General features: G+C 73.1%; 54 protein-coding genes and 1 pseudogene (1 of these 55 cut by a window edge). 43 read left to right on the top strand and 12 right to left on the bottom strand.

What is annotated here, in order from left to right; translation table 11 throughout:
* The 9 genes from JHAT_RS04630 to truA all read left to right on the top strand — a co-directional run.
* A protein-coding gene (locus JHAT_RS04630) for an adenylate kinase (RefSeq protein WP_077796749.1) crosses the window boundary here: on the top strand, positions 1-429 show its 3' portion. The gene continues 225 nt to the left of window position 1, outside the view; 429 of the gene's 654 nt are visible here — the last part of the coding sequence; its start codon lies beyond the left edge, outside the window; the stop codon is at positions 427-429.
* 152 nt (positions 430-581) lie between these two features.
* Positions 582-1,418, top strand: a complete 837-nt coding sequence (gene map / locus JHAT_RS04625; protein ID WP_077796748.1) for a type I methionyl aminopeptidase — start codon at positions 582-584, stop codon at positions 1,416-1,418.
* A gap of 313 nt (positions 1,419-1,731) precedes the next feature.
* Positions 1,732-1,953: a translation initiation factor IF-1 gene (infA, locus tag JHAT_RS04620; RefSeq protein ID WP_004927214.1), complete on the top strand. Its 222-nt coding sequence runs from the start codon at positions 1,732-1,734 to the stop codon at positions 1,951-1,953.
* Positions 1,954-2,021: 68 nt separating this feature from the next.
* Complete coding sequence (gene rpmJ / locus JHAT_RS04615; RefSeq protein WP_003974245.1) at positions 2,022-2,135, top strand: 50S ribosomal protein L36; 114 nt, start codon at positions 2,022-2,024, stop codon at positions 2,133-2,135.
* Between the two features lie 188 nt (positions 2,136-2,323).
* The gene (gene rpsM, locus JHAT_RS04610) at positions 2,324-2,704 is read left to right on the top strand and encodes a 30S ribosomal protein S13 (RefSeq protein WP_004984507.1); all 381 of its coding nucleotides are present in this window, start codon (positions 2,324-2,326) and stop codon (positions 2,702-2,704) included.
* Between the two features lie 66 nt (positions 2,705-2,770).
* Positions 2,771-3,175 carry a 30S ribosomal protein S11 gene (rpsK, locus tag JHAT_RS04605; protein ID WP_003956432.1) on the top strand — a complete coding sequence of 135 codons (405 nt, stop codon included), beginning with the start codon at positions 2,771-2,773 and terminating at the stop codon, positions 3,173-3,175.
* 218 nt (positions 3,176-3,393) lie between these two features.
* The gene (locus tag JHAT_RS04600) at positions 3,394-4,416 is read left to right on the top strand and encodes a DNA-directed RNA polymerase subunit alpha (RefSeq protein WP_003966937.1); all 1,023 of its coding nucleotides are present in this window, start codon (positions 3,394-3,396) and stop codon (positions 4,414-4,416) included.
* 181 nt (positions 4,417-4,597) lie between these two features.
* The gene (gene rplQ / locus JHAT_RS04595; protein ID WP_077796747.1) at positions 4,598-5,092 is read left to right on the top strand and encodes a 50S ribosomal protein L17; all 495 of its coding nucleotides are present in this window, start codon (positions 4,598-4,600) and stop codon (positions 5,090-5,092) included.
* A 72-nt stretch (positions 5,093-5,164) separates the two neighbouring features.
* A complete protein-coding gene (gene truA, locus JHAT_RS04590; protein ID WP_077796746.1) occupies positions 5,165-6,019 on the top strand; it encodes a tRNA pseudouridine(38-40) synthase TruA in 855 nt (284 codons plus the stop codon).
* A 4-nt stretch (positions 6,020-6,023) separates the two neighbouring features.
* Here truA and JHAT_RS04585 read toward each other — a convergent pair whose 3' ends face one another.
* Positions 6,024-6,902: a hypothetical protein gene (locus tag JHAT_RS04585; protein WP_077796745.1), complete on the bottom strand. Its 879-nt coding sequence runs from the start codon at positions 6,900-6,902 to the stop codon at positions 6,024-6,026.
* Positions 6,903-6,976: 74 nt separating this feature from the next.
* On the opposite strand from JHAT_RS04585, the gene JHAT_RS04580 reads away from it, so the two are divergent.
* The 4 genes from JHAT_RS04580 to glmM all read left to right on the top strand — a co-directional run bounded on the left by JHAT_RS04580 (position 6,977) and on the right by glmM (position 11,032).
* Complete coding sequence (locus JHAT_RS04580; RefSeq protein ID WP_077796744.1) at positions 6,977-8,182, top strand: glycosyltransferase 87 family protein; 1,206 nt, start codon at positions 6,977-6,979, stop codon at positions 8,180-8,182.
* Positions 8,183-8,389: 207 nt separating this feature from the next.
* Positions 8,390-8,833: a 50S ribosomal protein L13 gene (gene rplM, locus JHAT_RS04575; protein ID WP_077796743.1), complete on the top strand. Its 444-nt coding sequence runs from the start codon at positions 8,390-8,392 to the stop codon at positions 8,831-8,833.
* Between the two features lie 42 nt (positions 8,834-8,875).
* The gene (gene rpsI, locus JHAT_RS04570; RefSeq protein ID WP_077796742.1) at positions 8,876-9,388 is read left to right on the top strand and encodes a 30S ribosomal protein S9; all 513 of its coding nucleotides are present in this window, start codon (positions 8,876-8,878) and stop codon (positions 9,386-9,388) included.
* Between the two features lie 285 nt (positions 9,389-9,673).
* Entirely contained in the window at positions 9,674-11,032 is a 1,359-nt protein-coding gene (gene glmM, locus JHAT_RS04565; RefSeq protein ID WP_077796741.1) for a phosphoglucosamine mutase, read from the top strand.
* A gap of 130 nt (positions 11,033-11,162) precedes the next feature.
* Here glmM and JHAT_RS04560 read toward each other — a convergent pair whose 3' ends face one another.
* Together JHAT_RS04560 and coaA are read right to left on the bottom strand one after the other, a co-directional pair.
* The gene (locus tag JHAT_RS04560; protein ID WP_077796740.1) at positions 11,163-12,113 is read right to left on the bottom strand and encodes a DUF389 domain-containing protein; all 951 of its coding nucleotides are present in this window, start codon (positions 12,111-12,113) and stop codon (positions 11,163-11,165) included.
* A 32-nt stretch (positions 12,114-12,145) separates the two neighbouring features.
* Complete coding sequence (gene coaA / locus JHAT_RS04555) at positions 12,146-13,114, bottom strand: type I pantothenate kinase (RefSeq protein ID WP_171990752.1); 969 nt, start codon at positions 13,112-13,114, stop codon at positions 12,146-12,148.
* A gap of 220 nt (positions 13,115-13,334) precedes the next feature.
* Between coaA and JHAT_RS04550 the strand changes: the two genes are divergently transcribed.
* The 8 genes and pseudogenes from JHAT_RS04550 (at position 13,335) to JHAT_RS34525 (ending at position 21,896) form a co-directional block, all read left to right on the top strand.
* Positions 13,335-14,123 carry a hypothetical protein gene (locus tag JHAT_RS04550; RefSeq protein WP_077796738.1) on the top strand — a complete coding sequence of 263 codons (789 nt, stop codon included), beginning with the start codon at positions 13,335-13,337 and terminating at the stop codon, positions 14,121-14,123.
* Between the two features lie 129 nt (positions 14,124-14,252).
* The gene (gene glmS / locus JHAT_RS04545; protein WP_077796737.1) at positions 14,253-16,100 is read left to right on the top strand and encodes a glutamine--fructose-6-phosphate transaminase (isomerizing); all 1,848 of its coding nucleotides are present in this window, start codon (positions 14,253-14,255) and stop codon (positions 16,098-16,100) included.
* A gap of 90 nt (positions 16,101-16,190) precedes the next feature.
* Positions 16,191-16,562 carry a holo-ACP synthase gene (locus JHAT_RS04540; protein ID WP_077796736.1) on the top strand — a complete coding sequence of 124 codons (372 nt, stop codon included), beginning with the start codon at positions 16,191-16,193 and terminating at the stop codon, positions 16,560-16,562.
* Between the two features lie 87 nt (positions 16,563-16,649).
* Positions 16,650-18,101, top strand: a complete 1,452-nt coding sequence (locus JHAT_RS04535) for an NAD(P)H-hydrate dehydratase (protein ID WP_077796735.1) — start codon at positions 16,650-16,652, stop codon at positions 18,099-18,101.
* Positions 18,102-18,410: 309 nt separating this feature from the next.
* Positions 18,411-19,577 carry an alanine racemase gene (gene alr, locus JHAT_RS04530; protein WP_077796734.1) on the top strand — a complete coding sequence of 389 codons (1,167 nt, stop codon included), beginning with the start codon at positions 18,411-18,413 and terminating at the stop codon, positions 19,575-19,577.
* 137 nt (positions 19,578-19,714) lie between these two features.
* A pseudogene (locus JHAT_RS04525) lies at positions 19,715-21,031 on the top strand (alpha/beta fold hydrolase); the annotation flags it as partial.
* Positions 21,000-21,524: a tRNA (adenosine(37)-N6)-threonylcarbamoyltransferase complex ATPase subunit type 1 TsaE gene (gene tsaE, locus JHAT_RS04520; protein ID WP_107481820.1), complete on the top strand. Its 525-nt coding sequence runs from the start codon at positions 21,000-21,002 to the stop codon at positions 21,522-21,524. The pseudogene JHAT_RS04525 and the gene tsaE, both read left to right, overlap by 32 nt.
* Positions 21,525-21,740: 216 nt before the next feature.
* On the top strand, positions 21,741-21,896 hold the full coding sequence (locus tag JHAT_RS34525) for a hypothetical protein (protein WP_171990742.1): 156 nt from the start codon (positions 21,741-21,743) through the stop codon (positions 21,894-21,896).
* Positions 21,897-21,929: 33 nt separating this feature from the next.
* Here the strand turns inward: JHAT_RS34525 and JHAT_RS04515 are convergent, their stop codons facing one another.
* Positions 21,930-22,484, bottom strand: coding sequence for a hypothetical protein (locus JHAT_RS04515; RefSeq protein ID WP_077796732.1), 555 nt, complete (start codon positions 22,482-22,484; stop codon positions 21,930-21,932).
* Positions 22,485-22,638: 154 nt separating this feature from the next.
* On the opposite strand from JHAT_RS04515, the gene tsaB reads away from it, so the two are divergent.
* From tsaB to JHAT_RS04465, 10 genes are all read left to right on the top strand, one after another.
* On the top strand, positions 22,639-23,292 hold the full coding sequence (tsaB, locus tag JHAT_RS04510; RefSeq protein ID WP_077796731.1) for a tRNA (adenosine(37)-N6)-threonylcarbamoyltransferase complex dimerization subunit type 1 TsaB: 654 nt from the start codon (positions 22,639-22,641) through the stop codon (positions 23,290-23,292).
* 29 nt (positions 23,293-23,321) lie between these two features.
* A complete protein-coding gene (gene rimI / locus JHAT_RS04505) occupies positions 23,322-23,795 on the top strand; it encodes a ribosomal protein S18-alanine N-acetyltransferase (protein WP_077796853.1) in 474 nt (157 codons plus the stop codon).
* Positions 23,788-24,885: a tRNA (adenosine(37)-N6)-threonylcarbamoyltransferase complex transferase subunit TsaD gene (gene tsaD / locus JHAT_RS04500; RefSeq protein WP_077796730.1), complete on the top strand. Its 1,098-nt coding sequence runs from the start codon at positions 23,788-23,790 to the stop codon at positions 24,883-24,885. The genes rimI and tsaD overlap by 8 nt, the downstream gene beginning before the upstream one ends.
* A complete protein-coding gene (locus JHAT_RS04495) occupies positions 24,882-25,136 on the top strand; it encodes a hypothetical protein (RefSeq protein WP_077796729.1) in 255 nt (84 codons plus the stop codon). The genes tsaD and JHAT_RS04495 overlap by 4 nt, the downstream gene beginning before the upstream one ends.
* Before the next feature lie 81 nt (positions 25,137-25,217).
* Positions 25,218-25,613, top strand: coding sequence for a CU044_2847 family protein (locus JHAT_RS04490; RefSeq protein ID WP_077796728.1), 396 nt, complete (start codon positions 25,218-25,220; stop codon positions 25,611-25,613).
* A gap of 3 nt (positions 25,614-25,616) precedes the next feature.
* Positions 25,617-27,764: a trypsin-like peptidase domain-containing protein gene (locus JHAT_RS04485; protein ID WP_077796727.1), complete on the top strand. Its 2,148-nt coding sequence runs from the start codon at positions 25,617-25,619 to the stop codon at positions 27,762-27,764.
* The gene (locus tag JHAT_RS04480) at positions 27,761-28,711 is read left to right on the top strand and encodes a MoxR family ATPase (protein ID WP_077796726.1); all 951 of its coding nucleotides are present in this window, start codon (positions 27,761-27,763) and stop codon (positions 28,709-28,711) included. The genes JHAT_RS04485 and JHAT_RS04480 overlap by 4 nt, the downstream gene beginning before the upstream one ends.
* A gap of 2 nt (positions 28,712-28,713) precedes the next feature.
* A complete protein-coding gene (locus tag JHAT_RS04475) occupies positions 28,714-32,058 on the top strand; it encodes an SAV_2336 N-terminal domain-related protein (protein WP_077796725.1) in 3,345 nt (1,114 codons plus the stop codon).
* A 114-nt stretch (positions 32,059-32,172) separates the two neighbouring features.
* Positions 32,173-33,225: a LacI family DNA-binding transcriptional regulator gene (locus tag JHAT_RS04470; RefSeq protein WP_077796724.1), complete on the top strand. Its 1,053-nt coding sequence runs from the start codon at positions 32,173-32,175 to the stop codon at positions 33,223-33,225.
* Positions 33,226-33,450: 225 nt separating this feature from the next.
* Positions 33,451-34,473, top strand: a complete 1,023-nt coding sequence (locus JHAT_RS04465) for an LCP family protein (protein WP_077796723.1) — start codon at positions 33,451-33,453, stop codon at positions 34,471-34,473.
* Between the two features lie 48 nt (positions 34,474-34,521).
* On the opposite strand, the gene JHAT_RS04460 is transcribed toward JHAT_RS04465, so the two are convergent.
* Positions 34,522-35,697: a methyltransferase domain-containing protein gene (locus tag JHAT_RS04460; RefSeq protein WP_077796722.1), complete on the bottom strand. Its 1,176-nt coding sequence runs from the start codon at positions 35,695-35,697 to the stop codon at positions 34,522-34,524.
* 90 nt (positions 35,698-35,787) lie between these two features.
* On the opposite strand from JHAT_RS04460, the gene JHAT_RS04455 reads away from it, so the two are divergent.
* The 4 genes from JHAT_RS04455 (at position 35,788) to groL (ending at position 39,883) form a co-directional block, all read left to right on the top strand.
* On the top strand, positions 35,788-36,738 hold the full coding sequence (locus tag JHAT_RS04455; RefSeq protein WP_077796721.1) for a polysaccharide deacetylase family protein: 951 nt from the start codon (positions 35,788-35,790) through the stop codon (positions 36,736-36,738).
* On the top strand, positions 36,735-37,490 hold the full coding sequence (locus JHAT_RS04450) for a polysaccharide deacetylase family protein (RefSeq protein WP_077796720.1): 756 nt from the start codon (positions 36,735-36,737) through the stop codon (positions 37,488-37,490). The genes JHAT_RS04455 and JHAT_RS04450 overlap by 4 nt, the downstream gene beginning before the upstream one ends.
* A gap of 298 nt (positions 37,491-37,788) precedes the next feature.
* Positions 37,789-38,097: a co-chaperone GroES gene (gene groES / locus JHAT_RS04445; RefSeq protein ID WP_077796719.1), complete on the top strand. Its 309-nt coding sequence runs from the start codon at positions 37,789-37,791 to the stop codon at positions 38,095-38,097.
* Positions 38,098-38,257: 160 nt separating this feature from the next.
* Complete coding sequence (gene groL / locus JHAT_RS04440) at positions 38,258-39,883, top strand: chaperonin GroEL (RefSeq protein WP_077796718.1); 1,626 nt, start codon at positions 38,258-38,260, stop codon at positions 39,881-39,883.
* A gap of 490 nt (positions 39,884-40,373) precedes the next feature.
* Here the strand turns inward: groL and JHAT_RS04435 are convergent, their stop codons facing one another.
* Both JHAT_RS04435 and JHAT_RS04430 read right to left on the bottom strand, forming a co-directional pair.
* Positions 40,374-41,024 (bottom strand): hypothetical protein, encoded by a 651-nt coding sequence (locus JHAT_RS04435; protein WP_143660356.1) that lies wholly within the window; start codon positions 41,022-41,024, stop codon positions 40,374-40,376.
* Between the two features lie 33 nt (positions 41,025-41,057).
* Complete coding sequence (locus JHAT_RS04430; protein WP_143660354.1) at positions 41,058-41,624, bottom strand: hypothetical protein; 567 nt, start codon at positions 41,622-41,624, stop codon at positions 41,058-41,060.
* A gap of 628 nt (positions 41,625-42,252) precedes the next feature.
* Here JHAT_RS04430 and JHAT_RS04425 point away from each other — a divergent pair.
* On the top strand, positions 42,253-42,648 hold the full coding sequence (locus tag JHAT_RS04425) for a hypothetical protein (RefSeq protein ID WP_171990741.1): 396 nt from the start codon (positions 42,253-42,255) through the stop codon (positions 42,646-42,648).
* A 121-nt stretch (positions 42,649-42,769) separates the two neighbouring features.
* On the opposite strand, the gene JHAT_RS33690 is transcribed toward JHAT_RS04425, so the two are convergent.
* The 3 genes from JHAT_RS33690 to JHAT_RS04410 all read right to left on the bottom strand — a co-directional run bounded on the left by JHAT_RS33690 (position 42,770) and on the right by JHAT_RS04410 (position 46,239).
* A complete protein-coding gene (locus tag JHAT_RS33690) occupies positions 42,770-44,545 on the bottom strand; it encodes a hypothetical protein (protein ID WP_253195396.1) in 1,776 nt (591 codons plus the stop codon).
* A gap of 154 nt (positions 44,546-44,699) precedes the next feature.
* On the bottom strand, positions 44,700-45,473 hold the full coding sequence (locus JHAT_RS04415) for an SDR family oxidoreductase (RefSeq protein WP_077796714.1): 774 nt from the start codon (positions 45,471-45,473) through the stop codon (positions 44,700-44,702).
* A 97-nt stretch (positions 45,474-45,570) separates the two neighbouring features.
* A complete protein-coding gene (locus JHAT_RS04410) occupies positions 45,571-46,239 on the bottom strand; it encodes an MOSC domain-containing protein (RefSeq protein WP_107481817.1) in 669 nt (222 codons plus the stop codon).
* Between the two features lie 81 nt (positions 46,240-46,320).
* Between JHAT_RS04410 and JHAT_RS04405 the strand changes: the two genes are divergently transcribed.
* Entirely contained in the window at positions 46,321-47,235 is a 915-nt protein-coding gene (locus tag JHAT_RS04405; RefSeq protein ID WP_077796712.1) for a LysR family transcriptional regulator, read from the top strand.
* A gap of 74 nt (positions 47,236-47,309) precedes the next feature.
* Here JHAT_RS04405 and JHAT_RS04400 read toward each other — a convergent pair whose 3' ends face one another.
* Positions 47,310-47,657, bottom strand: a complete 348-nt coding sequence (locus JHAT_RS04400) for a WhiB family transcriptional regulator (RefSeq protein ID WP_077796711.1) — start codon at positions 47,655-47,657, stop codon at positions 47,310-47,312.
* Positions 47,658-48,037: 380 nt separating this feature from the next.
* On the opposite strand from JHAT_RS04400, the gene JHAT_RS04395 reads away from it, so the two are divergent.
* From JHAT_RS04395 to JHAT_RS04380, 4 genes are all read left to right on the top strand, one after another.
* On the top strand, positions 48,038-48,649 hold the full coding sequence (locus tag JHAT_RS04395; protein WP_003948568.1) for a response regulator transcription factor: 612 nt from the start codon (positions 48,038-48,040) through the stop codon (positions 48,647-48,649).
* Positions 48,650-48,928: 279 nt separating this feature from the next.
* The gene (locus JHAT_RS04390) at positions 48,929-49,516 is read left to right on the top strand and encodes a sigma-70 family RNA polymerase sigma factor (protein WP_077796710.1); all 588 of its coding nucleotides are present in this window, start codon (positions 48,929-48,931) and stop codon (positions 49,514-49,516) included.
* 151 nt (positions 49,517-49,667) lie between these two features.
* Positions 49,668-51,173 carry an IMP dehydrogenase gene (gene guaB, locus JHAT_RS04385; protein WP_077796709.1) on the top strand — a complete coding sequence of 502 codons (1,506 nt, stop codon included), beginning with the start codon at positions 49,668-49,670 and terminating at the stop codon, positions 51,171-51,173.
* A gap of 118 nt (positions 51,174-51,291) precedes the next feature.
* Positions 51,292-52,416 carry a GuaB3 family IMP dehydrogenase-related protein gene (locus JHAT_RS04380; RefSeq protein ID WP_077796708.1) on the top strand — a complete coding sequence of 375 codons (1,125 nt, stop codon included), beginning with the start codon at positions 51,292-51,294 and terminating at the stop codon, positions 52,414-52,416.
* Between the two features lie 69 nt (positions 52,417-52,485).
* Here JHAT_RS04380 and JHAT_RS04375 read toward each other — a convergent pair whose 3' ends face one another.
* The gene (locus JHAT_RS04375) at positions 52,486-53,694 is read right to left on the bottom strand and encodes a nucleotide sugar dehydrogenase (RefSeq protein WP_077796707.1); all 1,209 of its coding nucleotides are present in this window, start codon (positions 53,692-53,694) and stop codon (positions 52,486-52,488) included.
* Positions 53,695-53,977: 283 nt separating this feature from the next.
* On the opposite strand from JHAT_RS04375, the gene JHAT_RS04370 reads away from it, so the two are divergent.
* Together JHAT_RS04370 and JHAT_RS04365 are read left to right on the top strand one after the other, a co-directional pair.
* Positions 53,978-55,684 carry a glycerol-3-phosphate dehydrogenase/oxidase gene (locus tag JHAT_RS04370; RefSeq protein ID WP_077796706.1) on the top strand — a complete coding sequence of 569 codons (1,707 nt, stop codon included), beginning with the start codon at positions 53,978-53,980 and terminating at the stop codon, positions 55,682-55,684.
* Positions 55,685-55,878: 194 nt separating this feature from the next.
* Positions 55,879-56,806: serine/threonine-protein kinase (locus JHAT_RS04365; protein WP_143660359.1), on the top strand; the 928-nt coding region annotated here is incomplete at its 3' end.

Here is a 56,806-nt window from a genome sequence, read left to right as displayed (position 1 = left end):
GACGCCGAGGGCGGCTTCCTGCTGGACGGCTTCCCGCGCAACGTCTCGCAGGCCGAGGCGCTGGACGAGCTCCTCGACAGCGAGAACATGAAGCTCGACGCGGTGCTCGACCTGGAGGCCCCCGAGGACGAGGTCGTCAAGCGGATCGCCGGACGGCGCGTCTGCCGCAACGACTCGGCGCACGTCTTCCACGTGACGTACACGCCGCCGAAGCAGGAGGGCGTCTGCGACGTCTGCGGCGGCGAGCTGTACCAGCGCGACGACGACTCCGAGGAGACGGTCCGCACGCGGCTCGAGGTCTACCACACGCAGACCGAGCCGATCATCGACTACTACAAGTCGCAGGGGCTGGTCGTCACCATCTCCGCGATGGGGCCGGTGAACGAGGTCACCGTGCGGGCGCTGGAGGCGCTCAAGCGCGACAAGTAGGTCCGGCGTTGCGTGGTCACAGCCGCGGCTCCTTCCCGGGGGCCGCGGCTGTGGCGTGGACGGCCGCGGCCGCCCACGGCCGACGCGGGGGTCCGGCCCCGTATCGTTGATGACGTCCGTTGTTCTTCCGGTCCAGAAAGGCCGCAGTCCCCATGGTGCAGATCAAGAGCCCCGAGCAGATCGCCAAGATGCGTGAGGCGGGGCTGGTCGTCGCCGCCATCCACGCGGCCACGCGGGAGGCCGCCGTGCCCGGCGCCACGACCAAGGACCTGGACCAGGTCGCCCGCAAGGTGCTCGCGGAGCACGACGCCAAGCCGAACTTCCTCGGCTACGGCGGGTTCCCGGCGACGATCTGCACGTCCGTGAACGAGGTCGTCGTCCACGGCATCCCGTCCGACGACGTGGTCCTCAAGGACGGGGACATCATCTCCGTCGACTGCGGCGCGATCGTCGACGGCTGGCACGGCGACGCCGCCTACACGGCCTTCGTCGGCTCCGGTCACGCCCCGGAGCTGATCGAGCTCTCCCGGGTGACCGAGGAGTCGATGTGGGCCGGCATCGCGGCGATGAAGCAGGGCAACCGCCTCGTCGACATCTCGCGGGCCGTCGAGACGTACATCCGTCGCCAGCCCAAGCCGGGCGGCGGCAAGTACGGGATCATCGAGGACTACGGCGGCCACGGCATCGGCACCGAGATGCACATGGACCCGCACCTGCTGAACTACGTCGACCGGCGCCGCGGCAAGGGCCCGAAGCTGGTGCCCGGCTTCTGCCTGGCCATCGAGCCGATGGTGTCCCTCGGCACCCCGAGGACCGAGGTCCTCCGGGACGACTGGACGGTCATCACGACCGACGGCACGTGGTCGTCGCACTGGGAGCACTCCGTGGCGCTGACGGAGCAGGGCCCCCTGGTCCTGACGGCCCCCGACGGAGGCAAGGCGAAGCTGGCGGAACTGGGGATCACGGCGGCCCCGGACCCGCTGGGGTGACTCCGGTCCGCGGCGCGACCGCCGGTCGGAGGCCGGCGCAGCCGCTCGAAGCCTGTGAGGCGCCCCTGGCGCCGAGCCCGCGAGAGGGGCGTGAGGGAGCGGTCGGAGGCAAGGCGAAGCTGGCGGAACTGGGGATCACGGCGGCCCCGGACCCGCTGGCGTAACGATCTCACCCGTGGGGCAGACTTCCTCGTTTCGCCTTTCCGGGGGTGCTGACGTAGACTGACTCGTCGGCTCCAGTGCACCCGTATGCCTGCATCTGCTCGCAGGGCGCAGCGGAGTCGATCAAGGTAGTCGATTCGAAGGGCGAAGCGTGGCCAAGAAGCAAGGTGCCATCGAGATCGAGGGCACTGTCGTCGAGTCTCTTCCGAACGCCATGTTCAGGGTCGAGCTCCAGAACGGCCACCAGGTCCTGGCACACATCAGCGGCAAGATGCGCATGCACTACATCCGCATCCTCCCTGACGACCGGGTCGTGGTGGAGCTGTCTCCGTACGACCTGACGCGTGGCCGGATCGTCTACCGGTACAAGTAGATCTTGCCCCACGTCCCGCGGCACTGTGCCGTGGGACCGCCGGCAACTGACCCGGAGAACCTCACCCCATGAAGGTCAAGCCGAGCGTCAAGAAGATCTGCGACAAGTGCAGGGTGATCCGCCGTCACGGTCGGGTCATGGTCATCTGCGACAACCCGCGCCACAAGCAGCGCCAGGGCTGACGCACGACCGTTCCCTCCGCGATTCGCATGACTTCGCGCGACGCGAGCTGAACATGTTCATACGCAGGACCCGGGCACCCAGGTGCCCGACACCCCCGGTTCGGAGGCCGGGGACCCGGTTCGTACCTGATACGGCGGCCGGGAGCCGGTTCTGTGGAAGACCTCCGACAACCAACTGGAGCCATTGAATGGCACGCGTTTCCGGTGTTGACATCCCGCGCGAAAAGCGCGTGGAGATCGCCCTCACCTACGTGTTCGGCATCGGCCGGACCCTTTCGCAGCAGACGCTGGCCGCCACCGGCGTCGACCCGAACACCCGCGTTCGCGACCTCTCCGAGGAGCAGCTCGTCGCGATCCGCGAGTACGTCGACAACAACATCAAGACCGAGGGTGACCTCCGTCGCGAGATCCAGGCCGACATCCGCCGCAAGGTCGAGATCGGCACGTACCAGGGTCTGCGTCACCGCCGCGGCCTGCCCGTCCGCGGTCAGCGCACCAGCACCAACGCCCGCACCCGCAAGGGCCCGCGTCGCGCCATCGCCGGTAAGAAGAAGCCGGGCAAGAAGTAGTCCGCAGCGGACTCGCCGTCCAGCGGTCTTCGCTGTAGGACCGACCACCTCCCGTAGGAGAACGACATGCCCCCCAAGGGACGTCAGGGCGCTGCCAAGAAGGTGCGCCGCAAGGAAAAGAAGAACGTCGCTCACGGCCACGCGCACATCAAGAGCACGTTCAACAACACCATCGTGTCGATCACGGACCCGTCCGGCAACGTGATCTCCTGGGCCTCCGCCGGCCACGTCGGCTTCAAGGGCTCCCGGAAGTCCACGCCGTTCGCCGCGCAGATGGCCGCCGAGTCGGCTGCCCGCCGCGCTCAGGAGCACGGCATGCGCAAGGTCGACGTGTTCGTCAAGGGCCCGGGTTCCGGTCGTGAGACCGCGATCCGCTCCCTGCAGGCGACCGGCCTCGAGGTCGGCTCCATCCAGGACGTCACGCCCACCCCGCACAACGGCTGCCGTCCGCCGAAGCGTCGTCGCGTCTGACGCGCCGGCTCACGGCAACGCGGCATCCGGCTGGGGGTGTGGGGGTCGTCCCCCACATGTCGCGGTACGGGTGCCGTCCGCCGAAGCGTCGTCGCGTGTGACCTCGCTTCGTCAGGGATTTCCGGGCGGTACGGCTCTTTCCGGTCGTGCCGCCCGTACCCTTGCAGTACAGAGTCGGGCGTCAAATAGCGGGCGCCCCTGACTGAAGGATTCACTCCATGCTGATCGCTCAGCGTCCCTCGTTGACCGAAGAGGTCGTCGACGAGTTCCGCTCCCGGTTCGTCATCGAGCCGCTGGAGCCGGGCTTCGGCTACACCCTCGGCAACTCCCTCCGCCGCACCCTCCTCTCGTCGATCCCCGGCGCTGCTGTGACCAGCATCCGCATCGACGGCGTCCTGCACGAGTTCACCACCGTGCCGGGCGTCAAGGAGGACGTCACCGACCTGATCCTCAACATCAAGCAGCTGGTCGTCTCCTCGGAGCACGACGAGCCGGTCGTGATGTACCTGCGCAAGCAGGGCCCGGGTCTGGTCACCGCCGCCGACATCGCGCCCCCGGCCGGTGTCGAGGTGCACAACCCCGACCTCGTCCTCGCCACGCTCAACGGCAAGGGCAAGCTGGAGATGGAGCTGACCGTCGAGCGCGGTCGCGGCTACGTCTCCGCCGTGCAGAACAAGCAGGTGGGCCAGGAGATCGGCCGCATCCCGGTCGACTCGATCTACTCGCCGGTCCTCAAGGTCACGTACAAGGTCGAGGCCACGCGTGTCGAGCAGCGCACCGACTTCGACAAGCTGATCGTCGACGTCGAGACGAAGCAGGCCATGCGGCCGCGCGACGCCATGGCGTCCGCGGGCAAGACCCTCGTCGAGCTGTTCGGTCTCGCCCGCGAGCTGAACATCGACGCCGAGGGCATCGACATGGGTCCGTCCCCGACGGACGCCGCGCTCGCCGCCGACCTGGCGCTGCCGATCGAGGAGCTCGAGCTCACCGTTCGGTCGTACAACTGCCTCAAGCGCGAGGGCATCCACTCCGTGGGTGAGCTCGTCGCCCGCTCGGAGGCCGACCTGCTGGACATCCGCAACTTCGGTGCGAAGTCCATCGACGAGGTCAAGGCGAAGCTGGCCGGCATGGGCCTCGCGCTCAAGGACAGCCCGCCCGGATTCGACCCGACCGCCGCCGCGGACGCGTTCGGTGCCGATGACGACGCGGACGCGGGCTTCGTCGAGACCGAGCAGTACTGAGCGCTCCGCGAGGAGGGCCGTACTGCGGGTGCGGGTGAGCTGTGGCTGGCCGCGCAGTTCCCCGCGCCCCTTCCGGAGACGCCCCTTCGGGGCAGTCTCCGGATCTCTGACAGACAACCGTCTGCTCAGATACTGACCTCGGTACCTGATACGGCCGGGGCAGACACCTAGGAGAAACACCATGCCGAAGCCCACCAAGGGTGCCCGTCTGGGCGGCAGCGCCGCGCACGAGAAGCTGCTCCTCGCGAACCTCGCGAAGTCGCTGTTCGAGCACGGCCGCATCACCACGACCGAGGCGAAGGCGCGCAAGCTGCGTCCGTACGCCGAGCGTCTGGTCACCAAGGCGAAGAAGGGCGACCTTCACAACCGCCGTCAGGTGCTCCAGGTCATCACGGACAAGAGCGTCGTCCACACGCTCTTCACCGAGATCGGCCCCCGGTACGAGAACCGTCCCGGTGGCTACACCCGGATCACCAAGATCGGCAACCGCCGTGGCGACAACGCGCCCATGGCCGTCATCGAGCTGGTCGAGGCGCTGACCGTGGCGCAGCAGGCCACCGGTGAGGCCGAGGCCGCCACCAAGCGTGCCGCCAAGGACGCCGAGGCCGCTCCGGCTGCCGAGGAGACCAAGACCGAGGCCGCCGAGGCCCCGGCCGAGGAGTCCAAGGAGGCCTGAGGCTTCCGGCTCGTGACGGGCCCGTCCCCTTCCGGGGGCGGGCCCGTTCGCCGTTCCTGAGAAGATTCAGGGGTGAGTGAGGAAGTAGAGCCCGGACACGTACGGGTGCGCCTTGATCTTTCCTACGACGGCACCGAGTTCTCCGGCTGGGCCAAGCAGGCCGGCGGGCGGCGGACCGTGCAGGGGGAGATCGAGGACGCGCTGCGCACGGTCACGCGGTCCCGTGAGACGTACGAACTGACCGTGGCGGGGCGGACCGACGCCGGGGTGCACGCCCGGGGCCAGGTCGCCCACGTCGACCTGCCGCGCGAGGTGTGGGCCGAGCACCACGGCAAGCTGCTCAAGCGGCTCGCCGGGCGGCTGTCCCGGGACGTGCGGGTGTGGGCCCTCAGGGAGGCGCCCGGCGGCTTCGACGCCCGGTTCTCCGCGATCTGGCGGCGCTACGCCTACCGGGTCACCGACAACCCCGGCGGCGTCGATCCGCTGCTGCGCGGACACGTCCTGTGGCACGACTGGCCCCTCGACGTGGACGCCATGAACGAGGCGGCCCGGGGACTGCTCGGGGAGCACGACTTCGCCGCCTACTGCAAGAAGCGGGAGGGGGCCACGACCATCCGGACCCTTCAGGAGCTGAGCCTGGTGCGCGGCGACGACGGGATCATCACCGCCACCGTCCGGGCCGACGCCTTCTGCCACAACATGGTCCGCTCCCTGATCGGGGCGCTCCTGTTCGTCGGCGACGGGCACCGCCCGCCCGACTGGCCCGCCAAGGTGCTCGCCGCCGGCGTCCGGGACTCCGCCGTGCACGTCGTCCGGCCGCACGGGCTGACCCTGGAGGAGGTCGGCTATCCGGCGGACGAGCTGCTGGCGGCGCGGAACAAGGAGGCGCGCAACCGACGCACCCTGCCGGGGGCCGGCTGCTGCTGAGCCGCTACCCGGCCGCCGCCGCCGACGCCTGGGCCTCGCCGCGCCGGCGGATCTGCCGGAAGGCGAACTCGGCCAGGTCGTCGCCGGTGCGGAACACGTCCGTGGCCTTCTGCGTCACGTTCTTGCCGTCCGTGAAGCCGGCGATCGTGAAGTAGGCGTAGCGGCCGTAGGAGTTGGTGGTGGAGCGGCAGACCGCGCCGGTGCAGAACGACTTCACGCCGCCGCCGGACAGGGAGCGCACGATGCTCTTCTTGTCGGTCTGGGCCTTGGCCTTCAGCGCCTGCGCCTCGGTGTCGAAGACGGCCACGCCGACCGTCACCGCGATCTCGCCCTTGGTGTAGGTGACGCGGAGCAGCCGGGTGCAGCCGTTGGCGGTGAGGGCCTTCGGCAGGGTGCCCTGGGCGGCGGAGGCGCAGGTGCGGGTGTCCGCCGTCGGGCCCTTCTTGTACACGATGTCGCCCATGGTCAGCTGCGTGCCCGGGAAGAGGATGTCCGCGCTCAGCGGGGCCCTGTCCTTCTTGCCGCTGGACACGAAGTCCTTCGGGTCCAGCGGCGGCGGGGCACTGGTCGGCGCGAACGAGGGGGGCGCGGCCGACTGGCTGGGGATGTCCGCGGTCGACGGCAGCTGGGAGGTGGGCGTGTCCGACGCCTGGCCGGAGCCGTTCGCCGAGACCACGGCCACGGCGACGGCACTGGCGATCGCCACGGTGGCCAGCGCCCCGCCGCCGATGAACAGCAGCCGGCGGCGCTTGTTACGGGCCTCCGAGGCCTCCGCGAGCGCGGCCCAGTCCGGGGAGTCGCCGCCGCTGTTCCAGGGCTGCTGCTGCGATTGCGGTTTCCAGGGATCCCACTGCGACTGAGGTCCCCCCTGCCCAAAGCTCATGGGCGGCATCTTAGACGGGCTCAGGGGCGTGCTGGTGCGGCTGTGGAGGGGCCGCAGCGCCTAGCGTTCCCCTCATGCGGACGGGCAAAGGCGACATCTCCGGGTGGTTGGTGCGGCCCGCGGGCGGGCACGCGTGGGCGGCGCTCGTGGCGGTGCTGGGGGCGTCGGCGCTGGGCGCGGCCCGGGCGGCCCCGGACGGGGGGATGGACAACGCGATCGTCGTGCGGGCCGCCCGCACCTGGCTGGCCGGGGGCTCCCCGTACGACGATCCGCACTTCCTGTACCTCCCGAGCGCGGTCCTGGCCGCCGTCCCGCAGGCGCTGCTGCCCGGGGCCGTGCTGCGGGTGCTGGCGCCGTTGGCGGTGACGGGGCTGCTGGCGCTGGCCTGGGGCTGCGCGCTGCGCCTGCACCGGGTGCCGTACGGCAGCCGCCTCGGCGTCCTCGGGCTCGTCGGGCTCGCGGCGGGCTTCGCGCCGTTCGGGCACCTGGTGCGGCTCGGCAACTGGACGGTGACCGCGGCGGTGGGCCTGCCGCTGTGCCTGCTGCTGGCGAGCCGGGGGCGGTGGACGGCGGCGGGGGCCGTCATCGGCGCGGCCGTGGCGCTCAAGCCGCTGCTGGCGCCCGTGGTCCTGCTGTTCGTGTTCGCCGGACGGTGGCGTCCTCTGGCGGCGGCCGTCCTGGTGCCCGCGCTGGCCTCCGGCGCGGCGGCGCTGGCCATGCCCGACCCGGCCGGCTTCCTCACCCGCACCCTGCCGTTCCTCCTGCACGGCGACGACGGGTTCGTACGGCTCTACGAGGCCTCTCCGGCGGCCGTCCTGCCCCGGCTCGGGGTGGCGGGGCCGCTCGCGCAGGGGGTCGCGGTGGCGGCGGCGGGGGCCGGGGTGCTGGGCGCGTACCTGCGCTGGCGCCGCGCGGACCCGGGGCCGCTGCGGTACGCGGAGACCGGCGCGGGGCTGATGCTGTCGGTGTTCCTGGTCTCCAGGCCGTCGTACGACCACTACCTCCTGGTCGCGGTGCCGCTGCTGCTCGCCGGACTGCCGTACGCCGGGGCGGTGGCCCGGGGGCCCTGGTTCTGGCTCGCCCTGGTGCCCCAGGCGCCGGGGCTGACCTGGCCCTGGCTGGAGTCGGTGCGGCAGCGGGCCTTCAAGGACGCGTTCACGCTGTGCGTGCTGGCGTGGGCGGTGGCGCGACGGGCCCGGGGCGGTGCGGTGCCCGCCGGTGAGCACGGCGGGGGAGGGCGCGCGACGGGGCCCGCGCGGGTGTCGGCGGCTCCGTTTTGACCCCACCGGGACATCCCGGGTACCCTGCACAGTCGTATGTGTATTGGCTTGCTCATTCTCACGTGAGGGGCCCTTACACCGGTCGACCGGGACCGATGACCAGCGACCAGCACGCGGTTTGCGTCACCGCAGTGCGGTCAGGGCTGTCGTGATCGTCTTCGGTGACCTTGTCAGGACCATTCACTGAAGAAGCGAAGGCTACGAACCGTGCGTACGTACAGCCCCAAGCCCGGCGATGTGACGCGCCAGTGGCACGTCATCGACGCTCAGGACATCGTCCTGGGTCGTCTGGCCTCCACCGCGGCCTCCATCCTCCGTGGCAAGCACAAGCCCATCTATGCGCCCCACGTCGACACCGGTGACTTCGTCATCATCATCAACGCCGACAAGGTGCACCTCTCCGGCAACAAGCGGACCCAGAAGATGGCGTACCGCCACTCCGGCTACCCGGGCGGTCTGCGTTCCGTGCGCTACGACGAGCTGCTGGACAAGAACCCGGAGAAGGCCATCGAGAAGGCCGTCAAGGGCATGCTCCCCAAGAACTCCCTGGGCCGTCAGATGCTCTCGAAGCTGAAGGTCTACAAGGGTGACCAGCACCCGCACGGCGCGCAGCAGCCGCAGCCGTTCGAGATCACCCAGGTCGCGCAGTAAGTCCGGCCACCCCCTAAGACTGAAGAGAATCTGAGGAGCATCGTGGCCGAGACCACTGCCGAGCAGCCGCTCGAAGAGATCGACATCGACAGCTACACCACCGAGTCCGAGGTCCCCGTCGAGGGCGAGTACACCTCGGAGTCCATGGCGTCCCGCTTCGGCGAGCCCCAGCCGGCCGCCGGCCTGGGCCGTCGCAAGAACGCCATCGCCCGTGTCCGGATCGTCCCGGGCACCGGCAAGTGGAAGATCAACGGTCGCACCCTCGAGGACTACTTCCCGAACAAGGTGCACCAGCAGGAAGTCAACGAGCCCTTCAAGGTGCTCGAGCTCGAGGGCCGTTACGACGTCATCGCCCGCATCGCGGGTGGCGGTGTCTCCGGTCAGGCCGGTGCGCTCCGTCTCGGTGTCGCCCGTGCGCTGAACGAGGCCGACGTGGACAACAACCGCGGCCCGCTGAAGAAGGCCGGCTTCCTCAAGCGCGACGACCGTGCGGTCGAGCGCAAGAAGGCCGGTCTGAAGAAGGCCCGCAAGGCTCCGCAGTACAGCAAGCGCTAAGCCTCGCTGCCTGTACTCCGAACGCCCCGGCGGCACGCCACTGTGCTGCCGGGGCATTCGTTTATCCCGGCCGTTGGGCGTATAACGGCACAAGACGTTCAGAGGCTGAGACGCTGAAACGCTGAGACGTTCAGAACTTCAGACGCTGAGACGTTCAGACGTTCAAAGGCTTGTGTGATCGGATGACCGGGCAGCGCGGCGCGACGCGCGACCGGCACCACGGGAGTCGACTGCGTGGGCCGCACAGCAGCCGCTCCCGGAATTGACGTTTCCTCAGGAGGACAAGTGGGACGACTCTTCGGCACGGACGGCGTGCGCGGTGTCGCCAACGCGGATCTGACGGCCGAGCTGGCGCTCGGTCTCTCCGTCGCCGCGGCGCACGTACTGGCCGAGGTGGGCACCTTCGCCGGACACCGCCCGACCGCGGTGGTCGGACGGGACCCGCGCGCCTCCGGGGAGTTCCTGGAGGCCGCCGTGGTCGCGGGCCTGGCCAGCGCCGGCGTGGACGTGCTGCGGGTCGGCGTCCTGCCGACGCCCGCGGTGGCCCACCTCACCGGCGCGCTCGGCGCCGACCTCGGCGTGATGCTCTCCGCGAGCCACAACGCCATGCCCGACAACGGCATCAAGTTCTTCGCCCGCGGCGGCCACAAGCTCGCCGACGAGCTCGAGGACCGCATCGAGGCCGTCTACGCCGAGCACCGCACCGGTGCCCCCTGGGACCGCCCGACCGGTGCCGGCGTCGGTCGCGTCCGCGACTACGACGAGGGACTCGACCAGTACGTCGCCCACCTCGTCGGCGTCCTCCCGAACCGCCTCGACGGGCTGAAGATCGTCCTCGACGAGGCGCACGGCGCCGCCTCCCGGGTCTCGCCGGAGGCGTTCGCGCGGGCCGGCGCGGAGCTCGTCACCATCGGCGCGGTGCCGGACGGCCTCAACATCAACGACGGCTGCGGCTCCACCCACCTCGACCTGCTCAAGGCGGCCGTCGTGGAGCACGGCGCCGACCTCGGCATCGCCCACGACGGCGACGCCGACCGCTGCCTGGCCGTGGACCACACCGGCGCGGAGGTGGACGGCGACCAGATCCTCGCCGTGCTCGCGCTGGCGATGCGGGAGCGGGGCGCGCTGCGCTCCGACACCGTCGTCGCGACCGTCATGTCCAACCTGGGCTTCAAGCTGGCCATGGAGCGCGAGGGCATCCAGTTCGTGCAGACCGGGGTCGGCGACCGGTACGTGCTGGAGGAGATGAAGGAGCACGGCTACGCCCTCGGTGGCGAGCAGTCCGGCCACGTCATCATCCTCGACCACGCCACCACCGGCGACGGCACGCTGACCGGCCTGATGCTGGCGGCGCGGGTCGCGCAGACCGGCCGTACGCTGCGGGACCTCGCGTCCGTGATGGAGCGGCTGCCGCAGGTGCTGATCAACGTGCCGGACGTGGACAAGGCGCGGGTCAAGACGTCGGCGGAGCTGGCGACCGCCGTCGGCGAGGCCGAGCGGGAGCTGGGCAGCACCGGGCGGGTGCTGCTGCGTCCCTCGGGGACCGAGCCGCTGGTGCGGGTGATGGTCGAGGCGGCGGACATCGAGCAGGCCCGGTCCGTCGCGGGGCGGCTGGCCGACGCGGTGAAGTCGGCGCTGGGGTAGGTGCGCGGCGCCCGGTTCGGGGCCGGGGGGTTCCGCGCGCCGCGGGCCGGCGGTGCGTCGTGGCCGGTCGCGCCCGCGCGGCGGAGCCGCGTACCGGCACGACCCCGCGCCCCCTCGCGGCGCGCCGGCCCTAACCGGCGTCGTCGGTCCTGGTCAGCCGGGGGCGCTGGGTCGCCCACAGGGCCTTCTGGGACAGCAGCGTCAGGGTGCCGGCCACCACGATGCCCGCCAGGTTGAGCAGGAGCTGTTCGCTGGAGCCGACCGTCTGCCTGGTGTCGCCGAAGCTCAGGGCGACGGCCGCGTTCGCGGCGGCCGGGACCGTGGTCACCGAGATGGCCACGCCCACCAGGGCGCCGGACTTGGCGCTGGTCAGGGACAGCGTGCCCGCGACGCCGGCGAGGACCGCCACCACGAACGAGAAGGCGTCGGGGGCGTAGACGAAGCCGGTGTTGGGACGGTCGCCCTCCAGCTTGCCCTCGCTGAACAGGCCGAACGCGGACATGAGCCAGCTGAAGCCCACCGTCACCGCCATCGCCACCGCGAAGCCCACCAGCAGGGCGGTCAGCGAGCGCAGCGCCAGGCGCGGGGCGCGCTGGACGATCGCGGTGCAGACGCCGGCCAGCGGGCCGAACTCCGGGCCGACCGCCATCGCGCCCACGATCAGGATCGCGTTGTCGAGCACCACACCGCAGGCCGCGATCATCGTGGCGAGCGTGATGAAGGCGACGTAGGTGACGGAGAGGGTCGACTCCTCGTGGGTCGCCTCCTCCAGCTGCTCCCACAGCACGGCGTCCGCGGGCTCGCCGGGCGCGTCCCGTTCCGCCTTGTCGGCGCGTCTGGACAGCGACAGGTCGATGTTCTCGGCGGTGATGGCGCCGTGGTCGTCGATGCCCAGCCCCCGGAGCCGGCTGATGATCTCGTCGCCCGCCTCGCGGGCCACGTCGCACATGACGACGTCGCCCTCCGGATCGCGGGCGGCGCCGGGCAGGACGACGAGGTGGGTGGTGCCGACCGTCCGGCCGATCAGACGGACCACCTCGTCGGTCCGGTCGGCCGGGGTGATCAGACGCAGATGCAGCATCCGGTATTTCTACAGGCGGCGGGCGGCCGCCGTCACAGCTTCCGCAGGCTCAGGCGCTGCACCTTGTGGTCCGGCCCCTTGCGCAGGATCAGGGTGGCCCGGCCCCGGGTGGGGGCCACGTTCTCCACCAGGTTCGGCTTGTTGATGGTGCGCCAGGTGGTGCGGGCGTAGTCGAGGGCCTCCTCCTCCGAGACCTGGGTGTACTTGCGGAAGTAGGAGGACGGGTTCTGGAAGGCGGTCGCGCGCAGCTTGCGGAAGCGGCTGAGGTACCAGTGCTCGATGTCCTCGGTGCGGGCGTCGACGTACACGCTGAAGTCGAAGTAGTCGGCGAGGCCGACCCGGGTGCGGCCGTCCTTGCCGGGCAGCGCGGGCTGGAGCACGTTCAGGCCCTCGACGATCAGGATGTCGGGGCGGCGCACGACGAGCTTCTCGTCCGGGACGATGTCGTAGATGAGGTGCGAGTAGACGGGGGCGGTCACCTCGGCCTTGCCCGCCTTGACGTCGGCGACGAACCGGGTGAGCGCCCGGCGGTCGTACGACTCGGGGAAACCTTTCCGCGACATCAGGCCGCGGGCCTCCAGCTCCTTCGTGGGCAGCAGGAAGCCGTCGGTCGTGACCAGCTCGACGCGCGGATGCTCGGGCCAGCGGGACAGCAGCGCCTGGAGGAGGCGGGCGACGGTGGACTTGCCGACCGCGACCGAGCCGGCGACCCCTATGACGAAGGGTGTGCCGGACTGGGAGCCCTGCTCGCCGAGGAAGGTGTTCAGCGCGCCGCGCAGTCCGTCGGTGGCGCCGACGTAGAGGTTGAGGAGCCGGGACAGCGGCAGGTAGATGTCCCGCACCTCGTCGAGGTCGATGACGTCGCCGAGGCCGCGCAGCTTCTCCACCTCCTCGGCGGTCAGCGGCAGCGGCGTCTTGTCGCGCAGCGCGCTCCACTCGGGGCGGGTGAGGTCGACGTAGGGAGTCGCCTCCGGCCGGGACCGGTGGGCGCTCCGGGGCATCGCGGGGACCGGAGAGATCACAGTCCATTGTTAACGGAGTTTGAACACGGTGGCGGGTGGGCTGTGTCACGCCGGCACCGTCCCGCCGACCAAGATCACGTAGGCGTCACGGTCCCATACCGGGTGGTCACGGAGCGATCGGCTGTGAGCCGCCTGTGAGTACAGTGCGCGCGAAGCATGCGGAGCTCCTCCGCAGTCCTGGCAGAAAGAGTCGCCCCACGTGAGAACGACCGCTGTGCGCCGTACCGCCCTGGCGGCCTCCGCCGCCGCCCTGGCCCTCCTCGTCACCGCCTGCGGCGGGTCCTCCGACGACGGCGCCACGACCGGCGACGGCAAGGCCGACGGTGACAAGAACGCCCCGGCCGCCGCCAAGGCGCTGACCGCCGCCGAGCTGGAGAAGGCCGTCCTGGCCCAGGCGGACGTGAAGAACGGCAAGGTCACCGAGGCCGCCGCGGCGGACAACATCCCGCAGGACCAGGTGAAGGCGGAGAAGGCCGAGTGCCAGCCGCTCGTCTTCGCGCAGACCGGCGTCGCGGCGGGCGAGCCGGCGGCCACGGTGAAGCGGTCCTGGACGGAGGGGTCGAAGAAGCCGTCCGGGGACGACGTGTCCGAGGAGGCGCTCGACAAGGCGTTCGACCTGGACAAGGTCCTGGTGACCCTGGCCTCCTACGGGGACGGCGGCGCCGAGTCGGTCCTCAAGGACGTGAACGCCGCCGTGAGCGCGTGCGCGGGCGGCTTCTCCTACACCGCGGCCGGTGTCACGACGAAGATCGACAAGGTCGTCACCGACAAGGCGCCCGCCGGTGCCGACGAGGCCGTCGCGGTGACCATGACGGTGGTCGGCGAGGGGGGCGACAAGTTCCCGGTCAAGGTCGCCGTCACCCGCAAGGGCTCCACGGTGGCGTCGTTCACCGTGTTCAACCTGGGCTCCGCCGCCACGGGCAAGGACTTCACCTTCCCCACGGAGATCAGCGACATCCAGCTCGCCAAGCTCGCCAAGCTGAGCTGACCACCGGGCGCGGCCGGTGGCCGGACCGACGGAAAATTCCCATCGGGGTGTTCGTACCCCGGTGGGAATTTCCGATTTCGGGCACGTGACAGCAGGTTCGTGATCGAAACTGACCGTAGGCTGCCCGTCATGTGCGGAATCGTGGGATACGTGGGATCGCAGTCGGCGCTCGACGTCGTGGTGGCCGGGCTCAAGCGGCTGGAGTACCGGGGATACGACTCGGCGGGCGTCGCCGTGCTCGCCGACGGCGGGCTCGCCACCGCCAAGCGCGCCGGCAAGCTCGTCAACCTGGACAAGGAGCTGGCCGAGCACCCGCTGCCGTCGGCCGCGACCGGCATCGGCCACACCCGCTGGGCCACGCACGGCGGACCCACCGACGCCAACGCCCACCCGCACCTCGACAACGCCGGCCGGGTGGCCGTGGTCCACAACGGCATCATCGAGAACTTCGCCGAGCTGCGGGCCGAGCTGCAGGAGCGGGGCCACGAGCTGGCCTCCGAGACCGACACCGAGGTCGTCGCCCACCTGCTCGCCGAGCAGTACTCCGCCTGCGCCGACCTGGCCGAGTCGATGCGGCTGGTGTGCCGCCGGCTGGAGGGGGCGTTCACGCTGGTCGCGGTGCACGCCGACGAGCCGGACGTGGTCGTGGGCGCGCGGCGCAACTCACCGCTCGTGGTGGGCGTGGGGGAGGGCGAGTCCTTCCTCGCCTCCGACGTCGCCGCGTTCATCGCCCACACCCGGGACGCCCTCGAACTGGGCCAGGACCAGGTGGTGGAGCTGCGCCGGGACGGCGTGAGCGTCACCGGCTTCGACGGCAGCCCCGCGGAGGTGCGCGCGTACCACGTCGACTGGGACGCCTCGGCCGCCGAGAAGGACGGCCACGCCTCCTTCATGCTCAAGGAGATCGCCGAACAGCCCAAGGCGGTCGCCGACACGCTCCTCGGCCGCATCGACGCCTCCGGCTCCCTCACCCTGGACGAGCTGCGGATCCCCGCGGGGGTGCTGCGCGAGGTCGACAAGGTCGTCGTCGTCGCCTGCGGCACGGCCTTCCACGCCGGGCTGATCGCCAAGTACGCCATCGAGCACTGGACGCGCATCCCCTGCGAGGTGGAGCTGGCCAGCGAGTTCCGCTACCGCGACCCGATCCTGGACCGGCAGACCCTGGTCATCGCCATCTCCCAGTCCGGCGAGACCATGGACACCCTCATGGCGCTGCGCCACGCCCGCGAGCAGGGCTCCAAGGTGCTGGCCATCTGCAACACCAACGGCTCGACCATCCCGCGCGAGTCCGACGCGGTGCTCTACACGCACGCCGGACCCGAGGTCGCCGTCGCCTCGACGAAGGCCTTCCTGACCCAGCTGGTGGCCTGCTACCTGGTCGCCCTCTACCTCGGCCAGGTCCGCGGCACGAAGTACGCCGACGAGATCCGCGGCGTCGTCCGCGACCTCTCCCGGATCTCCGGCGCCGTCGACCGGGTCCTGGAGACCATGCAGCCGGTCCGGGAGCTGGCGCGCTCGCTCGCCCACAAGAACACGGTGCTGTTCCTGGGCCGGCACGTCGGACACCCGGTCGCGCTCGAAGGCGCCCTGAAGCTCAAGGAGCTGGCGTACATGCACGCCGAGGGCTTCGCGGCGGGCGAGCTGAAGCACGGGCCGATCGCGCTGATCGAGGAGGACCTGCCGGTCGTCGTGGTCGTGCCGTCCCCGCGCGGCCGTTCCGTGCTCCACGACAAGATCGTGTCCAACATCCAGGAGATCCGGGCCCGGGGCGCGCGGACCATCGTCATCGCGGAGGAGGGCGACGAGGCGGTCGTCCCCTACGCCGACCACCTCGTCCGCATCCCCGCCACCCCGACGCTGCTCCAGCCGCTGGTGGCGACGGTGCCGCTGCAGGTCTTCGCCTGCGAACTGGCCACGGTCCGGGGCAACGAGGTGGACCAGCCGCGGAACCTGGCCAAGTCGGTGACGGTGGAGTAGGCCGCGGCGGCCCGGCGCGCGGCTCCGCGGTCCTCCCGCGGCCCCCGCGACGCCGGCATGATCCGAACGACAGGTCCTAAGGTGCTCGGCATGAGCATCATCGGGGTCGGCATCGACGTGGCCGAGATCGAGCGGTTCGCGGCGTCGCTGGAGCGCACGCCGGCCATGGCGCGGCGGCTCTTCCTGGAGAGCGAGCTGCTGCTGCCGGGCGGGGAGCGCCGGGGCGTCGCCTCGCTCGCCGCCCGCTTCGCGGCCAAGGAGGCGCTGGCCAAGGCGCTCGGCGCGCCGGCGGGACTGCACTGGACGGACGCCGAGGTGTACGTCGAGGACAGCGGACGGCCACGGCTGCGGGTGACCGGGACGGTGGCGGCGCGGGCCGCGGAGCTGGGGGTCACCTCCTGGCACGTGTCGCTGAGCCACGACGCGGGGGTCGCGTCGGCGGTGGTGATCGCGGAGGGATAGGTTCCCCGCCGCGCGGGCCCCGCCCTTCCGGCCGCGCCGTGATGTCCGGGCCGTGATGTCCGCGTCGGACAGGGAAGACTCGACGGCATGCGGACTGCGTACAGCGTGGAGACGGTCAGGACGGCCGAGCGGGAGTTGATGGCGAGGCTGCCGGACGGGGCCCTGATGCAACGGGCGGCGGCCGGACTCGCCGCCGCCTGCGCGGAGCTGCTCGGCCGCGTGGCCGGCCGGGTCTACGGCAGCCGGGTCGTGCTGCTCGTCGGCAGCGGCGACAACGGCGGCGACGCCCTGTACGCCGGGGCGCGGCTCGCCCGGCGCGGGGCCGGGGTGACGGCCGTCCTGCTCACACCCGGGCGCGCGCACGCCGGCGGCCTCGCGGCGCTGCGGCGGGCCGGCGGGCGGGTCGCCGCCGACGGTGACGGGGAGCGGCTGATCGAGCGGGCCGACCTGGTCGTGGACGGCATCGTCGGGATCGGCGGCCGGGGCGGGCTGCGGGAGGAGGCGGTGCCGCTGGCCGCCGCGGCCGGGCGCTCGCGGGCCGCCGTCGTCGCGGTCGACCTGCCGAGCGGGGTCGACGCCGACACGGGGCAGGTGCGCGGGGAGGCGGTGCGGGCCGACCTGACGGTGACCTTCGGGACGCACAAGCCGGGGCTGCTGGTGGACCCGGCGCGGGAGTACGCCGGGTCGGTGCGGCTGGTGGACATCGGGCTGGCGCTGCCGAACGACGCGGCCGAGCTGGAGGCGTTGCAGCACGCGGACGTGGCCCGGCTGCTGCCGGTGCCGGGGGCGGAGAGCGACAAGTACCGGCGCGGGGTCGTCGGCATCGCCGCCGGGTCGGCGCGCTACCCGGGGGCCGCCGTGCTCGCCGTCTCCGGGGCGCTGCGGGGCGGGGCCGGGGCGGTGCGGTACGTCGGTCCGGCGGGGGACGCGGTGATCGCGCGCTTCCCGGAGACGCTCGTGTCGGACCAGGGGCCGAAGCGGGCGGGGCGGGTGCAGGCCTGGGTCGTCGGTCCCGGCGCCGGGGACGACGCCAGGACCGTGGCGGAGGTGCTGGAGGCCCGGGTGCCGGTGCTGATCGACGCGGACGGGCTGCGGCTGGCCGACGCGGACGCGGTGCGGGGACGTACGGCGCCGACGCTGATGACGCCGCACGCCGGGGAGGCGGCGGCGCTGCTCGGGGTGAGCCGCGAGGAGGTCGAGGGGGCGCGGCTGGCCTCGGTGCGGGAGCTGGCGGAGCGGTACGGGGCGACGGTGCTGCTCAAGGGGTCGACGACGGTGGTGGCCGCGGCGGGCGGGAAGGGGCCCGTGCGGGTCAACGCGACGGGGACGTCGTGGCTGGCCACGGCGGGGAGCGGGGACGTGCTGTCGGGGCTGGCGGGGTCGTTGCTGGCGGCGGGGCTCTCGGCGGTGGACGCGGGGAGCGCGGGGGCGTACCTGCACGGGCTGGCCGGGCGGATCGCGGCGGCGGGGGCGCCGGTGGGAGCGCATGACGTGGCGGAGGCGGTGCGGGTTGCCTGGCGGGATGTGCGGGGGGTTTGAGCGGGCGGGGAGGAGGGGTGCGGTCGGACCGGGCCTGAGGTGGGCGGCGTTGCGTGGGCGGAGGCGATGGTGCGGGGGGTGGTCCGCGTGGCCGGCGCTGGCGGGGTGCCTCCCCCAGAGGGGGTGCCCCCAGCGCCCACCCGTGCCGCCTTGGGGGCACCTCCCAGGCCGTTCAGGCACTGGGGGAGGCACGACCGCCCGCAGCTAGGTAGCTGCGCGGCTGCGGCGGCCCCGGCGGTCGTGGTGGCTGCGGCAGGTCATGGTGGCTGGGGCAGGGGGTGGGTGGGGGCTCTGAGAGACTGGGGCGCGATGAGTGAGACTTCCGTCCGAGGGGACGCGTCCCTGCGGGGCCGTGCCGAGATCGACCTGGCCGCACTGCGGGCCAACGTGCGCGCGCTGCGCGAACGGGCGCCCGGTGCGGCCCTCATGGCCGTCGTCAAGGCCGACGCCTACGGCCACGGCGCGATCCCGTGCGCCCGCGCGGCCGTCGCGGCCGGCGCGACCTGGCTCGGCACCGCCACGCCCCAGGAGGCGCTCGCGCTGCGCGCGGAGGCCGGGCTGCCGGACGACGTGCGGATCATGTGCTGGCTGTGGACGCCGGGCGGCCCCTGGCGCGAGGCCGTCGAGGCCCGTCTCGACGTCTCCGTCAGCGGAACGTGGGCCCTGCAGGAGGTCACCGCCGCGGCGCGGCTGGCCGGGCTCCCCGCGCGGGTGCAGCTCAAGGCCGACACCGGGCTGGGCCGCAACGGCTGCCAGCCGGGCGACGACTGGGAGGAACTCGTCCGGGAGGCCCGGCGCGCCGAGGCCGAAGGACTGATCCGCGTCACCGGGCTCTGGTCGCACTTCGCCTGCGCCGACGAGCCCGGCCACCCCTCCATCGCCGCCCAGCTCACCCTCTTCCGCGAGATGACGGCGTACGCCGAGCGGCAGGGCGTCCGCCCCGAGGTGCGGCACATCGCCAACTCGCCGGCCACGCTCACGCTCCCCGAGACCCACTTCGACCTCGTGCGCCCCGGCATCGCGATGTACGGCGTCTCGCCCAGCCCCGAGATCGGCACCCCCGCCGACTTCGGACTGCGCCCCGTGATGACGCTGTCCGCCGCCCTGGCCCTGGTCAAGCAGGTCCCCGGCGGCCACGGCGTCAGCTACGGCCACCACTACGCCACCCCCGGCGAGACCACCCTCGGCCTCGTCCCCCTCGGCTACGCCGACGGCATCCCGCGCCACGCCTCCTCCACCGGCCCCGTCCTGGTCGGCGGCAAGTGGCGCACGATCGCGGGGCGGGTCGCGATGGACCAGTTCGTCGTCGACCTGGGAGGGGACCGGCCCCCGGTCGGCGCCGAGGCGGTGCTGTTCGGGCCCGGAGACCGCGGCGAGCCCACCGCCGAGGACTGGGCGCAGGCCGCCGGCACCATCGCGTACGAGATCGTCACCCGGATCGGCGCGCGCGTCCCCCGCGTCTACGTGAACGAGTGACGATCGCGGACCCCGCGTGACCAGTGACACGTGACGCGCGCCCCGCCCGGCGTGTATGACGTGCATGCGACACACGTTCGGGTGAACGAGGGACCAGAGGGGGATCCGCCCCGCGGCCCGGTGAAGAGGAGCGGTACGTGAGCGAGAGCAGTGCGGAGGGGATCGCGGACGTCGCCGTGGTGGCCGTCGCCTCCGCCGCGGAGGCCGCCACCGACGTGGCCGCCGGGGGCTGGCGCCGGGCGACCGGGATCGCCGGTGCCGCGATAGGCGTGGTCGCCGCGGGCGCGGCGGCCGGCGTGGCGATAGAGCGGCTCACCGTCGGCCGCGGAATGCGCCGGAAGGCGCGGCTCGCCCTCGACGCGGCGGGACCGTACGGCGGACTGCGCGGCACCCCCGGCAGGGCGTACGCCGACGACGGCACCGAGCTGTACTACGAGGTCGACGACGTCGATCCGGACACCGAGTCCGCGCTCACCCGGCGCCGCCGACGGCTCTTCGGCCGCAGGGCGCCCGCTCCCGTCACCGTCGTCTTCTGCCACGGCTACTGCCTCAACCAGGACTCCTGGCACTTCCAGCGGGCGGCGCTGCGGGGCGTCGTGCGCACCGTGCACTGGGACCAGCGCAGCCACGGACGGTCCGGGCGGGGCGTGGCCCAGGTGCGCGACGACGAGCCGGTCACCATCGACGAGCTGGGCCGGGACCTGAAGGCCGTCATCGACGCGGCCGTGCCCGAGGGGCCGATCGTGCTGGTCGGGCACTCCATGGGCGGCATGACGGTGATGGCCCTGGCCGATCGCTTCCCCGCCCTGATCCGCGAGCGCGTCGTCGGCGTCGCCCTCGTCGGCACGTCGTCCGGGCGGCTCGGCGAGGTCAACTTCGGGCTGCCGGTGGCCGGCGTCAACGCGGTGCGGCGGGTGCTGCCCGGGGTGCTGAAGGCGCTGGGGCAGCGGGCCGAGCTGGTGGAGCGGGGACGGCGGGCGACGGCGGACCTGTTCGCCGGCATCATCAAGCGGTACTCGTTCGCGTCCCGGGACGTCGACCCGGCCGTGGCCCGGTTCGCCGAGCGGATGATCGAGTCGACGCCGATCGACGTGGTCGCCGAGTACTACCCGGCGTTCAACGACCACGACAAGACCGAGGCCCTCGCCCACTTCCGCGGCCTCCCGGTGCTGGTGCTGGCCGGGGTGCGGGACCTGGTGACGCCCAGCGAGCACAGCGAGGCCATCGCCGACCTGCTGCCGGACGCCGAGCTGGTGCTCGTCCCCGACGCGGGGCACCTGGTGATGCTGGAGCACCCGGAGCTGGTCACCGACCGCCTCGCCGACCTGCTCGCCCGCGCCGACGAGAAGGCGCGCGGCGCGACCGTGTGAACGGGACGGCGGGAGACGGGCCGGTGCGCCGGCGGCGCTACCGTTGAGGGCTATGGAAGCACCAGCAGCACCGCAGGGCCCGGCCGGGCCGGCTCCCGCCGTCGAGATCACCGTCACCTCCCCGGAACAGATGCGGGAACTGGGCCGCAGGCTCGCCAAACTGCTGCGCGCCGGTGACCTGGTGATGCTGAGCGGGGAGCTGGGCGCGGGCAAGACGACGCTGACCCGGGGCCTGGGCGAGGGACTCGGCGTGCGCGGCGCCGTCACCTCCCCGACCTTCGTGATCGCCCGCGTGCACCCCTCGCTCGGCGACGGTCCGCCGCTCGTCCACGTCGACGCCTACCGGCTGTCCGGCGGCCTCGACGAGATGGAGGACCTCGACCTCGACGTCTCCCTGTCCGACTCGGTGATCGTGGTCGAGTGGGGCGAGGGCAAGGTGGAGGAGCTCACCGAGGACCGGTTGCAGCTCCTGATCCACCGGGCCGTGGGCGACACCACCGACGAGGTCCGGCAGGTGACGCTGACGGGCGTCGGCGAACGCTGGGCGGCGGCCGACCTGAGCGTCCTCGCCGCCTGAGCCGTTTCCCGCACTCGCACCCGCCCCCGCATCCACACCCACACCAGCCCCCACTCCCGTCCCGTTCTCCGGGCGCCGCGCCACCGGTGCCCGGCCGGGTTTCCGACAACACGTCGGCATGTTGTTGCCAACGGGGTCCCGCCCGTGGTCACATGGTGGCCAGTTCGTGGTGAGGCATGCCTAACCACGTCCGCCCCCGATCTTCAGGAGGCGTCCGTGCCGGAGTCCGTGACCCAGCCGCCCGCGCTCGCCGGGATGTCCATGCGCGACCTGCTCGCGTCCTGCGCCGCGGCGGCCGCCGTCTCCACGCCGCCGCCCGCGCCGGAGCCGGAGGAGCACCGCCCCGCCCGGGAGCACCGCGAGGCCGCCTGATCCGAGGGACGGCCCGGGAGGTGCCGGTACGGATCAGGGGATGACGACGACCTGCTGGCCGATCGTCGCGAACCGCCACATGGCGTCACCGTCCGCGCGGGACTCCCGGATGCCGCCGGTCCGCAGGCCCGGGGCGGGCTTCGGCGACGAGCCGTCCACGGCCGCGCTGAAGCCGACGACCACGCCCTCGACGCTGGTGAAGCGCACGACGTGCTCGACCGGGACGCCGTCCGATCCGGTGATCCTCTTCGAGCGCGACGTGACCGTGTAGGTGCCAGGCACCGGATCGACCCGGCCGGGGGTGACCCTGAAGGTGTCCTGGACCCTGCCGTCCGGGCCCACCAGCCACACCCGGTCGTCGTCCAGGGAGTACACCACCCGTTCGCCCCTTCCCGAACCGAGGGGCAGGGCGTCCGGGTGCCGGGCGTCGCGGGGCGCCCTGGGGGCGCCGGGGGCGGGGGTGCCGGTCGCGTGCGGCCTGCTCAGCTCGGCCGGCAGGCGGACCGAGGCCTGGTGGGCGAGGAACCCGATCGTGCCGAGGGCCGCCGCGGTGAGCGCGGCCACCCAACCGGCGCTGCTGCTTGCCACTGGGACCACCTAGGCGTCGTACGTCCTGCTCGCGGGCATCGCGTCGCACGGCGTGTGCTTTCCGTCACGCAGAGTGCTCCCGGTGACGGTAGCAGCAGCAGGCCGTCCGACCCGGTCGTCCGACACGGGCCCGTGGGCGCCGTAGGCTGTTTGCGTGCTCTTGCTCGCTCTGGATACCGCCACGCCCGCCGTGACCGTCGCGCTGCACGACGGTACGGACGTCATCGCCTCGTCGAGCCAGGTGGACGCGCGCCGGCACGGTGAGCTGCTGCTCCCCGCCGTCGACCGGGTGCTCGCCGAGGCCGGACTGCGGCTCGACGCCGTCACCGGAGTCGTCGCCGGCATCGGCCCCGGACCGTACACGGGACTGCGGGTCGGCCTGATGACCGCGGACACCTTCGGGCTCGCGCTCGGGGTGCCCGTGCACGGCGTGTGCACGCTGGACGGACTGGCGTACGCCGCCGACCTGGAGGGTCCCTTCGTGGTGGCGACCGACGCCCGCCGCAAGGAGGTCTACTGGGCGCGCTACGCCGACTCCCGCACCCGTCTCACCGACCCGGCGGTCGACCGCCCCGCCGACATCGCGCAGCAGGTGGCCGGAGTCCCGGCCGTCGGCGCGGGTGCCCTGCTGTACCCGGACACCTTCCCGCGGGCGCACGAACCCGAGCACGTGTCCGCCGCCGCCCTGGCGTGCCTGGCCGCCGAGAAGCTGGCGGCGGGCGAGGAGCTTCCCGCGCCCCGGCCGTTGTACCTGCGCAGACCGGACGCCCAGGTGCCCAAGAACTACAAGGTGGTCACCCCCAAGTGACCGAGTCAACCGCTGCCGTACTGCGCGAGATGCGCTGGTGGGACATCGACCCCGTACTCCGGCTGGAGCGGGAGCTGTTCCCGGAGGACGCCTGGTCGCGCGGCATGTTCTGGTCCGAACTGGCCCACGCGCGCGGCCCCGGCGCGACCCGGCGGTACCTGGTCGCCGAGCGGGACGGACAGGTCGTCGGCTACGCGGGCCTGGTCACCTCGGGGGAGCAGGCCGACGTGCAGACCATCGCCGTCGCCCGCGACCACTGGGGCACCGGCCTCGGCGCGCGGCTGCTGACCGAGCTGCTGCGGGCGGCCACCGCCTTCGAGTGCACCGAGGTGCTCCTCGAGTGCCGGGTGGACAACACCCGCGCCCAGCGGCTGTACGAGCGCTTCGGCTTCGAGCCCATCGGCTTCAGGCGCGGCTACTACCAGCCGGGGAACGTGGACGCCCTGGTGATGCGCCTGACCGACCCCGCCAACTCCGTACAAGGAACCGAGACCCATGGCTGACGAACCCCTGGTACTGGGGATCGAGACCTCCTGCGACGAGACCGGCGTCGGTGTCGTGCGCGGCACCACCCTGCTGGCCGACGCCGTCGCCTCCAGCGTCGACGAGCACGCCCGGTTCGGCGGCGTCGTCCCGGAGGTGGCGAGCCGCGCCCACCTGGAGGCGATGGTCCCCACCATCGACCGCGCGCTGAAGGAGGCGGGCGTCAGCGCCCGCGACCTCGACGGCATCGCCGTCACCGCCGGACCCGGCCTGGCCGGCGCCCTGCTGGTCGGCGTCTCGGCGGCCAAGGCGTACGCCTACGCCCTCGGCAAGCCCCTGTACGGCGTCAACCACCTCGCCTCCCACATCTGCGTCGACCAGCTGGAGCACGGGCCGCTGCCCGAGCCGACCATGGCGCTGCTGGTCTCCGGCGGGCACTCCTCGCTGCTGCTGTCGGCCGACATCACCTCCGACGTCCGCCCGATGGGCGCCACCATCGACGACGCGGCCGGCGAGGCCTTCGACAAGATCGCCCGCGTGCTGAACCTGGGCTTCCCCGGCGGCCCGGTCATCGACCGGTACGCGCGCGAGGGCGACCCGACCGCGATCGCGTTCCCGCGCGGGCTCACCGGACCGCGCGACCCGGTCTACGACTTCTCCTTCTCCGGGCTGAAGACGGCCGTGGCCCGCTGGATCGAGGCCAAGCGGGCGGCGGGCGAGGAGGTGCCGGTGCGGGACGTGGCGGCCTCCTTCCAGGAGGCGGTCGTGGACGTGCTGACCCGCAAGGCGGTGCGCGCCTGCAAGGACCAGGGCGTCGACCACCTGATGATCGGCGGCGGCGTCGCCGCCAACTCCCGGCTGCGGGCGCTGGCCCAGGAACGCTGCGAGGCGGCCGGCATCCGGCTGCGCGTGCCGCGGCCCAAGCTGTGCACGGACAACGGCGCGATGGTCGCCGCGCTCGGCGCCGAGATGGTCGCCCGCGACCGGGCCGCCTCCGACTGGGACCTGTCGGCGGACTCCTCGCTGCCGGTGACGGACCCGCACGTCCCGGGACGGGGCCACACGCACGACCACGTCCACGAGGTCAGCAAGGAGAACCTGTACTCGTGACCGTCGCACTGATGTGGGAGGCGAGGGCCGTGTCCGGCCGGGGCGAGGACCTGCTGGCCTGGGTCCGCGCCCAGCCGCTCGACGGCGAACCGCTGCGCCGGGAGACGCTGCGCGCCCCGCAGGACCGGGTCCTGGTCATCACCTGGTGGGACGCCGCCTACGACGCCGACCTGCCCGAACTGCCGGAGCCCGCCGGGGACCTGGTCACGCGGGCGGTGCACCGCTGGCGGTTCGAGACGGCCGGTGACTGAACCGGTACGGAAGGCATCGATCCGATAACCGAGTCGGCCGAGACCCGGTCCGAACTCCCGCCCGCCGACGACAATGTGAGCGTGGCCACTACACCTGACCTCGAACTCGACGACGGCACACCGGTCCGGTTCCTGCTGGGGCCCGCCGACGGCACCGTCCCGGTCCCGCCCGACGACGACCTGCCGGAGGGCATGGGCCGTGCGGTGCCCGTGGCCCGGGGCACGGGCACGGTCGCCCGCCTCGCGACCGGGGCGCTGCGCGGCGCGCTCAGCCCACTGGGACCGCTGATCCAGGAGGTCCACGACGCGGCCACCGCCGTGCCCGACCCGCCCACCGAACTGAGCGTCACCTTCGGCGTCCAGGTCGGCCAGGACCTCAGACTCGGCGTCGTGGGCGGCACGGGCCAGGCCCACCTCACCGTCACCGCGAGCTGGAGACCGGCCCCCGGGACCGGCGCCGCGCCCGCCGCGGACTGAGGCGTGGGATGGTTCACCCCGGCGGGGGACGGGGCCGACGATCCCTCCCGGTACGTCGTCTCCGTACGCCGGGCCGAGGACGGCAAGACCGTCGGGGCGGGGTTCGTGCTCGGCACCGACACCGTGCTGACCTGCGCCCACGTGGTCAACGCCGCCCTGGACCGGCCCCTGCTGGAGCCGCGGACGCCCGGCCCGTACGAGGTCACCGTCCAGCTGCGTCCCCACGAGTACGTCACCCGCCGGTACGTCGCCCGCGTGGCCCACTGGATCGCCCCGCGGGCCCGTGACGGCGGACCGGTGCCGCCGGGGGACGACGAGTGGCTCGGCGACCTCGCCGTGCTGCGGGTCGACGGCCCGCCCGGCGGACTGCCCGCCGGACCCCGCACGTCCCCCATGGCCGCGGGCCAGGAGGTCGAGGCCTGGCACGGCACCGGTGAGGCGGCCACCTTCGCCCGCCTCACCGTCCACGGCCCGGACGGCTCCCGGGCCTACCTGGACGGCGCCCCCACCGGCATGGCGGTGGGCCCCGGGTACAGCGGCGGCCCGCTGTGGTGCCGCAGGGAGCGGGCCGTGGTCGGCCTGGTCGTCGCCCACTTCATGCCGCCCCGGAACGCGGCCACCGGCGCCCCGCTCCCGCACAGCCCCCAGCACCTGGCGCGGCGCAGCTGGGGCGTGCCCTGGCAGCGCGTGGAGGCCGAACTGGGCCCGCTGGGCGTGCTGGACGGCACCTCCTCGGACCTGCCCGAACCGGACGACCCCGCCTTCCTGCTGCTGGTGGAGGCGATCGAGGACATCTTCCCCTCGGCGAGCAGCCGGGTGACGGGCGCCCAGCGGCTCGCCCGGGCCTGCGGGGTCCGGCCGGGCAGCGACATCGCCCCGCCCGAGCCCGGGGAGTTCGCCGCGTTCCTCCTCACCCATCCGCGGGCCCTCGCCGCGTTCTCGGGCCACCTGCGGCGCGACGCCCCGCGGGACGCCGACCGCGTCCTCGCCGCGGGCGGCCTGTCCCGCGTCCCCCGGCTGCTCTCCCCGCAGGAGCACACCGCCCTGCGGGGACACCTGCGCTCCATGGAACCGGACGTGCTCGCACGCTTCCCCGAGGCCGTCCGGGCCGCCCTGCCGCACGTGGCGGCGCTGCCCGGCGGTGACACCGCGGAGGCCCTCCTCGACCGTCTGGAGGCCCTGCCCGGCGACGGCCGCGCCCAGGGCGGAGAGCGCAGGGTCCCCGCGCTGCTGCGGGTGATGGAGTACGTCGGCGCCCTGTGCCCCGGCGCCAGGCGGGCCGAGCTGCGGCTGTGGGCGGACGGCGTGGCGTCCCGGCTCGGCATCGCCCGGGCCGCGCTCGGCGAACGCCGCTCCGACGCCCAGGAGTGGGTGCGCTCCCTGCGCGCCCGCTCCGCCCGCGTCCGCGTCCTGGTCCAGGTGACCCGGGCCGGACAGGGCCGGCACCGGCTGCGGATCTGGTGCGACGAGGGCGCCGGGCCGCGCCAGGTCTCCACGGACAGCATGCGCTCGTACTCCGCGCCGGAGGCGGCGCGCGAGGTGCTGCGCGTGCTCGACTCCCTCACCCCGCCCGCCGAGGACGAGCGGCCGCCCCTGGTCGAGGTGCTCGTCGACCGGACCGGCCTCAACCTGCCCGTCGACGAGTGGACGGCACGCAGCCCGGACCAGCTGGTGCCCGGAGTGCTCGGCGTGGAGTTCCCGCTGGTGGTGCACTGCCCCGAACTGCTGCGCAGGCACGGACGTTTCCTGTCCCACTGGCGCAGCCGGTGGAGCCGCCTCGACTCGGGCAAGACCCTGGTGGTCTCCGAGTCGATGGACCGGGACGCCCTCTACTCCCGGCTGGTCAACCAACTCGACACCGTACGCGTCTGTGTGGACGTGCCGCCCGGCCCGCGCGACGGCATCGTGCAGACCTGTCTCGCCCTGGGCATACCGGTGGTGGTGTGGGACCGCGGCCGGGACGGCGCCGCGCACGCCGTCCGGTACATGGCGGAGGTCGCCACCCGGGAGATGCCCGACGGTGTGCGCGACTACCGCGCCCACGCCAAGGCAAGCCCGCCCGACTACCCCGGCCGCCCGGTACTCGCCTGGGCCGACGCCGACCGCACCGTGCCCCGCCTGCACCTGACCGAGCCCCAGGAGAGCGCATGACATCCGCAGCCGACGCCGAATGGCGCCTGTTCCGCGGCGACGGCGTCCCCCGGTCCGTCGCCCTGCCCTCGGCGCCGCCCTGGCGCCGTTTCGCCCCCACCCCCTCGACGCGGCCGGAACTGCCCTACGTCATCGCCCCGCAGCACGCCGACGTCGTCAACGCGGCCCTGCACCTGCGCCGTCCGCTGCTGGTGACCGGGCCCGCCGGCACCGGCAAGTCCTCGCTCGCGCGGGCCGTCGCCCACGAACTGCGCCTGGGCGACCTGCTGCGGTGGCCCGTCAACAGCCGGTCCACCGTGAAGGACGCCCTCTACCAGTACGACGCGATCGGCCGCCTGCGGGAGACGACCCTCAGCCGGGACCGCGGCGAACGCGAGCCGTCCATCGGCACGTTCGTCCGGCTCGGCCCGCTCGGCACCGCCCTGGTGCCCTCGGCCGGCCCCCGCTGCCTGCTCATCGACGAGATGGACAAGGGCGACGTCGACCTCCCGAACGACCTGCTCACCGTCTTCGAGGAGGGCTTCTTCGACATCCCGGAACTGACCCGGCTGCCGGAGGACATGGCCGACGTCGAGGTGCAGACCCACGACCACCGGGGCACCGTCCGCGTGCACCAGGGGCTCGTGCAGTGCGCCGAGTTCCCGGTCGTCGTCATCACCAGCAACGGCGAGCGCGACTTCCCGCCCGCGTTCCTGCGCCGCTGCCTCAGGCTCGACCTGCCGCTGCCCGACGAGGAGCGCCTGCGCACCATCGTCGTCGCGCACCTCGGCGAGGAGGCGGTGCGGGAGGCGGACGACCTGATCGAGGCGTTCCTGCGCCGCCGCGCCCTCGGCGAACTCGCCACCGACCAGTTGCTCAACGCGGTGTTCCTGCGCGCCGGCGGCGTCGACCTGGACGCGGAGGGGCTGCTGGACGCCGTCCTGCATCAGCTCACCGGGGCGATGTGACCATGCCCGCCGGGGGAGAGCGGCTCACCGAGATGCTGCGGCTTCTCGGCGCCTGCCACGTGGACCTGGACGCCGACCAGGTCCTCGACGTGCTGTGGCTGGCCCGGCGGCTGCCCGCCGGCCCCGAGGCACCCCTCCACCGGCAGGCGCCCGCCCGTCCGCAGCCGCCCCCGCCGCCCGACGGCCCGCAGGCGGAGGACCGGGCCGCCCCGCAGCCGCCCCCGCCCGAGCCCGGCGACCCCGAGCTGCCCGACCTCACCAGCCCCACCACCCTGCACGCGGCGGCCCGCACCACCCCCGAACCGCAGCCCCGGCCCGTGTCCGCCGGCCAGGAACCCCGGCGGGCCCTGCCGGTCCGGGTGCCGGAGGAGAAGGCCCTCGGCGACGAGCTCGAACTGGGGCGGTCGCTGAGGCCCTTGCGCCGCCGCCACGACAGCCGCCACCGCACGGAGATCGACGAGGACCGCACGGCCGCCGAACTGGCCGAGACCCACCTGCCCGACGTGGTGGAACGGCCGGTGCGCGAGCGCTGGCTCGACCTCACGCTGCTCGTCGACGACGGCCTGTCGATGCTGCTGTGGCACCGCCTCGGCACCGAACTGCGCACCCTGCTGGAACGCCTGGGGGCCTTCGCCCTCACCCGGGTCCTCGGCCTCGACACCCGCGCCGCCGGCGGACCGCGCCTGCACGCCCGGCCGTTCCGCCCCGGCAGCACCGAACTGCCGCTGAGCACCGTCAACGACCCCTCCGGGCGCTCCCTGCTGCTCGTCGTCAGCGACGGCATGGGCCCGGCCTGGCGGTCCGGCGCGATGCACGCGCTGCTGGGCGAGCGGGCGGCCCGCGGCCCCGTCGCGGTCGTGCACACCCTCCCCCCGGACATGTGGGAGGCCTCCGGCATCTCCGCCGAACGCTGGCAGGCCACCACCCGGCGGGTCGGCGGCGCCAACACCTCGTGGAGGATCGCCGACCCGGTGCTGCCGTCGGAGCTGAGCCTGTTCGACGACATCCCGGTTCCCGTCCTCGAACCCACGCCCGACTCCCTCGGCGTCTGGGCCCGCCTGCTCGCCTCCCCGGGCACCACGGTCGAACTGCCGCTGCTGGCCCGCCCCGACCGGCACGCGACCGTCGCCCCCGCGCAGGACCTGAGCAGCGCCCAGCACTTCCGGGACGCGGCCACCCCGGAGGCGTACCGCCTGGCCGCCCACCTCGCGGCGGTCGCCCCGCTGTCCGTGCCCGTGATGCGGCTGGTGCAGTCGGCGGTGCCCTGGCAGGCCACCACCTCCCACCTGGCCGAGGTGTTCCTCGGCGGCCTGGTCCGGCCGCACCCGGCGCCCGTGTCGGGCCCGCTGCCCGCCAAGCACCGGGTCTTCGACTTCTCCGAGGCGACCAAGACCGTCCTGCTGGACGCGGTGCCGCAGGCGGAACTGCTGCGCACCGGCCGCCGGATCGGGCGCCGGCTGGAGGAACTCGCCGGCCGCTCGCCGGACTTCCCGGCCTGGCTGCTCCACCCGGACGGCTCCGACCCGCTGCCCGGCTCCCAGCACCCCTTCACGCGGGTCGAACGCAGGCTGCTCAGCCGGTTCGGGGTGTCGCTCGACGGCGCCCGCACCACCGCCGGGCCGGACGCGCCGACGCCCGGCACCGACGACTGGGAACCGCTCACCGAGGACGACCCCCGGCATATCGGGGGCTACGAGCTGCGCGGCCGCCGGCGCGGGCGGCGGACGGTCGTCTACCGGGGCGTCGACGCCCGGGGCCGGGAGGCCGCCCTGCGGGTGCCCCGCCCGGACCTGCCCGCCGTCAACGCGGGGCTCGTCGCGGTCGAGGCCGAGGCACTGGCCCGCCTCCGGGGCCAGTACGCGCCCACGCTGCTCGCCACCGGGCTCGAGGACTCGCCGCCCTGGCTCGCCATGACGCCGATCGCGGACGCGGACGCCCAGGCCCCCGACGCCCGGACCTCCGACGCCCGGCCGCTGCGGCTCGCGGAGATCTTCACCAGGGCCCTCACCGACGGCACCGCCCCCTTCGACATCCTCCAGGGCCTGCTCGTCTCCTGCTACCTCGCCAACGCGGTCGCCCTCTGCCACCTCAACGGCCTCGTGCCCGCCGCCCTGGACGCCGAGAGCGTGTACGTGCTGCGCCGCACCGTCGTCCTGGGCGGCCTGTCCGACTGCGCCGTCGACGGCGCGTACCTGGGCTCGGGCCCGGTGCCCACCCGCGAGGACAACGTACGCGCCCTGGGCGAGCTGCTCCAGGTCATCAGCAGCAAGGCCGGCTGGGACCTGCCGGGGCTGCCCGAGGGCATGCACCTGTGGCAGGGCGACACCTGGGAACACCTGCGGCGGCTCGTCCTGCGCTGCCTGGACCCGGACCCGTCCGTGCGGCCCGCCGCCGGCGAGGTCGCCGAGGCCCTGGCCCGCTACGTGGCCCGCACCCGTCTCCAGCTGGGCGAGGTCGGAGCGCACGGCGCCCAGGGCGGGCCGGCCCCGCGCGTCCCGCTCACCCCGCCCGGCGCCGCCGCCGGAGCGCCGGGCCCCGCACTGCGCCTGCCGCGCTTCGGCGCCGCCCGCAAACAGGCCCGGGACCGGCTGGAGCGGCTGCGGGCGCCCGTGGCGCACAGCAGACGCCTCACCCTGATCGGCGCCTACTACTACAGCGGGCGCGCCACGACGACGATGCTGCTCGGCTCCGTCCTCGCCGCCGTGCGCGGCGAACCCGTCCTGGCCCTCGACGGCTCCGCCTCCGAAGGGGCGCTGGACGCCTTCCTCACCGACCGCAACCCGGCCGTCGTGCGCGACCTCGGCGCCCTGCCGCCCGCGTCGTCCTACGAGGAGATCCGCGCCCGCACGACCCGGCTGCCGTCCGGCCTGGAGGTCGTCGCCCACCGCAGCGGGCACTTCGGCTCCAACCCGGCCCACCAGCAGGAGTACGCGCACCTCCTCGGGCTGACGGCGCCCTACTACCCCTTCGTCCTCACCGACTGGTCCCCGCTGCGGCTCGACCGGTCGGCCGACACCGTCCTCGACCACACCGACCGGCTGATCCTGTGCTGCGGCACCGCGGAGTGGTTCCTGGACGCGGCGGTCCGCACCCTCGCCATCGTCCGGGAGGGCGGCCGCGGGGAACTGGCGCGGCGGGCCCTCGTCGTCGCCGCCGACCTCGACGGGCCCTCGGGACGGAACCTGCCGGGGACGTTCGCCCGGCGGCTGCGCGTCGAGCCGGAACAGGTGGTGCACATGCCCTTCGACGCGGCCCTGCAGTCCCCCGACTGGGAGCTGCACCGGCTGCGCCCGGCCACCACGGAGGCGCTGCTCGCGCTGGCCGAGCTGGTGACGCGGGACGACTGACCCGGAGGGGTCGAATGTTTCGGAACGAACACCGAATGATCCGGAGGGTCGGGGGCGGCCCGTAAGGGGCCCGAGGTGTTCGTCAGGAACGCGGGCGGGGATACGATCGCCCCCATGACTTCCCCCCAGCCCGCGGAAACCGGCTCGCGACGACGGTCCGCGCAGACCGCGACCCTCGCCGAGATCGCCCGTGAGGCCGGCGTGTCGGCCCCGACTGTTTCGAAGGTCCTCAACGGCCGCGCCGACGTCGCCCCCGCCACCCGGGCCCGCGTGGAGGAACTGCTGCGGACCCACGGCTACCGGCGCCGACGGGCCGAGGCGGCCCGCTCGCCCCTGATCGACCTGGTCTTCCACGAGCTGGAGAGCGCCTGGGCGATGGAGGTCATCCGGGGCGTGGAGAACGCGGCGCGGGACGCGGGGCTCAGCGTCGTGCTCTCCGAGAGCGCGGGCCGCCTCACGCCCGGCAGGACCTGGGCCGACCAGGTCGCCGCCCGTCGTCCGCACGGGGTGATCCTCGTGCTGTCCGGGCTGGACGAGTCCCAGCGGGCCCTGCTGACCAGCCGCTCCATCCCGTTCGTGGTGATGGACCCGGCCGGTGACCCGGGCGCCGACGTGCCGTCCATCGGCGCCACCAACTGGCAGGGTGGACTCGCCGCCACCCGCCACCTGATCGACCTGGGGCACACCCGCATCGGCGCGATCAGCGGGCCGACCCGGATGATGTGCAGCCGCGCCCGCGTCGACGGCTACCGCGCCGCCCTGGAGACGGCCGGGCTGCCGGCCGATCCCGGTCTGATCGTGACCGGCGACTTCCACCACGAGGCCGGCTACCGGCAGGGTCTGGAGCTGCTGCGCCGCCCCGACCGGCCGACCGCGGTCTTCGCCGGCAACGACCTCCAGGCGCTCGGGCTGTACGAGGCCGCGCGCGAGCTGGGGCTGCGCATCCCGCAGGACCTGAGCGTGGTCGGGTTCGACGACCTGCCGGTGGCGCGCTGGGTGGGGCCTCCGCTGACGACCGTGCGGCAGCCGCTCACGGAGATGGCCGAGGCCGCGGCCCGCCTGGTGCTGGACCTGGGCCGCGACGGGGGCTCGGCCGCGACCACCCGGGTGGAGCTGGCCACCAGCCTGGAGGTGCGCAGCAGCACGGCACCGCCGCCGTCCGCCTGAGGAGCGGACCGGCCGGCGGCCCGGGACCCTCGCCCCGCCACCCGCCGGTGCCGCCCCCGTCCGCTTCCCGTTCCCACCCGCTCCCTCCCGTCGGCCGCGTGGCGAGAAGTCTGAGAATTTCCGCAGAATCACGCCCGCGTCTACCGCAGCCCAACAATTCGGACTTATGTTCCTCCCGGCGGGACACTCGGGTGGGGACGCGAGCGGGACGGGCGGGGGCGGCGCATGACTGCGCGGGCGGGGCGGGACGGACGGTCGACGGCGCTGAGGGTGGTCGGCCTCGCCCTGGCGGGCGCGCTGCTGCTGGGCGCCGCCGCGGCGGGCTGGGCGTACTGGCACCTGAGCGGCAACATCAGGAGCGTCGACATCGACGGCGCGCTCGGCGACGACCGCCCCGCACGGCCCGTCACCGCACCCTCCGCGTCCGGCTCCCCGACGCCCACCGGCGCCCTGAACATCCTGGTCCTCGGCTCGGACTCGCGCAGCGGCGAGGAGAACCAGGAGCTCGGCGGCGGCGACAGCGAGGGCGCCCGCTCCGACACGGCGATGGTCGTCCACCTCGACGCCGGCCGGACCTCCGCCACCGTCGTCAGCATCCCGCGCGACACGCTCGTCACCCGCCCGTCCTGCCCGCTGCCGTCCGGCGGCACGACCCGGGAGGCGGACGGCGCGATGTTCAACACCGCGTACGCCCTGGGCGGGCCGGTCTGCGCCGTCAAGACCGCCGAGTCGTTCACCGGCGTCCGCATGGACCACTACATCGAGATCGACTTCTCCGGCTTCGCCGAGCTGGTCGACGCGATCGGCGGCGTCACCGTCACCATCGACGAGGACATCGACGACGACAAGAGCCACCTCCACCTGGACGCCGGCACCCGCCACCTCGACGGCACCCAGGCCCTCGGACTGGCCCGCACCCGGTACGGGCTGGCCGACGGCAGCGACCTCGCCCGCATAGGACTCCAGCAGAAACTGGTCAAGGCACTGCTGGAACGGATCTCCGACGCCGGACTGCTCACCGACCCCGCCCGGCTGTACCGGGTCGCCGACGCGGTCACCGGCAGCCTCGTCACCGACTCCGGCCTGGACTCGCTGGGCGAGCTGACGGACCTCGGCCGCAGCCTCGCGGGGCTGTCGGCGGACGCCGTGCGGACGGTGACGATGCCGGTCGTGCCGGCCCCCTGGGACGCCAACCGGGTGGTGGCCAGGGAACCGGAGGCCCGGCAGCTGTGGGAGTCGCTGCGCTGACCCGCCCCACCCCGCCCCGCGACGCCGACGTGATCCGAACGGCGGGCCCTAACGCACCGGATGCCCGATCAGCATCGTCGGCGCCCCCGCGACCCGGGTCAGGAACACCGTGGCCGCGTTCGGTCCCTGGGGCCTGACCTTGCGCCGCAGCTCCTCGGGCTCGACCGCCGAACCGCGCTTCTTCACCGTCAGCGTGCCGACCTGACGCTCCCGCAGCAGGGCCTTCAGCTTCTTGACGTTGAAGGGCATCCGGTCGGTGATCTCGTACGCCGTGGCGTACGGCGTCGGCAGCAGCTCGTCGGCGGTGACGTAGGCGATGGTCGCGTCGAGCAGCCCGCCGCCGACCTGTTCGGCGACCTCGGCGACCAGGTGGGAGCGGACGACGGCGCCGTCGGGCTCGTACAGGTACCGGCCGGGCGTGCGGACCTCCGGGTCGGGCAGGCCGGTGCCGGGCAGGGTGCGCGGCCCCGGCAGCAGCGTGGCCCGGACCGTCCCCGGCGCGGTGCCGAACCAGAGCACCGCCTCCTTCACGTCCCCGCCGTCGGAGATCCACTCGGCCTCGGCGTCGTCCGGCACCGCCTCGTGCGGAACGCCGGGCGCCACCTTCAGCGCGGCGGCGCGGGACGCCGTACGGGCCGCCCGCACGGCCCAGGACAGCGGCGGCGAGTACGCCTCCGGGTCGAAGACGCGGCCCCGTCCGCCGCGCCGCGCCGGGTCGACGAACACGGCGTCGTACCCGGCGGTGTCCACCTCCGTGACGTCCGCCTCGCGGACCTCGATCAGGTCGTCCAGCCCCAGCGCCACGGCGTTGGCGCGGGCCGCCGCGGCCGTCGCCGGATCGCGGTCGACGGCCAGGACCCGGATGCCCGCGCGGGCCAGCGCGATCGCGTCGCCGCCGATCCCGCAGCACAGGTCGGCGACGGAGGCGACGCCCAGCTCCTTGAAGCGTCCCGCCCGGTACGCGGCCACGCTCGCCCGGGTCGACTGCTCCACCCCGTTCGGGGTGAAGAACATCCGTCCGGCGTCCTCGGCCCCGAACTTCGCCACCGCCCGCTGCCGCAGCCGCGCCTGACCGAGCGCCGCCGACACCAGTCCGGCCGGGTGGTCGCGGCGCAGCCGGGTGGCGACGGCCAACTCCCGTGCGGGGTCGGTGTCGCGGACCTCGTCGAGCAGGGCGCGGCCTTCGGGGGTGAGCAGGGCGAGGAGGGCGTCGAGGTCGTTCACCGGCCCATTGTGGGCCAGTCGGTGGATGGTGCGCCTCCGGCGCGGTGTCGGACGCGGGTGAGGGGCCCGGGGCTGCGAGGATCCGGCACCATGCGACTAGTAGTACAAAATGACAAAAGCCGGGCACGCGGGGTGTCCCGGACCGCTTCCGGAACGTCCTCGGGGACCTGGGCGCGCGGCGGCCTCGCCGTGCTCCTCGTCGCCGCCCTCGCCTCCGGCTGCGCACAGGACACCGCCGAGGTGCGGGGCGCCCCCGGACCGCAGCCCCTCCAGGCACCCCCGGCCCGCGCACTCGACACCTACGCGTCCAGACTGCACGCGGCGCAGGCGGCCCGGACCGCCGCCGCCGAACGCTGGAACCTCGGACAGGTCCCGCTGACGGCCCCGCCGCCCCCCGCGAAGAAACCGGAGATCACGGCCCGCGAGGGCTTCGAGGTGGACGGGCAGGAGGACCTCCCACCGGTCTTCACCACCGTCCCCACCAAGGAGAGGATCCTCTTCCTCACCATCGACGACGGCGCCGAGAAGGACCCGGCGTTCCTGCGCATGATGAGCGAACTGAAGATCCCGTACACGGTCTTCCTCACCGACGACGAGATCAAGGACGACTACGGCTACTTCGAGGAGATGCAGGACCGCGGGGTCACCCTCAACAGCCACACGCTGAGCCACCCCTACCTCCCGGCGCTCTCCTACGCGCAGCAGAAGCACGAGATCTGCGGCATGCAGGAGGTGATCGAGAAGCGCTACGGCAAGCGCCCCGCCCTCTTCCGCCCGCCCTTCGGCAACTACAACCGGGACACCCTGCGCGCCGCGAAGTCCTGCGGCGTCAAGTACGCGCCGATCTGGAACGAGGAGGTCTACGTCGACCACTGGGAGTACCGCGAGTGGGACCGGGACCTCCACCCGGGCGACATCGTCCTCACCCACTTCCGGGGCCGCGACGACTGGGACGGCACGATGACGGACATGGTCCGCCGCTTCCTGGACCGGGTCACCGCCGAGGGGTACGCGGTGGCCCGGCTGGAGGACTACCTGTGAGGCGGGGGCGGTTCCGGCCGGCCGGGGCCGCCCTGGCCGCCTTACTGCTCACGGGCTGCGCCCAGTTCGCCGGTCCCGCCGGCCCGCCCGCGGCCGGGGTACCGGCCCGGGCCGACGGGCAGGACCGCGCGACGCCCCCCGTCCTGGACCACGTCCGCACCACCGACGGGGTCGTCTTCCTCACCTACGACGACGGTGCCGACCGGGACCCCCGCCTCACCGCCCTGATCCGCGAACGACGGCTCCCGGTCACCCTGTTCCTCACCGACACCGTGGCCGGACCGGAGTACGGCCACTTCGCCCGGCTGCGCTCGGCCGGCGCGAGCCTGCAGAACCACACCCTCGACCACCGCTCCCTGCCCGGCCTGCCCTACGCCGGCCAGCGCGCCGAGATCTGCGGCCAGCAGACCAAGCTCCGCTCCCGCTTCGGCGTCCGCCCCCGCCTCCTCCGCCCGCCCCACGGCCGGTACGACCCGACGACCCTGCGCGCCGCCGCCGACTGCGGCATCACGGCCGTCGTCCTGTGGCGGGCCGCGCTGACCGCCGACGGCGACCTGACCTACACCCGCGGCGCTCCCCACCTCCAGCCGGGCGACATCGTCTCCGTCACCGCCCCGGCCCGCACGGAGGAACTGCTGCGCCGGATCGAGGAACGGGGGCTCCGGGTGGGCCGCCTGGAGGACTACCTCCCCCGACCCGGCCCGGCAGCCCGATCCGGCCCGCCCGGCCCCTCCAGCCCGTCCGGCGTGTGAGGGCGAGGCCGTCCAGGCCGAAGCGGGGGCCCGGGGGCGGCAGCCCCGGACGACGCCCACACCGGGCAACGGTGCGCCGCAGCGACCGGCGTCCACAGGGAAAATCGGCCGACGCGCCGCGGGCATTGGCACTCCGCTTGACCGAGTGCTAATCGCGGTCATAGTCTCGGCTCTGGCACTCCCCCCTGGAGAGTGCCAACAAAGCGACGGGCAGGTCCGGCACCCGCGACGACGGATCGACCTGGTCGCCACCTCAGACAGTTAACCCCGTGAGATCTCCGAAGGGGGAGGTCGGATCGTGACGACCGCCAGCTCCAAGGTTGCCATCAAGCCGCTCGAGGACCGCATCGTGGTCCAGCCGCTCGACGCCGAGCAGACCACGGCTTCGGGCCTGGTCATTCCGGACACTGCCAAGGAGAAGCCCCAGGAGGGCGTCGTCCTGGCCGTGGGCCCGGGCCGCTTCGAGGACGGCAACCGTCTTCCGCTCGACGTCACCGTCGGCGACGTCGTGCTCTACAGCAAGTACGGCGGCACCGAGGTGAAGTACAACGGCGAGGAGTACCTCGTCCTCTCGGCCCGCGACGTGCTCGCGATCATCGAGAAGTAAGACCTCGAGAAGCAGGACGTCGAGAGACACGACGTAGGTCGTCCCACCTCGACCCTGCTCGACAGCTGCGCCCCTGGCCCCCGCGACCGATAAGAAGCCGGGCGCGAGGGGCGCGGTCTGTTTTCCGTTAGATCAGATTTCCGAGAGGGCTCCCGCTCCCATGGCGAAGATCCTGAAGTTCGACGAGGACGCCCGTCGCGCCCTCGAGCGCGGCGTCAACAAGCTTGCCGACACGGTCAAGGTGACGATCGGCCCCAAGGGCCGCAACGTCGTCATCGACAAGAAGTTCGGCGCCCCCACCATCACCAACGACGGTGTCACGATCGCCCGCGAGGTCGAGATCGAGGACCCGTACGAGAACCTCGGCGCGCAGCTGGTGAAGGAGGTGGCGACCAAGACCAACGACATCGCGGGTGACGGCACCACCACCGCCACCGTGCTGGCCCAGGCGCTGGTGCGCGAGGGCCTGAAGAACGTCGCCGCCGGTGCCTCCCCGGCGCTGCTGAAGAAGGGCATCGACGCGGCGGTCAAGGCCGTCTCCGAGGACCTCCTCGCGACCGCCCGCCCGATCGACGAGAAGTCCGACATCGCCGCCGTGGCCGCGCTGTCCGCCCAGGACCAGCAGGTCGGCGAGCTCATCGCCGAGGCCATGGACAAGGTCGGCAAGGACGGTGTCATCACCGTCGAGGAGTCCAACACCTTCGGTCTGGAGCTGGACTTCACCGAGGGCATGGCCTTCGACAAGGGCTACCTGTCGCCGTACTTCGTGACGGACCAGGAGCGCATGGAGGCCGTCCTCGAGGACCCGTACATCCTCATCAACCAGGGCAAGATCTCCTCCATCGCCGACCTGCTGCCGCTGCTGGAGAAGGTCATCCAGACCAACTCCTCCAAGCCGCTGCTGATCATCGCCGAGGACGTCGAGGGCGAGGCCCTCTCCACCCTCGTCGTGAACAAGATCCGCGGCACCTTCAACGCCGTCGCGGTGAAGGCCCCGGGCTTCGGCGACCGCCGCAAGGCGATGCTGCAGGACATGGCCGTCCTCACCGGCGCCACCGTCATCTCCGAGGAGGTCGGCCTCAAGCTCGACCAGGTCGGCCTGGACGTGCTCGGCTCCGCCCGCCGCGTCACCGTCACCAAGGACGACACCACGATCGTCGAGGGTGCCGGCAACGCCGAGGACCTCCAGGGCCGCGTCGCCCAGATCAAGGCCGAGATCGAGAACACGGACTCCGACTGGGACCGCGAGAAGCTCCAGGAGCGCCTCGCGAAGCTGGCCGGCGGCGTGTGCGTGATCAAGGTCGGCGCCGCCACCGAGGTGGAGCTGAAGGAGCGCAAGCACCGTCTGGAGGACGCCATCTCCGCGACCCGCGCCGCGGTCGAGGAGGGCATCGTCTCCGGTGGTGGCTCCGCCCTGGTCCACGCCGTCAAGGTCCTCGAGGGCAACCTCGGCAAGACCGGCGACGAGGCCACCGGTGTGTCGGTCGTCCGCAAGGCCGCCGTCGAGCCGCTGCGCTGGATCGCCGAGAACGCCGGCCTCGAGGGCTACGTCATCGTCTCCAAGGTGGCGGAGCTCGAGAAGGGCAGCGGTTACAACGCCGCCACCGGCGAGTACGGCGACCTGGTCAAGGCCGGCGTCATCGACCCGGTCAAGGTCACCCGTTCCGCCCTGGAGAACGCCGCATCCATCGCCTCCCTCCTGCTGACGACCGAGACCCTGGTCGTCGAGAAGAAGGAAGAGGAAGAGCCGGCCGCCGCGGGCCACGGCCACGGCCACGCCCACTGAGCGCTGCGCTGAGCTGAGCCGAACGGTGCCCGGCGCCCCCTCGGGGGTGCCGGGCACCGTTCGCTTTTCAGGGACGCCGGGCTCGCGCCGGCCCCGCCCGGCCTGTTGCCGGGTGCGGCTCCGCTGTGGTTGCCCGCGCAGTTCCCGCGCCCCTCACGGGGCGATTCCCCTGACGAATCGCACAGGCTCCGCCAGAGCGGCTCGGGCCCCCTCCTCGTCCGCCAGGCGCGTCGCGAGGAGACGTAGGGGCAACGCTGTCCATGGGGCGCCGACGCCCGTAAGGCGCGGCCGGGCTGGGCAGAACTGACGGCGGTCGTGGCCACCAGTCACCCCCGCTGCGGGTAGCCGACAGGACTGAACATGGTAGGGGGCCGTGGCGGGGCTGTCAGCCGGACAGAGATCAACGACCCGAAAAAAACGACGAGTTGAGCCACGCAGGGTAGTCCGGCGGGCCCTCGCCCTCGCAGGAGCGACCGACCGCACGCGTCGCCTATATTCCCCGCTCGTGCTCCCGCACGTAGGTGAAGCCGCGGGGCAGCTCGTGAGGGCCGGCCAGGCCGGCTCTCTTGTGATCCTCCCGGTAGGCCGCTTGTGCTTCCGGGCTCGCCTCCTTGCCCAGGTGGCCGATACGCATCAGGTGACCGGCCACCCGGTGTGCGCTCGCGCTGTACACGCCCTCCGTCTCGCTGTTCCGCAGATCCTCGCGGTTCGCTTCCCGAAGCACCGGGGCATAGCAGAGCAGCGCGACCGGCGTCTCCCCGCGCCGCGCGGGATAGTGCAGCATCGCCGCCCGGTTCACGCTGCCCTGCTCCCACGTCAGGATGGACCGGGACAGAAGCCGCTCGATCGCCCCGTGGATCTTCCTCGTGGCCGGTCGCTCCGACTGCGCGCGCTCGATGGTGTTGCGGATCAACGCTTCTCGTGGAAGCAGTGCCCGGCCCTTCTCGTCCAGATACCCGAGCTCACGCAACGCGATCAGTACGAGCTCCTCCACCCGGTCCACGCGGGCGTCGAACGCCGCGAGTTCACGGGTCATGATCCTCGGGTCGTAGGCGTAACGCACCACGGTCCCGCCGAAGACGACGGGCTCGTCCAGCGGGGTGTAGGCCAGACGGACCTTCCGCCAGGTGTCCCACCGCACCGACACCCGTGTCCCCGGGAGGACGAAGGACTGTCAGGTCACTCCCGTGAGGTGAGGCTCCCCACCGGTCGTCCGGAGCCTGGCGCCCTTCTGCTCGTCGAGGACACCGATGCGGCGGCGCCCACGCAGGAAGGTGAGGTCCAGGGGCTCCTGCGGGGCGGCCCGGGCGGCCATCTCGGGCGGCACGGGGCACGTGCCGTGCAGAAGGTGCTCGGCACGGACGGAGAACTTCCACTCCACGCTGAGGCCGGTGTTCACCACGGAACGGGGCAGCCCACTGTCGAGTTCCTCGACGACGACCTGCGCCGGATCATCCACCTGTGGGTCGGGCGAACGCGTGCCCGTGGACGCGGCGGACGACGACGGCCGGTCGGTGCTCCGCTGCGCGCTCTCAACGGGATCCGGCACTCCCATCCGCCCGTGGCAGCCGTTGCAGAACAAATCATCACCGCGTACGGCGACGACACGGGCCTTCTTCGTCCGAGTGCACCTCGTACAGGGGAAGGAGACGACCGACTCCAACCGGACGAGCTGCCTGCCCTCACGGACCGGGTAGGTCTTCGTGACCTTCCTGCCGAGCAGCACTTCACCGACGTTCATGACAGCAGATCCCCCCGGACGCCCTGTCTTCTCAGCCTTGTTCTTGTCGTTCCCATCCTCACAGAAGGCTCGGACACCGACCCGGCAGCACTCGCTCGATGCCGCCCAGCCAGGCCTGGACCTACCGGACGGGCAGGCATCCGAAACCGTTCACACGGCGTCATAGGGTGATTACGCTGTCCAGACGATCACCGGGAGATCACTCGTTGCGGTGGTGCGGTGATCGTGCAGGGCCGGGGAGGAACGAAGGGGCCGGGAAACCGACCGGACACCGGAGGGGAGCGCGGCGACGCGCGCCGGTGCCGTACGGGCCGTGGTCCCGGTCGGCCAGGGGCGCGGTCAGTTCGTCGCGGACCCTGTCGCACCAGGGCAGCTGCCCTCGTGACGGCAGGGAAGGAATCCTGGTCCGCACGTACGACACGGGGTGCGGAGTCGGTTGTCCGCGGAACGCCGCGGCACAGGGTGCGCCGAAGGGCGGATGCGTGGATACGTCGCTCGATCCCCGTCCGGTCCGGCGCCGTGGGGGTCGTTCGCGCAGTTCCCCGCGCCCGAATCGTGATCAAGGGAGTGGCTCCTCTTCCCGCCCCCTCGTGAATACTGTCCCGAACCGTCGACACTCGGGATGGACATGACCACCACCAAGCTCCTGGGATCCGCACTCGTCGCCGTGCTCCTGGCCTCGGTCACCGCCTGCGGCGCGTCGTCCGCGCCGGACACCCCGGCGGACACCGCGCCGTCCGCGCCGGGGACCACCGAGGCGCGCCGGCCGGCGAACCCCGAACCGGTCGCCGCGAGCATGCCCGACGTCATCGGCGGCAACGCCGGGCGTGCGCAGGAGCAGATGGGCTCACAGATCGACATGGCCTTCGAGGACGCGAGCGGACGGAAGCGCCCCGTGGACGACCCGGCCGAGTGGAAGATCTGCGCCTCCCGGCCGGGGCCGAACCAGCAGATCACCGATTACCCGGTGGTCCTCGAAGTGGTGAGGACCGCGGAGAACTGCGAGGACGCGCCGCCGGAGTGAGGGGACCCGGGTCCCGGCAGGGAGCCCGTACGCCGGGTGGCCGCCGCGGACCGGTCCGCCGGCCTCCTCCCGGCCGGGCCGAGCGGGCCGGGAGGCCCGAGCGGGACGTGCGCCACCGGCGTCACAGCAGTCCGCCCAGCGGCAGGACCCGCTCGGCGAGCCGGCCGCGCAGCCTCCCCCCGGCGGTGTCGGCCTCGGCGAGCCAGTCGGCGGCGACCAGCCGTTCGACGTGCCCTGTGACGTCCTCGGGCGGCACGGCGCAGAACGCGGCGACCGCCGTCAGGTCCAGTCCGTCGTCCTCGGCGCCCCCGAGACGGCCGTCGGGGCGGCAGTGGGCGGCGGTGTACAGGGCGAGGAGCCGGGTGGCGGCGTCCGCCTTCTTCTTGCGCAGCTTCCGGTCGCCCACCACCTTCTGCGCCCAGCCCGAGAGCCTCGCGCGGGTGACCTTGCCGAACGAGAACGGGCGGGGCTCGGTGGGCAGGAGCGTGGGGACGGTGACCGAGGCGGGTTCCTCGGGCCGGGCGGTCAGCGCTTCGGCGGCCGTCCCGGGCAGGCGCAGCCAGCCGACGTCGGCGAGCCGCTGGAGCACCGGCTCGGCATCGTCCCGCAGCCAGCCGGTGAGGTCCTGCCCGGTGACGTTGCCCACGCCCGCGCGCGCGGCCCGCAGGGTGAGCATGAGCACCGCGAGGCGCGCCTCGGCCCCGGGGCACGGCGCATGGGCTCCGACGTACTCCAGTACGGCACGGGCGTGCGTGCCCTGCCCCCGGGTCAGCAGGTAGTCGACGACCGGACCGCCGTCGACCGCCGTGACGCCGACGCGGTTCCGGTGCATCTCGAGGGTGGCCCGTACGGCCTTCTCGGCCCGGTGCGCCTCGTCGCGCAGGGAGTCGTCGCCCGTGACGTCGGCCCACAGGGCGAACGCGCGGGCCTTGCGCTCGTGGAGCTCGGCGAGGAGGGCGAGGTCGGGTTCGGGGCGCCGCTGGTAGTCGCGGAAGGCGTCCCCCAGCTCGACGAGCTCCATCCGCAGTGCCTCGGGTTGCAGGTCGGGCGGCACGACCCGCTGCGCGATCTTCCGCCACCGCGTCGTCCTCGTCCGCCGGGCCGCTCCCCGGGGCGAGGCGGCCCGGGCGCCGGGCACCGGTGCGGGCCGGGGGCCCGGTGAGCCGGTGCCGGCGGGGAGGGCCGGGGCGGGGACCGACGGGCCGGGGGCGCGGTCGGAGAACACCGCCGCCATCCCCGGACCCGCCGCCATGCCTGGGCCCGTTGCCGTCCCCGGACCTGCCGCCGTCCCCGGACCCGTCGGCCGCCCGCCCGGTGCCGGGACCGTCCTGCCCGCGGGGGGCGGCGGGACGGGCCGGGGCGGTGGCGGGGCGGTGTCCAGGACACGGCAGTCGCGGGTGGCGGCCGCACAGCGTGCGCACACCTCCGCGACGCGCCACAGCCGTCCGGCCCGGTCCGCGTACACCGTCAGCACCACCGGCCCCCCGCACCGCACGGCTCCCGCGGCCGCCCGCGCCCCGGTGCGCCGTCCGGCCGGAACGTCCGGGGAGTGCCACGCGCAGTCGGCGGCCCGGCAGCCGCACCAGGCGTCGCCGCGCGGCCCGCCGCCCGCCCGGATCCGGGCCAGATGCCCGTTGACGTGCGCGGCCGCGGCCCTGCGCCCCGCGGAGGTGTCGGGCAGACGCTGATCGGCGCAGTCCGGGCAGGAGCACGTGAGCCGTACCGTGCCCGAGGAGGTGCCGCCGTGCGGATCCAGGCGCACCGTCCACACCCGTCCCGCGACGCGATCCTGCCGCGTGCCGTCCTTCACCGCCCCGTCCGCACTGCGCCCGTCCGTGTGGCGCCCGTCGGTGCCGTCGGCGAACAGCCCGTCCCGGCCGCCGGTGTCCGCGATCACGCGATGCCGTCCTCTCCCCTGCCACGCCCTGCGACCTGCGCACGCTGCGGCGCAGTCGCCTGGACGTTACGTCGCACCCGCACACCTCGTGAGGGCCGAACACGGGCAGACCACACGTTCGGGTGACGGCTTCGCCGGATCCGCCCGGCCTCCCCTACTGCGGTCCGTACTTCCGCCCCGTCCGGGACGAGATCCCGCCCAGCATCCCCCGCGGCACCAGCTTCGCCGCGCCCATCAGGGCCTTGTAGCGCGGGTCGGGGATCGACAGGGACTTGCCGCGGGACAGGTCGGCGAGGGCCGCCGAGACCAGCTTGTCGGCGTCCAGCCACATCCAGTTCGGGATGTTGTCCGTGCCCATGCCGGCCCGCTCGTGGAACTCCGTGCGCACGAAGCCGGGGCACAGGGCCATCAGCCGTACGCCGCTGCCGGCCAGGTCCTTCGCCACGCCCTGCGTGAACTGCACGACCCACGCCTTGGACGCGCCGTACGTGCCGCGCGGGACGAAGGCCGCGACCGAGGCCACGTTGACCACGCCGCCGCGGCCCCGTGCCCGCATCGCCCCCGTCGCCGCCGCGGTCAGCCGCAGCACCGCCTCGCAGTGCACCTTGAGCATCGTCAGCTCGTCGGCCATCGAGACCTCGAGGAAGCGGCCCTTGTTGCCGAAGCCGGCGTTGTTGATCAGCAGGTCGACGGGGTTCCTGCGGTCGTCCAGCCGGGCGGCGACCGTCTCGATGCCCGCGTCCGTGGCCAGGTCGGCCGTCAGCACCTCGGCCTCGATGCCGTGCCGGTCGTGCAGTTCGGTCGCCTGTTCGTGCAGCCGCTTGGTGTCGCGGGCCACCAGCACCAGGTCGTACCCGTCGGCTCCCAGCCGCCGCGCGAACGCGGCACCGATGCCCGCCGTCGATCCCGTAATCAATGCCGTTGTCATGGCGCAAGGTTAGGGGGCCCGGACCGGGTGGGTCCGTTTCGCTCACCAGGACTGCGGAACGTGAGGGACGTGTGGAGGGGGCCCTGGTGGGCCCGGATCAGGCTCCCTGCTTCCCCACGTACGTGCGCGCCGTGGCCAGGGCCTCCGGATGCAGGGCGTCACCCGCCGCGAGCAGGCGGGGCAACAGCTCCCGCTCCGTCGTCACCGCCCGGAACTGGAGCGCCACCGTCACCCCGTGGGCGGGCCGGTGCACGATCTCCACCGGGTCGCCCGCCCGTATCCCGCCGGGCTCGATCACCCGCAGGTACGCGCCCGGCGCGCCCTTGGCCGTGAAGCGCTTCACCCACCGCCGTTCACCCAGGTGACCCTGGAAGGTCCGGCAGGGGATCCGGCCGCTGGTGACCTCCAGGACCAGGTCGGGGCCGACGCGCCAGCGCTCGCCGATCAGCGCGCCGGAGACGTCCACGCCCGTCGTGGTGAGGTTCTCGCCGAACGAGCCGTGCGGCAGCGGGCGGCCCAGCTCGTGCTCCCAGTCGTCCATGTCCTCGCGCGCCACGGCGTACACGGCCTGGTCGACGCCGCCGTGATGGCGGGTGTCGCACACCGCGTCCCCGGCCAGCCCGCTCGCACCGGTCCCCTTGGGCCCGGGCGCCGTCACCCGGACGAGCCCGTCGGCCGGCCGCTTGTCGATGCCGGTGACGCCGTCGGGCTGGTCGGTGTACGGCACGGCCTTCGGACGGCCCAGATTGACTGACAGAAGCTTCATGGACGAACGGTAGGACAGGCCTCGTCAAAGCGGCGACGCATTATTCGGCGTCCGGCCAAAGGGTCGCTTATCCTCGACGGTGTGATCGAGGCCCGTCATCTCCGCGTCCTGCGCGCCGTGGCATCCACCGGCTCCTTCTCCGCCGCGGGGCGTGAGCTGGGCTGCACCCAGCCCGCCGTCAGCCAGCAGATGAAGGCCCTGGAGGCCTCCGTCGGCACGCCCCTGCTCGTGCGCACCGGCCGCGAGATGCGCCTGACCCAGGCCGGTGAGGCGCTGGTGCGGCACGCCGCCGGGATCCTCGCCGGGCTGACCGCGGCCGAGGAGGAGGTCGCGGCCATCGCGGGCCTGCGGGCCGGACGGGTCCGCCTCGTCTCCTTCCCCAGCGGCAGCTCCACCCTCGTCCCCACGGCCCTGGCCGCGCTGCGCGCCGCCCACCCCGGCACCCGGGTCTTCCTGGAGGAGGCCGAGCCGCCGAAGTCCGTGGAGCTGCTGCGCGAGGGCGACTGCGACGTGGCGCTCGCCTTCCGCTACCAGGGCGCGGCGGGGGCCGAGGAGTGGGACGACCTGGTCGTGCGGCCGCTGCTGACCGACCGCCTCGTGGCCCTGGTCCCCGAACGGCACCGGCTGGCCGGGGCCGGGGCCTCCGTGGCCATCGGGGAACTGGCCCGGGAGCCGTGGATCGCCGGCTGTCCGCGCTGCCGCGGTCAGCTGGTCGAGGTCTGCGAGGGCGCCGGCTTCACCCCGCGCATCGACTTCGCGACCGACGACTATCCGGCGGTGGTCGGCCTGGTCGGCGCCGGTCTCGGCGTCGCCGTCCTGCCGCAGCTCGCCGTCGAGTCCGTACGACCCCGGGGCGTGCGCGCGGTGGCCCTGGAACCCGAGGTGCGGCGGGAGATCGTCGCGCTGACGCTGCCCGACCTCGCGCAGGTGCCCGCGGTGACGGCGACGCTGGACGAGCTGGCCCGGGCCGCTTCGGACCAGGCCGCCGTGCGCTGAGCGGAAAGGGCACGCGTGCGCGCCCCGGCCGGTTCCCGCCGGTGATCGGCGTCCCCTATCGGTAAAACGTTCCTTCAGTGGTGCGCGGCGGCGTCTCCGCCGACCGGCACCGACGTCGGCGCGGACGCCGCCGCCACCAGGCGGTTGCGCGCCCGCCCCATGAGCTCCTCGCGCTCGTCCTCGGTCAGCCCGCCCCACACGCCGTACGGCTCGCGCACCGCCAGCGCGTGCGCCGCGCACTCCGCGCGGACCGGGCACCTCATGCAGACCTCCTTGGCCGAGTTCTCACGAGCGCTCCGGGCCGCACCGCGCTCGCCCTCCGGATGGAAGAAGAGCGAGCTGTCCACCCCGCGGCAGGCAGCCAGGAGCTGCCAGTCCCACAGGTCCGCGTTCGGTCCGGGAAGGCGGGAGAAATCTGCCATTGCGTGACCCCTTGTAGCCGATCTGGGTGGATTCGGTGTCCACGACCGTACAACTACGATCTAAGGAGATGAAAATATGACCCATTGCGAATCTAGCCGCAGACACCAGCGAAGCGGAAGAAAAGCGGCTAAATGGGGCATGGCTTGTGATGAAAGGGCGTGGGTCCGCCGTGCATGTCTGCACCGTGAGCACTCCCTCACGTAGAGTGCCGAAGACGACACACAGCCCCGTAACTCTTTCGAGTGACCGTCGTTGAGAGTGCGGAGGCGGTTGAAGGAACAGGTGCTCGGGCGGGCGTCCGGGACGGTCGACCGCACAGGTGAGATTTCGTAACAGCCTGGAGGCTCAACGTGACGCGCATCAGCTGCGGAGGACGGCCATGACTTCCGTCCTCGTCTGCGACGACTCCCCGCTTGCCCGAGAGGCGCTCCGCCGCGCGGTCGCGACCGTGCCCGGCGTCGAGCGCGTGACGACGGCTGCCAACGGCGAGGAAGTCCTCCGCCGCTGGGGTGCCGACCGCTCGGACCTGATTCTGATGGACGTGCGCATGCCCGGCCTGGGCGGCGTCGAGACCGTCCGGCGCCTGCTGTCCGCGGACCCCGGTGCGCGCATCATCATGCTCACCGTCGCCGAGGACCTGGACGGCGTCGCCCTCGCGGTCGCCGCCGGCGCCCGCGGGTACCTGCACAAGGACGCCTCGCGCGCCGAGCTGCGCGCCACCGTCACGCAGGCCCTCGCCGACCCGACCTGGCGGCTCGCCCCGCGCCGGCTGCGCTCGGCCGAGATGGGCGCCGCGCCCACGCTCACCGCGCGGGAGATCCAGGTCCTGGAGGGCATGAGCCACGGCCGGTCCAACGCGGAGATCGGACGCGAGCTGTTCCTCTCCGAGGACACCGTCAAGACGCACGCCCGGCGGCTCTTCAAGAAGCTCGGCGCCTCGGACCGGGCACACGCGGTGGCGCTCGGTTTCCGGTGGGGCCTCGTCCGGTAGGGAACCCCGTGTGGTGGAGGCCCGCAGGGCCCGACGGGGACGTCCGGTTCCCCGCTTACCGCGAGGTGGGCGGGGGTGACAAGCCGACCCGCCGGATGCCCGCTGCTCGTTTCGCCGCGGATGACGCATCCTTGAGGTGTGGAGTTCCTCGGGGACGAGTCGGTCGAGCGGAAGGGGAGGGCGCAGGGGATGAGTTCCGGCGCACCTGCTCATAACGCTTCGGTGCACAACAACGGGCACGGAGCCACGGATCGGACAGCCGCAAGGCACCATGGACCGATGCGTGACGACGAGGCGGCCCCCGGCCAGGGGACGGTCGGTGGGCTCGTGCACCGTGCCGTCGACGGGGACGAGCAGGCCACGCACGACCTGCTCGCCCATGTCCACCCCCTGGCGCTGCGCTACTGCCGGACGCGTCTGTCCCGGCTGCCCGGCGACGCCCGGCACTTCGTCGAGGACCTCGCCCAGGAGGTCTGCGTCGCGGTGCTCCTCGCGCTGCCGCGCTACAAGGACACCGGGCGCCCCTTCGAGGCGTTCGTCTTCGCCATCGCCGCCCACAAGGTCGCCGACCTCCAGCGTGCGGCGATGCGGCACCCCGGCTCCACGGCCGTGCCGTCCGACGAGATGCCCGAGCGGCCCGACGACTCGCTCGGACCGGAGGAGCGGGCGCTGCTGAGCAGCGACGCCGCCTGGGCCAAGAAACTCCTCGCCAACCTGCCCGAGAACCAGCGCGAGCTGCTCCTGCTGCGCATCGCCGTGGGCCTCACGGCCGAGGAGACCGGGCAGATGTTGGGAATGTCACCCGGGGCCGTGCGCGTCGCCCAGCACCGGGCGCTGAGCCGTCTGCGGGCCCTGGCGGAGCAGTAGTCCGGGCAGGGGTCCGGGGCGCGGACGGACGGAGCGGCCGCTTCGTACAAAACCACGAACGTCGCGGGCTCCCATGATCGTGGAATGAGCCACGTCCACTTCCCGTTAGCATGGACATCCGCACCGATCAAGGCCATTTGGGGAAGGTGTCATGACTGCCAACGTCGACGGAGTGCCCGAGAAATTCGCGACACTCGGGCTGACCTACGACGACGTGCTGCTGCTGCCGGGCCCGTCGGACATGGCACCCGACGAGATCGACACCGCCTCGTACGTCTCCAAGAACGTGCGGGTGAACATCCCGCTGCTGTCCGCGGCCATGGACAAGGTCACCGAATCGCGCATGGCGATCGCGATGGCCCGCCAGGGCGGCGTCGGGGTCCTGCACCGCAACCTGTCCATCGAGGACCAGGCCAACCAGGTCGACCTGGTCAAGCGCTCCGAGTCGGGCATGGTGGCCGACCCGATCACCATCCACCCGGACGCCACCCTCGGCGAGGCCGACGCGCTGTGCGCCAAGTTCCGCATCAGCGGCGTCCCGGTCACCGACGGCAACAAGAAGCTGCTCGGCATCGTCACCAACCGCGACATGGCCTTCGAGACCGACCGCTCCCGTCAGGTGCGCGAGGTCATGACGCCGATGCCGCTGGTCACCGGCAAGGTCGGCATCTCCGGCGCGGACGCCATGGAGCTGCTGCGCCGACACAAGATCGAGAAGCTGCCGCTGGTCGACGACAACGGCGTCCTCAAGGGCCTGATCACGGTCAAGGACTTCGTCAAGGCCGAGAAGTACCCCAACGCCGCCAAGGACGGCGAGGGCCGGCTGCTGGTCGGCGCCGCGGTCGGCGTCGCCGGTGACGCCTTCGAGCGCGCCCAGGCCCTCATCGAGGCCGGTGTCGACTTCATCGTCGTCGACACCGCGCACGGCCACTCCCGCCTGGTCGGCGACATGGTCGCCAAGATCAAGTCGAACTCCTCCGGCGTCGACGTCATCGGCGGCAACATCGCCACCCGCGACGGCGCCCAGGCCCTCATCGACGCCGGCGTGGACGGCATCAAGGTGGGCGTCGGGCCCGGCTCGATCTGCACCACCCGCGTCGTCGCCGGCATCGGCGTCCCCCAGGTCACGGCCATCTACGAGGCGTCGCTGGCCGCCAGGGAGGCCGGCATCCCGGTCATCGGCGACGGTGGCCTGCAGTACTCCGGCGACATCGCCAAGGCCCTGGTCGCGGGCGCCGACACGGTGATGCTCGGCTCGCTGCTCGCGGGCTGCGAGGAGTCGCCGGGCGAGCTGATGTTCATCAACGGCAAGCAGTTCAAGTCGTACCGCGGCATGGGCTCGCTGGGCGCCATGCAGACCCGCGGCGACCGCAAGTCGTTCTCCAAGGACCGCTACTTCCAGGAGGGCGTCGCCTCCGACGAGCAGCTGGTCCCCGAGGGCATCGAGGGCCAGGTGCCCTACCGCGGCCCGCTCTCCTCGGTCGTCCACCAGCTGGTCGGCGGCCTGCGCCAGTCGATGTTCTACGTCGGCGGCCGCACCGTGCCCGAGCTCCAGGCGAACGGCCGGTTCGTGCGGATCACCTCCGCCGGTCTCAAGGAGAGCCACCCGCACGACATCCAGATGACGGTCGAGGCGCCGAACTACAGCCGCAAGTAGGCACAACGCCTTCCGAGGGCGGTCCCGGACGTGTTCCGGGGCCGCCCTCGCGCCGTGTCCGCAGGGGACATCGGGGATACTGGAAGGCGCTGCAACGCATCAGGGAAAGGCCACAGACGTGACTGAGATCGAGATCGGGCGCGGCAAGCGCGGCCGCCGGGCGTACGCCTTCGACGACATCGCCGTCGTCCCCAGCCGCCGTACGCGGGACCCGAAGGAGGTCTCGATCGCCTGGCAGATCGACGCCTACCGCTTCGAGCTGCCGTTCCTGGCCGCTCCCATGGACTCGGTCGTCTCCCCGGCCACCGCCATCCGCATCGGCGAGCTCGGCGGCCTCGGCGTGCTGAACCTCGAGGGCCTGTGGACGCGCTACGAGGACCCGCAGCCGCTGCTCGACGAGATCGTCGGGCTGGACGCGGACACCGCGACCCGCCGCCTCCAGGAGATCTACGCCGCTCCCATCAAGGAGGAGCTGATCGGGCAGCGGATCAAGGAGGTCCGCGACTCCGGTGTGGTCACCGCCGCCGCGCTCTCCCCGCAGCGCACCGCCCAGTTCTCCAAGGCGGTCGTGGACGCCGGCGTCGACATCTTCGTCATCCGCGGCACCACGGTCTCCGCGGAGCACGTCTCCGGTTCGCACGAGCCGCTGAACCTGAAGCAGTTCATCTACGAGCTCGACGTCCCCGTCATCGTCGGCGGCTGCGCCACGTACACGGCCGCCCTGCACCTGATGCGCACCGGCGCCGCGGGCGTCCTCGTCGGCTTCGGCGGCGGCGCCGCGCACACCACGCGCAACGTGCTGGGCATCCAGGTCCCGATGGCCACGGCCGTCGCCGACGTGGCCGCCGCCCGCCGCGACTACATGGACGAGTCCGGCGGCCGGTACGTGCACGTCATCGCCGACGGCGGTGTCGGCTGGTCCGGCGACCTGCCCAAGGCCATCGCCTGCGGCGCCGACTCCGTGATGATGGGCTCCCCACTGGCCCGCGCCACCGACGCGCCGGGCAGGGGTAACCACTGGGGCATGGAGGCCGTCAACGAGGAGCTGCCGCGCGGCAAGAAGGTCGACCTCGGCACGGTCGGCACCATCGAGGAGGTCCTCACCGGCCCGTCCCACACCCCGGACGGCTCGATGAACTTCTTCGGCGCCCTGCGCCGCGCCATGGCCACGACGGGCTACAGCGAGCTGAAGGAGTTCCAGCGCGTGGAGGTCACCGTCGCGGACTCGCAGCACCGGCGGTAGTCACCCGGACGGCGTACGGAAGGGGCCCGGAGCGAGAGCTCCGGGCCCCTTCGCGTGCCCGGGGGCCGCTCAGAGACGGTGCGCCGCCCCCGCGGGCGTCGCGCCCCGGGTGTCCAGCAGCAGCTGGGCCTTCACCGACAGGCCCTGGAGGTCGTACGTGCGGTGCTGCTGGAGGAGGATCGTCAGGTCGGCGTCGGCGGCGGCCTCGTAGAGGGAGTCGGCGCGGGGGACGGGGCGGTCCAGGACGTTCCAGGACGGGATGTGCGGGTCGTGGTAGCTGACGGCGGCGCCCATCGACATCAGGCGGGTCGCGATCTCCTCGGCCGGGCTGGCCTGCTGGTCGGCGAGGTCGGGCTTGTAGGTGACGCCGAGGAGCAGGACACGGGCGCCGCGCGCGGACTTGCCGTGCTCGTTGAGGAGGGCGGCGGCGCGCCGGACGACGTAGCGGGGCATCTGCTCGTTGACCTGCCGGGCCAGTTCCACCATGCGCAGGCCGCGGGGGGCCCGGCCGGTCAGGTCCTGGGGGACGGAGTGGCCGCCGACGCCGGGGCCGGGGCGGAAGGCCTGGAAGCCGAACGGTTTGGTCTCCGCGCAGCGCAGGACGTCCCACAGGTCGACGCCCAGGTCGTTGCAGAGGACGGCCATCTCGTTGACGAGGGCGATGTTCACGTGCCGGAAGTTGGTCTCCAGCAGCTGGACCGTCTCCGCCTCGCGGGGGCCGCGCGCGCGGACCACCTTGTCGGTGAGGCGGCCGTAGAAGGCGGCGGCCGACTCGGTGCAGGCGGGGGTGAGGCCGCCGATGACCTTCGGTGTGTTGGCCGGCGTGAAGTCGCGGTTGCCCGGGTCGACGCGGCTGGGGGAGTAGGCGAGGTGGAAGTCGCGGCCGGCGCGCAGCCCGGAGCCCTCCTCGAGGAGGGGGCGCAGGAACTCCTCCGTCGTCCCCGGCCGCACGGGCGACTCCAGGATCACCGTGGTGTGGGGGCGCATGTGGGCGGCCAGGGTGCGGGCCGCGGCCTCCACCTGGCCGAGGTCGGGGCCGCCGTCCGGGCCCGCCGGGGTCGGCGCGCAGATGACCGCGGTGCGCACCCGGCCCAGCTCGGCGGGGCCCGCCGGGGTCCGGAAGCCCCCCGAGAGCATCCGGCGCAGTTCGGCGGGGGTCAGGGGCCCGGGCTCGGGTCCGGTCTTGTAGCCGAGCGTGGGGACGCCGGCGGCGACGGCGGCCTGGGCCAGGGGCAGGCCGTACGGGCCGAGTCCGATGACGGCGAGATCTGCGGGCATGGCGTGGGCCGTCCTTCCCAGTAGCCGAAGCGGGACAGGTGCGCAAGCCCGGTGGACCGATGGGGCGAGCACAACGTCAGACTAGGAGTAAATATGACCGATTTGCGGGATTGATCGGTCGAGTCCGGGTGAGTGTCGACCGTGACCGGAGAGGAGGTTGTCCACAGGCTGGGGCGCGTGGTGGCTGAAGTCGGGCAACCCGGTCAGAATCTGGGCAGGGGGTACACGGAACCGGGCTTCGCCCGACGGGTGCGGCCGACGCGACCGACAGCGGGAGGCAGCAGTGAGGACAGCGACACTGGGGCCGGCGCAGCGCGCCGAGGCACTCGCGGCCATGGCCGAGCGGGAACTGGACGTCCTGGTGGTGGGCGCGGGCGTGGTCGGCGCGGGCACCGCGCTGGACGCCGTGACGCGCGGCCTGTCCACCGGCCTGGTCGAGGCGCGCGACTGGGCGTCGGGCACCTCCAGCAGGTCCAGCAAGCTGATCCACGGCGGTCTGCGCTACCTGGAGATGCTGGACTTCGCCCTCGTGCGGGAGGCGCTGAAGGAGCGCGGACTGCTGCTGGAGCGGCTCGCGCCGCATCTGGTGAAGCCGGTGCCGTTCCTGTATCCGCTGCAGCACAAGGGCTGGGAGCGGCTGTACGCCGGATCGGGCGTGGCGCTGTACGACGCGATGTCGATGGCCCGCGGACACGGCCGGGGCCTGCCCCTGCACCGGCACCTGAGCAGGCGTCACGCACTGCGCGTCGCGCCCGCCTTGAAGAAGGACGCGCTGGTCGGCGCGCTCCAGTACTACGACGCCCAGATGGACGACGCCCGGTTCGTGACCACGCTGGTGCGCACGGCCGCGGCGTACGGCGCCCCGGTCGCCAACCGGGCGCGCGTGACCGGCTTCCTGCGCGAGGGCGAGCGCGTGGTCGGCGCGCGCGTGCAGGACGTCGAAGGGGGCGGCGAGTACGAGATCCGCGCCAAGCAGGTGGTGAACGCCACCGGTGTGTGGACCGACGACACCCAGTCGATGGTGGGCGAGCGCGGCCGGTTCCACGTCCGGGCGTCCAAGGGCATCCACCTGGTCGTGCCCAAGGACCGCATCCACTCCACCACCGGGCTGATCCTGCGCACCGAGAAGTCCGTGCTGTTCGTCATCCCCTGGGGCCGGCACTGGATCATCGGGACCACCGACACCGACTGGGACCTCGACAAGGCCCACCCGGCCGCCTCCAGCGCGGACATCGACTACCTGCTGGAGCGCGTCAACTCGGTGCTGTCCGTGCCGCTCACGCGCGACGACGTCGAGGGCGTGTACGCGGGCCTGCGCCCGCTGCTGGCCGGCGAGTCGGACGCCACCAGCAAGCTGTCGCGCGAGCACACCGTCGCCCACCCGGTGCCGGGGCTGGTCGTCGTGGCGGGCGGCAAGTACACGACGTACCGCGTGATGGCCAAGGACGCCGTGGACGAGGCGGTGCACGGACTCGACCTGCGGGTCGCCGACTGCGTCACCGAGGAGACGCCGCTGCTCGGCGCCGAGGGCTACCACGCGCTGTGGAACGCGCGGGCGCGGATCGCCGCGCGCACCGGACTGCACGTGGTGCGCGTGGAGCACCTGCTCAACCGGTACGGCGCCCTGACGGAGGAACTGCTGGCGCTCGTCACCGCCGACCCCTCGCTCGGCGAGCCCCTGCACGCCGCCGACGACTACCTGCGCGCCGAGGTCGTCTACGCCGCCTCGCACGAGGGCGCGCGGCACCTGGACGACGTACTGACCCGGCGCACCCGCATCTCCATCGAGACCTTCGACCGGGGCACCCGCAGCGCCCGCGAGGCCGCCGAGCTGATGGCACCGGTCCTGGGCTGGGGCAAGGACCAGATCGAACGCGAGGTCCAGCACTACGAGAAGCGGGTCGAGGCCGAGCGGGAGTCGCAGCGCCAGCCGGACGACCTGACGGCCGACGCGGCCCGGCTCGGGGCCCCCGACATCGCGCCGCGGTAGGCGGGCGCCGGGCGCGCCCACCGCGCCGCGCGGCGCGTTCCCGGGCCTCCCGCGCGGGCCCGCGGAACGCGCCGTTCCCCGCGTCCCGCGCCGTACCGGGCCGGGGCGCGGCACGAGAGGCACCCTGGGCGTCGGGCACTTGTCGGGTGAGAGACAATGAAGGCTCTGTCAGGGCGGGTTGCATGAGGGGACGCATGTCGGAGGCGGAGCGGGCGGGGACATCCCGTACGGACAAGAGCGCACGTCTCCTCGCCGGGCGGTACCGGCTGGGAGACGTGCTCGGCCGCGGCGGCATGGGGACGGTGTGGCGCGCCGAGGACGAGACCCTGGGACGCACGGTCGCCGTCAAGGAGCTGCGGTTCCCGGGCAACATCGACGAGGAGGAGAAGCGCCGCCTGATCACGCGCACGCTGCGCGAGGCCAAGGCGATCGCGCGGATCCGCAACAACAGCGCCGTGACGGTCTACGACGTGGTCGAGGAGGACGACCGGCCGTGGATCGTGATGGAACTCGTCGAGGGCAAGTCGCTCGCCGAGGTCATCCGGGAGGACGGCCTGCTGGACCCGAAGCGCGCCGCCGAGGTGGGCCTCGCCGTCCTCGACGTGCTGCGCTCCGCGCACCGCGAGGGCATCCTGCACCGTGACGTGAAGCCGTCCAACGTCCTGATCGCCGAGGACGGCCGGGTCGTGCTCACCGACTTCGGCATCGCCCAGGTCGAGGGCGACCCGTCCATCACCTCCACCGGCATGCTCGTCGGCGCCCCCTCCTACATCTCCCCGGAGCGCGCCCGCGGCCACAAGCCCGGACCGGCCGCCGACCTGTGGTCCCTCGGCGGTCTGCTGTACGCGGCGGTGGAGGGCACCCCGCCCTACGACAAGGGTTCCGCCATCGCGACGCTCACCGCGGTGATGACGGAGAACCTGGAGGAGCCGAAGAACGCCGGACCGCTGCGGGACGTCATCTACGGGCTGCTCACCAAGGACCCCGCCCAGCGGCTCGACGACGCGGGCGCCCGCGCGATGCTCGACAAGGTCATCCACGCGCCCGCGGCCCGCGCCGACGAGGCGGAGCCGCTGGACGCCACCCGGGTCGTACCGCTGCCGGCGCAGCCGGACGAGCGCG

Origin of the sequence: Streptomyces sp. JHA26 (assembly GCF_002005565.1) — a bacterium.
GTDB lineage: Bacteria > Actinomycetota > Actinomycetes > Streptomycetales > Streptomycetaceae > Streptomyces.
Note: the sequence above shows the minus strand (reverse complement) of the source record. Positions and strands in the feature narration are given on the sequence as shown.

Excerpts from the sequence above, each read along its gene's own strand:
- rpmJ (WP_003974245.1), top strand. The coding sequence starts at position 2,022 with ATGAAGGTCAAGCCGAGCGTCAAGAAGATCTGCGACAAGTGCAGGGTG.
- JHAT_RS04535 (WP_077796735.1), top strand. The coding sequence starts at position 16,650 with ATGCGGACTGCGTACAGCGTGGAGACGGTCAGGACGGCCGAGCGGGAG.
- tsaD (WP_077796730.1), top strand. The coding sequence starts at position 23,788 with ATGGCTGACGAACCCCTGGTACTGGGGATCGAGACCTCCTGCGACGAG.
- JHAT_RS04600 (WP_003966937.1), top strand. The coding sequence starts at position 3,394 with ATGCTGATCGCTCAGCGTCCCTCGTTGACCGAAGAGGTCGTCGACGAG.
- JHAT_RS04375 (WP_077796707.1), bottom strand. The coding sequence starts at position 53,694 with ATGCCCGCAGATCTCGCCGTCATCGGACTCGGCCCGTACGGCCTGCCC.
- JHAT_RS04580 (WP_077796744.1), top strand. The coding sequence starts at position 6,977 with ATGCGGACGGGCAAAGGCGACATCTCCGGGTGGTTGGTGCGGCCCGCG.
- JHAT_RS04395 (WP_003948568.1), top strand. The coding sequence starts at position 48,038 with ATGACTTCCGTCCTCGTCTGCGACGACTCCCCGCTTGCCCGAGAGGCG.
- rpsM (WP_004984507.1), top strand. The coding sequence starts at position 2,324 with ATGGCACGCGTTTCCGGTGTTGACATCCCGCGCGAAAAGCGCGTGGAG.
- rimI (WP_077796853.1), top strand. The coding sequence starts at position 23,322 with ATGCGCTGGTGGGACATCGACCCCGTACTCCGGCTGGAGCGGGAGCTG.
- rpsK (WP_003956432.1), top strand. The coding sequence starts at position 2,771 with ATGCCCCCCAAGGGACGTCAGGGCGCTGCCAAGAAGGTGCGCCGCAAG.
- JHAT_RS04470 (WP_077796724.1), top strand. The coding sequence starts at position 32,173 with ATGACTTCCCCCCAGCCCGCGGAAACCGGCTCGCGACGACGGTCCGCG.
- JHAT_RS04560 (WP_077796740.1), bottom strand. The coding sequence starts at position 12,113 with ATGCTGCATCTGCGTCTGATCACCCCGGCCGACCGGACCGACGAGGTG.
- JHAT_RS04455 (WP_077796721.1), top strand. The coding sequence starts at position 35,788 with ATGCGACTAGTAGTACAAAATGACAAAAGCCGGGCACGCGGGGTGTCC.
- rplQ (WP_077796747.1), top strand. The coding sequence starts at position 4,598 with ATGCCGAAGCCCACCAAGGGTGCCCGTCTGGGCGGCAGCGCCGCGCAC.
- tsaE (WP_107481820.1), top strand. The coding sequence starts at position 21,000 with ATGGAAGCACCAGCAGCACCGCAGGGCCCGGCCGGGCCGGCTCCCGCC.
- alr (WP_077796734.1), top strand. The coding sequence starts at position 18,411 with ATGAGTGAGACTTCCGTCCGAGGGGACGCGTCCCTGCGGGGCCGTGCC.
- map (WP_077796748.1), top strand. The coding sequence starts at position 582 with ATGGTGCAGATCAAGAGCCCCGAGCAGATCGCCAAGATGCGTGAGGCG.
- glmS (WP_077796737.1), top strand. The coding sequence starts at position 14,253 with ATGTGCGGAATCGTGGGATACGTGGGATCGCAGTCGGCGCTCGACGTC.
- groL (WP_077796718.1), top strand. The coding sequence starts at position 38,258 with ATGGCGAAGATCCTGAAGTTCGACGAGGACGCCCGTCGCGCCCTCGAG.
- JHAT_RS04475 (WP_077796725.1), top strand. The coding sequence starts at position 28,714 with ATGCCCGCCGGGGGAGAGCGGCTCACCGAGATGCTGCGGCTTCTCGGC.
- JHAT_RS04410 (WP_107481817.1), bottom strand. The coding sequence starts at position 46,239 with ATGAAGCTTCTGTCAGTCAATCTGGGCCGTCCGAAGGCCGTGCCGTAC.
- JHAT_RS04465 (WP_077796723.1), top strand. The coding sequence starts at position 33,451 with ATGACTGCGCGGGCGGGGCGGGACGGACGGTCGACGGCGCTGAGGGTG.
- JHAT_RS04400 (WP_077796711.1), bottom strand. The coding sequence starts at position 47,657 with ATGGCAGATTTCTCCCGCCTTCCCGGACCGAACGCGGACCTGTGGGAC.
- guaB (WP_077796709.1), top strand. The coding sequence starts at position 49,668 with ATGACTGCCAACGTCGACGGAGTGCCCGAGAAATTCGCGACACTCGGG.
- JHAT_RS04480 (WP_077796726.1), top strand. The coding sequence starts at position 27,761 with ATGACATCCGCAGCCGACGCCGAATGGCGCCTGTTCCGCGGCGACGGC.
- JHAT_RS04430 (WP_143660354.1), bottom strand. The coding sequence starts at position 41,624 with ATGAACGTCGGTGAAGTGCTGCTCGGCAGGAAGGTCACGAAGACCTAC.
- JHAT_RS04390 (WP_077796710.1), top strand. The coding sequence starts at position 48,929 with ATGCGTGACGACGAGGCGGCCCCCGGCCAGGGGACGGTCGGTGGGCTC.
- JHAT_RS04585 (WP_077796745.1), bottom strand. The coding sequence starts at position 6,902 with ATGAGCTTTGGGCAGGGGGGACCTCAGTCGCAGTGGGATCCCTGGAAA.
- coaA (WP_171990752.1), bottom strand. The coding sequence starts at position 13,114 with ATGCCCCGGAGCGCCCACCGGTCCCGGCCGGAGGCGACTCCCTACGTC.
- JHAT_RS04425 (WP_171990741.1), top strand. The coding sequence starts at position 42,253 with ATGACCACCACCAAGCTCCTGGGATCCGCACTCGTCGCCGTGCTCCTG.
- JHAT_RS04540 (WP_077796736.1), top strand. The coding sequence starts at position 16,191 with ATGAGCATCATCGGGGTCGGCATCGACGTGGCCGAGATCGAGCGGTTC.
- JHAT_RS04415 (WP_077796714.1), bottom strand. The coding sequence starts at position 45,473 with ATGACAACGGCATTGATTACGGGATCGACGGCGGGCATCGGTGCCGCG.